The 53764-nt window shown below is 62.7% G+C and carries 44 protein-coding genes; 17 read left to right on the top strand and 27 right to left on the bottom strand.

The features are described 5' to 3' along the window. From YA0848_RS12570 to tssA, 12 genes are all read right to left on the bottom strand, one after another. The coding region (locus tag YA0848_RS12570; protein ID WP_198731301.1) for a hypothetical protein at positions 1 to 356 on the bottom strand (356 nt) is incomplete at its 3' end. Positions 357 to 361: 5 nt separating this feature from the next. Beyond that, positions 362 to 4771 (bottom strand): RHS repeat-associated core domain-containing protein, encoded by a 4410-nt coding sequence (locus tag YA0848_RS12565; RefSeq protein ID WP_169902307.1) that lies wholly within the window; start codon positions 4769 to 4771, stop codon positions 362 to 364. 12 nt (positions 4772 to 4783) lie between these two features. Next, positions 4784 to 5218, bottom strand: a complete 435-nt coding sequence (locus YA0848_RS12560; RefSeq protein ID WP_034101512.1) for a DcrB-related protein — start codon at positions 5216 to 5218, stop codon at positions 4784 to 4786. Next, the gene (locus YA0848_RS12555) at positions 5215 to 7173 is read right to left on the bottom strand and encodes a type VI secretion system Vgr family protein (protein ID WP_169902308.1); all 1959 of its coding nucleotides are present in this window, start codon (positions 7171 to 7173) and stop codon (positions 5215 to 5217) included. The genes YA0848_RS12560 and YA0848_RS12555 overlap by 4 nt, the downstream gene beginning before the upstream one ends. Before the next feature lie 149 nt (positions 7174 to 7322). Beyond that, the gene (gene tssH / locus YA0848_RS12550) at positions 7323 to 9986 is read right to left on the bottom strand and encodes a type VI secretion system ATPase TssH (RefSeq protein ID WP_034101510.1); all 2664 of its coding nucleotides are present in this window, start codon (positions 9984 to 9986) and stop codon (positions 7323 to 7325) included. Beyond that, positions 9979 to 11022, bottom strand: a complete 1044-nt coding sequence (gene tssG, locus YA0848_RS12545; protein WP_034101509.1) for a type VI secretion system baseplate subunit TssG — start codon at positions 11020 to 11022, stop codon at positions 9979 to 9981. Before tssG ends, tssH begins: the two co-directional genes overlap by 8 nt. Further along, entirely contained in the window at positions 10986 to 12845 is a 1860-nt protein-coding gene (gene tssF / locus YA0848_RS12540; protein WP_034101508.1) for a type VI secretion system baseplate subunit TssF, read from the bottom strand. The genes tssG and tssF overlap by 37 nt, the downstream gene beginning before the upstream one ends. Next, entirely contained in the window at positions 12842 to 13357 is a 516-nt protein-coding gene (tssE, locus tag YA0848_RS12535; RefSeq protein ID WP_034101768.1) for a type VI secretion system baseplate subunit TssE, read from the bottom strand. The genes tssF and tssE overlap by 4 nt, the downstream gene beginning before the upstream one ends. Positions 13358 to 13447: 90 nt before the next feature. Continuing rightward, positions 13448 to 13936 (bottom strand): Hcp family type VI secretion system effector, encoded by a 489-nt coding sequence (locus YA0848_RS12530; protein WP_017526783.1) that lies wholly within the window; start codon positions 13934 to 13936, stop codon positions 13448 to 13450. Between the two features lie 112 nt (positions 13937 to 14048). Continuing rightward, positions 14049 to 15545, bottom strand: a complete 1497-nt coding sequence (gene tssC / locus YA0848_RS12525) for a type VI secretion system contractile sheath large subunit (protein ID WP_034101507.1) — start codon at positions 15543 to 15545, stop codon at positions 14049 to 14051. Between the two features lie 2 nt (positions 15546 to 15547). After that, positions 15548 to 16054, bottom strand: coding sequence for a type VI secretion system contractile sheath small subunit (gene tssB, locus YA0848_RS12520; protein ID WP_034101506.1), 507 nt, complete (start codon positions 16052 to 16054; stop codon positions 15548 to 15550). 54 nt (positions 16055 to 16108) lie between these two features. Further along, positions 16109 to 17128, bottom strand: coding sequence for a type VI secretion system protein TssA (gene tssA / locus YA0848_RS12515; protein WP_034101505.1), 1020 nt, complete (start codon positions 17126 to 17128; stop codon positions 16109 to 16111). Positions 17129 to 17522: 394 nt separating this feature from the next. Here tssA and tagH point away from each other — a divergent pair, with 394 nt between their 5' ends. From tagH to YA0848_RS12450, 13 genes are all read left to right on the top strand, one after another. Beyond that, complete coding sequence (tagH, locus tag YA0848_RS12510) at positions 17523 to 18884, top strand: type VI secretion system-associated FHA domain protein TagH (protein ID WP_169902309.1); 1362 nt, start codon at positions 17523 to 17525, stop codon at positions 18882 to 18884. A 50-nt stretch (positions 18885 to 18934) separates the two neighbouring features. Then, positions 18935 to 19444: a type VI secretion system lipoprotein TssJ gene (gene tssJ, locus YA0848_RS12505; protein WP_047881779.1), complete on the top strand. Its 510-nt coding sequence runs from the start codon at positions 18935 to 18937 to the stop codon at positions 19442 to 19444. A 15-nt stretch (positions 19445 to 19459) separates the two neighbouring features. Next, entirely contained in the window at positions 19460 to 20794 is a 1335-nt protein-coding gene (tssK, locus tag YA0848_RS12500) for a type VI secretion system baseplate subunit TssK (protein ID WP_034101502.1), read from the top strand. 6 nt (positions 20795 to 20800) lie between these two features. Next, entirely contained in the window at positions 20801 to 22090 is a 1290-nt protein-coding gene (locus tag YA0848_RS12495) for a DotU family type VI secretion system protein (protein WP_034101501.1), read from the top strand. Continuing rightward, the gene (tssM, locus tag YA0848_RS12490) at positions 22087 to 25587 is read left to right on the top strand and encodes a type VI secretion system membrane subunit TssM (protein ID WP_184316011.1); all 3501 of its coding nucleotides are present in this window, start codon (positions 22087 to 22089) and stop codon (positions 25585 to 25587) included. Before YA0848_RS12495 ends, tssM begins: the two co-directional genes overlap by 4 nt. Continuing rightward, complete coding sequence (gene tagF / locus YA0848_RS12485) at positions 25584 to 26237, top strand: type VI secretion system-associated protein TagF (protein ID WP_034115463.1); 654 nt, start codon at positions 25584 to 25586, stop codon at positions 26235 to 26237. Before tssM ends, tagF begins: the two co-directional genes overlap by 4 nt. Then, complete coding sequence (locus YA0848_RS12480; RefSeq protein ID WP_034115462.1) at positions 26238 to 26957, top strand: PP2C family protein-serine/threonine phosphatase; 720 nt, start codon at positions 26238 to 26240, stop codon at positions 26955 to 26957. It begins immediately after the preceding gene. Beyond that, positions 26954 to 29956, top strand: coding sequence for a serine/threonine-protein kinase (locus YA0848_RS12475; protein ID WP_169902310.1), 3003 nt, complete (start codon positions 26954 to 26956; stop codon positions 29954 to 29956). The genes YA0848_RS12480 and YA0848_RS12475 overlap by 4 nt, the downstream gene beginning before the upstream one ends. Then, the gene (locus tag YA0848_RS12470; RefSeq protein ID WP_034115460.1) at positions 29956 to 30660 is read left to right on the top strand and encodes an ABC transporter ATP-binding protein; all 705 of its coding nucleotides are present in this window, start codon (positions 29956 to 29958) and stop codon (positions 30658 to 30660) included. The genes YA0848_RS12475 and YA0848_RS12470 overlap by 1 nt, the downstream gene beginning before the upstream one ends. Next, positions 30660 to 31844: an ABC transporter permease gene (locus YA0848_RS12465; RefSeq protein WP_169902311.1), complete on the top strand. Its 1185-nt coding sequence runs from the start codon at positions 30660 to 30662 to the stop codon at positions 31842 to 31844. Before YA0848_RS12470 ends, YA0848_RS12465 begins: the two co-directional genes overlap by 1 nt. After that, positions 31837 to 33549: a formylglycine-generating enzyme family protein gene (locus YA0848_RS12460; RefSeq protein ID WP_169902312.1), complete on the top strand. Its 1713-nt coding sequence runs from the start codon at positions 31837 to 31839 to the stop codon at positions 33547 to 33549. Before YA0848_RS12465 ends, YA0848_RS12460 begins: the two co-directional genes overlap by 8 nt. 84 nt (positions 33550 to 33633) lie before the next feature. Continuing rightward, a complete protein-coding gene (gene tagQ, locus YA0848_RS12455) occupies positions 33634 to 34557 on the top strand; it encodes a type VI secretion system-associated lipoprotein TagQ (RefSeq protein WP_034115457.1) in 924 nt (307 codons plus the stop codon). A gap of 124 nt (positions 34558 to 34681) precedes the next feature. Continuing rightward, positions 34682 to 35056: a helicase gene (locus YA0848_RS12450; RefSeq protein WP_169902313.1), complete on the top strand. Its 375-nt coding sequence runs from the start codon at positions 34682 to 34684 to the stop codon at positions 35054 to 35056. A gap of 115 nt (positions 35057 to 35171) precedes the next feature. Here the strand turns inward: YA0848_RS12450 and YA0848_RS12445 are convergent, their stop codons facing one another. The 6 genes from YA0848_RS12445 to exbB form a co-directional block, all read right to left on the bottom strand. Then, positions 35172 to 36572, bottom strand: a complete 1401-nt coding sequence (locus YA0848_RS12445) for an aminoacyl-tRNA deacylase and HDOD domain-containing protein (RefSeq protein WP_034115456.1) — start codon at positions 36570 to 36572, stop codon at positions 35172 to 35174. Positions 36573 to 36689: 117 nt separating this feature from the next. Beyond that, complete coding sequence (recG, locus tag YA0848_RS12440; protein ID WP_034101491.1) at positions 36690 to 38765, bottom strand: ATP-dependent DNA helicase RecG; 2076 nt, start codon at positions 38763 to 38765, stop codon at positions 36690 to 36692. 8 nt (positions 38766 to 38773) lie between these two features. Next, positions 38774 to 39694 carry a hydrogen peroxide-inducible genes activator gene (locus tag YA0848_RS12435; protein ID WP_034101490.1) on the bottom strand — a complete coding sequence of 307 codons (921 nt, stop codon included), beginning with the start codon at positions 39692 to 39694 and terminating at the stop codon, positions 38774 to 38776. Between the two features lie 142 nt (positions 39695 to 39836). Beyond that, positions 39837 to 40589 carry a TonB family protein gene (locus tag YA0848_RS12430; protein ID WP_034101489.1) on the bottom strand — a complete coding sequence of 251 codons (753 nt, stop codon included), beginning with the start codon at positions 40587 to 40589 and terminating at the stop codon, positions 39837 to 39839. After that, a complete protein-coding gene (gene exbD, locus YA0848_RS12425) occupies positions 40586 to 41011 on the bottom strand; it encodes a TonB system transport protein ExbD (RefSeq protein WP_003195519.1) in 426 nt (141 codons plus the stop codon). The genes YA0848_RS12430 and exbD overlap by 4 nt, the downstream gene beginning before the upstream one ends. A 6-nt stretch (positions 41012 to 41017) precedes the next feature. Continuing rightward, positions 41018 to 41986 (bottom strand): tonB-system energizer ExbB, encoded by a 969-nt coding sequence (gene exbB / locus YA0848_RS12420; RefSeq protein ID WP_034101488.1) that lies wholly within the window; start codon positions 41984 to 41986, stop codon positions 41018 to 41020. A 191-nt stretch (positions 41987 to 42177) separates the two neighbouring features. Between exbB and YA0848_RS12415 the strand changes: the two genes are divergently transcribed. Continuing rightward, positions 42178 to 43029 (top strand): SDR family oxidoreductase, encoded by an 852-nt coding sequence (locus YA0848_RS12415; RefSeq protein WP_034115455.1) that lies wholly within the window; start codon positions 42178 to 42180, stop codon positions 43027 to 43029. 63 nt (positions 43030 to 43092) lie between these two features. On the opposite strand, the gene YA0848_RS12410 is transcribed toward YA0848_RS12415, so the two are convergent. From YA0848_RS12410 to YA0848_RS12385, 6 genes are all read right to left on the bottom strand, one after another. Next, positions 43093 to 43836 (bottom strand): hypothetical protein, encoded by a 744-nt coding sequence (locus tag YA0848_RS12410; RefSeq protein ID WP_034101486.1) that lies wholly within the window; start codon positions 43834 to 43836, stop codon positions 43093 to 43095. 56 nt (positions 43837 to 43892) lie between these two features. Then, positions 43893 to 44273, bottom strand: coding sequence for a RidA family protein (locus tag YA0848_RS12405; RefSeq protein ID WP_003176922.1), 381 nt, complete (start codon positions 44271 to 44273; stop codon positions 43893 to 43895). Positions 44274 to 44312: 39 nt separating this feature from the next. After that, positions 44313 to 46418, bottom strand: coding sequence for a bifunctional GTP diphosphokinase/guanosine-3',5'-bis pyrophosphate 3'-pyrophosphohydrolase (gene spoT, locus YA0848_RS12400; protein ID WP_034101485.1), 2106 nt, complete (start codon positions 46416 to 46418; stop codon positions 44313 to 44315). A 60-nt stretch (positions 46419 to 46478) separates the two neighbouring features. Continuing rightward, on the bottom strand, positions 46479 to 46742 hold the full coding sequence (gene rpoZ / locus YA0848_RS12395) for a DNA-directed RNA polymerase subunit omega (RefSeq protein WP_003176920.1): 264 nt from the start codon (positions 46740 to 46742) through the stop codon (positions 46479 to 46481). 167 nt (positions 46743 to 46909) lie between these two features. Then, positions 46910 to 47530, bottom strand: coding sequence for a guanylate kinase (gene gmk, locus YA0848_RS12390; protein ID WP_034101484.1), 621 nt, complete (start codon positions 47528 to 47530; stop codon positions 46910 to 46912). A 10-nt stretch (positions 47531 to 47540) separates the two neighbouring features. Further along, positions 47541 to 48404, bottom strand: coding sequence for a YicC/YloC family endoribonuclease (locus tag YA0848_RS12385; RefSeq protein ID WP_034101483.1), 864 nt, complete (start codon positions 48402 to 48404; stop codon positions 47541 to 47543). Positions 48405 to 48618: 214 nt separating this feature from the next. Here YA0848_RS12385 and rph point away from each other — a divergent pair, with 214 nt between their 5' ends. Continuing rightward, a complete protein-coding gene (rph, locus tag YA0848_RS12380) occupies positions 48619 to 49341 on the top strand; it encodes a ribonuclease PH (protein ID WP_034101482.1) in 723 nt (240 codons plus the stop codon). A gap of 22 nt (positions 49342 to 49363) precedes the next feature. Next, on the top strand, positions 49364 to 49732 hold the full coding sequence (locus tag YA0848_RS12375) for a DUF4870 domain-containing protein (protein ID WP_034101481.1): 369 nt from the start codon (positions 49364 to 49366) through the stop codon (positions 49730 to 49732). 58 nt (positions 49733 to 49790) lie between these two features. Here YA0848_RS12375 and YA0848_RS12370 read toward each other — a convergent pair whose 3' ends face one another. After that, positions 49791 to 50570 carry an exodeoxyribonuclease III gene (locus YA0848_RS12370; RefSeq protein ID WP_003195493.1) on the bottom strand — a complete coding sequence of 260 codons (780 nt, stop codon included), beginning with the start codon at positions 50568 to 50570 and terminating at the stop codon, positions 49791 to 49793. Positions 50571 to 50652: 82 nt separating this feature from the next. Here YA0848_RS12370 and pyrE point away from each other — a divergent pair, with 82 nt between their 5' ends. Then, the gene (gene pyrE, locus YA0848_RS12365) at positions 50653 to 51297 is read left to right on the top strand and encodes an orotate phosphoribosyltransferase (RefSeq protein WP_034101480.1); all 645 of its coding nucleotides are present in this window, start codon (positions 50653 to 50655) and stop codon (positions 51295 to 51297) included. Positions 51298 to 51396: 99 nt separating this feature from the next. On the opposite strand, the gene argB is transcribed toward pyrE, so the two are convergent. Both argB and YA0848_RS12355 read right to left on the bottom strand, forming a co-directional pair. Then, positions 51397 to 52302, bottom strand: a complete 906-nt coding sequence (gene argB, locus YA0848_RS12360) for an acetylglutamate kinase (RefSeq protein WP_010207505.1) — start codon at positions 52300 to 52302, stop codon at positions 51397 to 51399. 19 nt (positions 52303 to 52321) lie between these two features. Continuing rightward, positions 52322 to 53764: phosphomannomutase/phosphoglucomutase (locus tag YA0848_RS12355; protein ID WP_232925100.1), on the bottom strand; the 1443-nt coding region annotated here is incomplete at its 5' end.

Here is a 53764-nt window from a genome sequence, read left to right as displayed (position 1 = left end):
GCATTTATATCCTGAGCTGACGGAGTTTTGATGATTCCGCCCAACTCGTCGCCGAACTGTTTTGTTTCTTCCGACAAAGAGCTCTTCGATAAAAATGATGTGTTGAACAGCCGGCTTTGATAGGGAGGAGACTGGTTTTTACAGAAGCTAAATGCCTCACACGTATAGATCTCCATTCCGGCATAGTAGCCATCGGCTTTTGTCAAATGCTGGAGATAGATTTCTCCAAATTTTTCTTTTTCTGCCAGTAGGCTAATTTTATTTTTGCTTGCCTTTAGGTTGAAGTGGGGAGAGGTTATTTGCTTCAGCGCTGCCAGTAATTCCACTTCCATATTTTTACGAACTTCAAGGCTCATGTTATTCACTTGTAGATTAGAAGATTGAAGGTTGCGTTGTGCTGTGCGCCTTTTCCACCCAGCGGAACGCCCGGTTTGCCTTTGGTATCAACCTTGAACGATCCCTTCGTTCCAGCGGAGGGCTTGATCGTGCCACCTCCCAAGTGTTGTGTGGTGTTGGCCGGCTTGGTCATGTCGAAGACCTTGGAGTCTGTTTGGTTAGGAGTTAGCTTTCCAGTGCCATGTTTAACTTCAAATACATGTAACTTACCGTTACGGTCCTTGGCGACGAAGTCAGCCCGAATACGTTTTCCGTTTACCTTCATGGTGACTTCTTCAGCTACGACCTTGAACCCGTTCCGTTTCAAGTCATGAATCGCCTTGGTCCGACCTTTATTACCGCTGACTGCACTTTTGCAAGCCCATCCCCACGGATCAATCCAAGTAAAGGGATTCGGCGCATATTGATAGAGGTTCAACCCTCCCGCCAACCCAATCGGATCCGGCGTAGTAAACCGCCCCACATCCGGATCATAAAACCTGAACGTGTTGTAGTGCAGCCCCGTCTCCCGATCCAGATACTGCCCCTGAAACCGCAGGTTCTGCTCTTCAATGTAATAAGGCTCGCGCACCTCTTCCAGCGTGTTGCCCCACACCCGATATGTCGCCTGCCAAACCGTGTGCCCATCCGCTTCGGTGAGTTGTTCCGGCAAGCCGTTCAGGTCGTTGTGGTAGTAGCGGATTTTTTGCAGAGGCCCGCTGCCGTCAATGCGGGCAATAGGCTCGTAGCCTTCGTCTTGGTAGATGTAAAGACTGGTCTGACTGTGTCTATGCTCCTGCAACAACCGCAGGCCATCCCACATAAACCGGGTTTCCCCCAGCGGATACCCGTCACCGCCGTGCTCGGTTTTCGCGATGCGTCGGCCCAGCGGGTCGTAGGTCATCCGGACCACGCTGCCGTTTTCATTGCGTACTTCGATCAGACGGCTTTCGGCGTCGTAGGCAAAGCGTTGCAGGCCGCGCGCGGTGCTGCGTTTTTCGATTGTGCGGCCGAAGGCGTCATAGCGATAACGCTTGTCTTGGTAGGTCAGCAGCTTGTTGTGCACCACCCGCCCGGCGCCGGGTTGCGGGCCGTCGAGCAGGTTGGCGGCGGCGTCGTAGGCGAAGGTTTCGCGTTGGCCGTGCAGGTTGTCCTGGCTGGCGATGATGCGGCCGGTGGCGTCGTAGTGCAGCAGTTGGCGGTGTTGTGTGGCGGGCTGTTGGTCGAGTTTGCCGATCAGGTTGTCGGCGGGGTCGTATTCGAATTGTTTCTGCGCGGCTGCCGGCAGCAGCGACGGCTGGCCCGCCAGACGACGTTGACGTGCGCGCAGGCGGCCGCTGCGGTCGTATTCGCTGCGGGTGCTGAGCTGGCCCTGGGTGCGCAGCACTTCGCGGTGCAGGCGGTCGCGTTCGAAGTCGCTGATCACCTGGCCATCGAGGTTGATCTGATGCAGGTGGCCGCTGCCGTAGTACAGGCGGTTGAGCCAGCGGCCGTCGGGCAGTTGGGTCTGGATCAGGTTGCCGAGTTCGTCGTAGTGGTGGTGCAGGCTGCCCGCTGAGCTCTGTTCGGTGAGTAACTGGCCAAGGGCGTCGTAGGCGAAGCTCAGGGCCTGGGTGTTGCCGTGCAGGTCGGTGAACGTCACCGCCGTAAGCTGATCCACGGCGTCGTAGCTGTAGTCCGTGCGGCCATCGTCGGTGGTCTTGGCGATCAGGCGGCCAACGGCGTCGCGCTCCAATCGATGGACGATGGGCGCGGGCGCTGTCTCGGGGACGACCGCCAAGCCACTGCCATACGGGGCCGGTACAGCGCTCACCGCAATCACATTGTCCAGCGGATCGTAGCGGTAGCGCTTGGCGCTGCCATCCAGGTCCTGCTGCTCGGTCAACCGATCGCCGGCGTCCCAGGCAAACCGATAACGCTCGCCGTTTTCGTTGATCAGCGCTTGCAGGCGTCCATAGCTGTCATAGCCGAACTGCACCTGCCGACCATGGGCGTCGATGCGCTGGCGCACCTGGCCGCGACGGTTGTGCTGGTACAGGGTGGTATGCCCGGCCGGGTCGGTGTAACCCACCAGTTGGCCGCTGGTGTTGCGTTGGTATTGCTCGGTGCGCCCGTCCGGCAATTGGCTGCTGAGCAGGCGCCCCTGGGCGTCATAGCTGAACAGGGTGCGCTCGCCAAGGGCGTCGGTGATGACCTGCAAATTGCCGCGTTCGTCGTAGCTGAAGCGGGTGGGGTAGCCGGAGCAATCCACGTGCTCGACCAACTGCCCGAACGGGTTCCAGCGCAGCTTCTTGCTTTTGCCAGTGGCGTCGATGATTTCTACGGGCTGGCCGTGATCGTCATAGCGATAGCGAGTGACATAGCCCAGCGGGTCGGTTTCGGCGATGCAGTTGCCGCGCTGATCGTAGCGATACGCCCAGCTATTGTCGGCGGCGTCGGTCTCCACCAGCGGCAGTGCCCAATGCTCAAGCCACAAGGTCGAGTCGCTGCGGCCCAGCGGGTCAGTCTCGCCGATCAGGTTGCCGGCGTCGTCGTAGCTGTACGCATAGCGCCCGCCCAGCGGATCGGTGGCGCTGAGCAATTGGCGTTCGTCGTTCCACTCGAACAGCCAGGTTTGCCCGAGGTTGTCGCTGTACCGAACGATCTGGTGCTGGGTGTTCCAGTGGCGGGTACTGACGCGTTGCAAGCCGTCGGTAATCCGCGTGATACCGGCCTGCAAGTCATAGTCGAACTGGTAGGCGTCGCCTTCGTCGGTCCAGTGCCGGACCACGCGCCATTCCGCGTTTTCAACCAAGGCCCACTCATAGAAACAGCGCAACCCGGTCGGTAGCTGGTGCTCCACCATGCGCCGGCCAGCATCGTAGCTGAAGCGGCGCTGCACTTGGCCAGTTGCATCGCGGACCTCAGCCAGGTTGCCGATAGCGTCATAGCCATAGCTGACCAGCACTTCGCGGCGCTGGTCGGGGTACAGCCGTTCGAGTCGTACCACGTGACCTTGATCACGGATCAACTCCACTTGCACCAGATCGAAGGTATCGCGCAGTCGGACCAGGCGCCCGGCGTCGTCATAATCGACATGGATGCGGTTGTCGTTGCGGTCGCCGAGTTGGCTGAGGCGCAGCAATGCCGGGTTGGCGGAGGGTTCGAACAAGCGATACAGGCCGTCATCGCTTTCAATCAGCAGCTCACCGTTGAGGTGTCGGCGCACGGCCAGCCCTTCACCGGCGCTGAACACCGCGCCGCCCAGGGGGATGCTGCCCATGTCGATAGGCCGGCCCTGTTCATCGGTGTAGATCAGCGTTTCACCGCCGTCGGGATGAGGCTGGATGGCGACGCAGACTTCATACGGCACGCTCCAGCCTGGGCCGAACAGGCTGCCCGTGCGTTCGTCACGGCTGTTGTAGAACCGCTGCCAATCAATCGGCAGGATGCCGGGCAGGACGAAATCCAGCTCTTCGTCACCGCCCAGCACCTTGGCGCCGGTGGCCGCGTGCACCGGGTTCGACGAGCCCATCGCCGCGTTGGCCATCGCCCCCATCGCACTGCTGACGGCCATCGAGGCCGCGCCGCCGATCAACATGCAGGGCAACTTGCTGAAGAACTTGCCCTTGCCGCCCTTGAGCATCAGCAACGCCGTCACCGCCAGCCCGACGCCCGGTGTCTTGCCGCTGCGAATCTCACGCACCACCACCGAACCGCCGCCGATGGTCACGTTGGAGGAGATCAGCCCCGACGAGACCACCGTTGCATCGCAGGTGCTGCGGTCACCGCTGCGCACCGCCGGTTGGCCATTGATGGTGACTTTTTCCGAGCCTTCGGCCAGAAACTGCGGCGGCATCGGCGGATGTTTTGTGCACGCCACCTGATCCAGCGGCTTGGGTTCGGCACCGGGGGCGGGCGTGGCCACCGTGGGGCGCCACATCTGTGAGAAGAAGCTCTCGGCCATGTCCAGGAAGCTGGCTTCTGGCTCGGGCTCGGGCGCGGGCTCTTCCAGCTCAGTGCCGGCGGGTGCGACGTGAGAGGTGATCGCCCCGGCGGCGCGAGCGGCCGGAATGTTATTGGTCAGGGTGTTGGTGGAACCGGTGAGGATGTTCGCCTGCACCGTGGGCGGAAACAGGGCGTTGCTGAAGCTTTCGCATAAATTCGATAAGCCTTTGTCCGCGCCGGTCTTGCTCATGGCCAGGCCGACAACCGTGCCCACCACGGCGCCCAACAGGAAGCAACCGAGCCCGCCAGTGGCCACTGTAATCCCGGTGGCGGCAACCACCGCCGCCGTCGCCACCGCCGTGATCGCGATGTTGGCCGCCACTTCCAGCACACCGCCGAGGATATCGGCCATCATCGAAGTGTGGGAGAGCGCATCGCCCATGCGGGCCGCCCAAAGCGCGTCAGACATGCAGGCAGCTCATCAGGAAATGGCGTCGAACGACAGCGAGTTCTTGATCAGCGCCCAATGCGCCGCTTCGGCCTCCCCAAGCTTCTCGGCCTTCACATAACTCAAGGCGAGCATCTTGCGCGTGCCCGGTATCACCAGCGCCAGCTGGTATTGGAACACCTTGTCGTTGCCCTTGTTGAACTGGCTGCGCAGCTCGATGCCTTCCACTTCCTGCGCGGCGCCCAAGCGCACGTCAACGCCCGGTTGATAGCGCAGATCCTGCACCTGTTTTTCCAGGCGCTGGAGCTGGTCGTTGAAGTTGCTGTGCAGGGTTTCGCCGTCGGCCAGTTGGCTGCGGCTGACGATCAGGGATGTGCCCAGCTCCGGGAACTTGAGGATGTTGATCGTCGCATCCTGCAGCTCGCTCGCCGGCAGTTGGAACTGGAATTCGTTGATTCGGTACGTCATGGCAAACGGGTCTCGTCAGGAGCTTTCGGCGCGGGGAACGCGGCTTTGATATTGGCGTCGATGCTGGTTTTCTGGCCCTGTCCATCGGGCGTGGCGCCAGGGCCGCCGCCGTTATTGAGGTGCAGCACGCCTTTGGTATTGATCTCGGCATCGCCGCTGGCATAGAAGCTGATGTTTACGCCGGTGAGGTTGATCTGCCCGCTGGCATTCAACTCCAGGATGCTTTCGCCGCAGACCAGGCGCAGGTTTTCGCCAACTTCGATCACGTAACTCTGGCTGATGCTGTCGGTCTTGCGCTGGCCCACCGAAAGGATGTCTTCCTGCTTGACGATGCGCAGGCGGTTGTTGCCGATGGTTACCGTCTCGTTATGGCCAATGCTCTTGTTGCGGTCGTGCCCGACGGAGTGGCTCTCATCCACCTCCACCACGATGTCCTGGTTGCGCTCGGCATGGATATACAGCTGCTCCAGGCCCTTCTTGTCCTCCATGCGGATTTCATTGAAGTTGGCCGGCGTGCCGCCCTTGCTGGAGCGGCTTTTCATGCCGCTCTGGGTTGCGTTCTCGGGCAGGTCGTAGGGCACGGTCTGCTCGGCGTTGTACACCCGCCCGGTGATGATCGGTCGGTCCGGGTCGCCTTCCAGAAAGCTCACAATCACCTCCTGGCCGATCCGCGGAATCTGCATCGAGCCCCAGTTCTTGCCGGCCCAGGACTGCGACACACGAATCCAGCACGAGCTGTTTTCGTTGGATTGGTCGTGACGGTCCCAATAGAAATGCACCTTTACGCGGCCGTACTGGTCGGTCCAGATTTCCTCGCCTTTGGGGCCGACCACCAGTGCGGTTTGCGGGCCTTTGACGATGGGCCGGTGAGTGGTGGCCAACGGGCGGAAGCTTTGCTGTGCGTCGATGCAGGTCAGGCTGCTTTCGAACTGCGCCGAGGCCGAACCGCCGCCGCTTTCGAGGTTTTCCTGGACGATGTAGTAGCGGATGCCAACGATCAGGTATTCGCGATTCTGGTCCTGGCGGCTGAAGCCGGTGAGGCTGAACAGATGGCCCGATCCCAGGCCGCGTGCATTGCCGGCAAACTCGATCTGTTCGTGCAGGGTTTGCAGCGCTTCGATGCGGGTGCGCGCGTAGTGCTCGCCGTCTTCGCTTTGCACATAGGTGCCGGGGTAGTCGTAGAGCGGGTAGTCGCCGGCGGTATGTGGGCGCGGCATGGCCGAGCGCACGTCGATGCTGGCGCTGGGGCGCTGGAAGTCGTAGTCGTTGAGTTCCAGGGAGCCCGGCTGCACCTCCTGCGCCAAATGCCAGTTGTGCATATGGTCGCGTTCGCGCTGTTGCTCATCCTTGGGGTAGTACGGCACCGACGCGTAGCCCGGCACGGTGGTGTGGGCGCCATAGGCATCGGCCAGTACCAGCACATGGCGGTCCTGCTCATGGCGGAAGAAGTAGTAGATGCCTTCCTGTTCCATCAAGCGGCTGACGAAATCGAAGCTGGTTTCGCGGTACTGCACGCAGTATTCCCACTCGCGATACGGCCGGCTCAGGGCGTCTTCGAAGTCGGAAAAGCCCAGGTCGCGGAACACCTGCTTGATGATCTGCGGGATGCTCAGGTTCTGGAAAATCCGGCAGTCCGAGGTCCGAGTCAGCAGCCAGAACCACGGGCGCAGCGTCACTTGGTAACTGGCGAACTGGCCTTGATCAATGTTCTGGCTGCACCGCGCGACGATGCCGTGGAAGTGCCGCTCGCCGCCGTCCGCCAATTGCAGGCCGACGCTCATGGGTTTGCCGAGCAACTGGTTGAGGTCGATGTTGGCGTCCAGGGACGTCAGTTGCAGCTCGTAATTGAACAGGCGCCCCAACTCTTCACCACCGCCCATTTCATTGAGCAGCAGCACATCCGGCCCGAGGGGGCTGGTGATTTTGGCCAGGCGTGAGGCTTGGTTGAATAGCATCGAAGTACCCTAATAACTGAAGGAACCCAGTCCAAATGTGGGAGGGGGCTTGCCCCCGATAGCAGTGTGTCAGTTGATGCATGCAGTGACTGATTCACCGCTATCGGGGGCAAGCCCCCTCCCACATTTAAACCTTATTTCAACAGTCGTTATTCGGCGTCGTTGAAGTCGTAGTGCAGCTCATTATCCCGACTGCTGATCCGCACACCCGCCAGCGCCTTGCCCTCAAGCATGCGCGTGAGGAATTCACGGCTCATGTCCGGCAGCAGGCTGTTGGTAAGGATGGTGTCGATCATGCGTCCGCCGCTTTCGGTTTCGGTGCAACGCGAGACGATCAGGTCGACCACCGCGTCGTCGTAGTCGAAGGCGACCTTGTGGGTGTTCTCCACACGTTTTTTGATGCGGTTGAGCTGCAAGCGGGTGATCGCCTTGAGCATCTCGTCGCTCAGCGGGTAGTAAGGGATCGTCACCAGGCGGCCGAGCAGGGCCGGTGGGAAGATCTCCAGCAGCGGCTGGCGCAGGGCCTTGGCAATCTCCTCGGGCTCGGGGATGTTCGCCGGGTCTTTGCAGACCTGGGAAATCAGCTCGGTGCCGGCGTTGGTGGTCAGCAGAATCAAGGTGTTCTTGAAGTCGATCACCCGGCCTTCGCCGTCTTCCATTACGCCTTTGTCGAACACTTGGAAGAAAATCTCGTGCACGTCCGGGTGGGCTTTTTCCACCTCGTCCAGCAGCACCACGCTGTAGGGCTTGCGCCGTACCGCTTCGGTCAGCACACCGCCCTCGCCGTAGCCGATGTAGCCTGGTGGCGCGCCCTTGAGGGTCGACACGGTGTGGGCTTCCTGGAACTCGCTCATGTTGATGGTGATGACGTTCTGCTCACCGCCGTACATGGCTTCGGCCAGGGCCAGGGCGGTTTCGGTCTTGCCCACGCCGGAGGTGCCGGCCAGCATGAATACACCGATCGGCTTGCTCGGGTTGTCGAGGCCGGCGCGAGAGGTCTGGATGCGCTTGGCGATCATCTGCAAGGCATGGTCCTGGCCGATGATGCGTTTTTTCAAGTGCTGATCCAGGTTCAGCACGGTTTCCAATTCGTTGCGCGCCATGCGGCCCACCGGGATGCCGGTCCAGTCGGCGACCACCGAGGCCACGGCCTGATAATCCACGGTCGGCAGGATCAGCGGGGTTTCGCCTTGCAGCGCGGTGAGGCGTTGTTGCAGGTCGACCAATTGAGTGCGCAATTCGTCGTTGCCACTGTCCACCACCCCGGCCTTTTCGCGCAGGGTGGCACGGGTTGCAAGCAACTCGTCCACCAGGGCTTTCTCTTCGGCCCAACGGCTTTCGAGGGTGGCCAGGCGCTCGCGTTCGGCGGCCAACAGGGCTTCGCTGTTGCTCTGGCGCGCTCCGGTGTCGATGCCAATGGCATGCTCGCGGGCAATGATCTGCAGCTCGGTTTCCAGGGCCTCGATGCGACGGCGGCTGTCGTCCACTTCGGCCGGCACCGCGTGCAGGCTGATGGCGACACGGGCGCAGGCGGTATCCAGCAGGCTCACGGATTTGTCCGGCAACTGGCGCGCCGGAATGTAGCGGTGCGACAGCTTCACTGAGGCTTCCAGGGCTTCGTCGAGGATCTGCACCTGGTGGTGCTGTTCCATGGTCGAGGCCACGCCGCGCATCATCAACAGGGCTTTGTCTTCGGAGGGCTCGGCCACTTGCACCACTTGGAAGCGGCGGGTCAGGGCCGGGTCTTTCTCGATGTGCTTCTTGTACTCGGCCCAGGTGGTGGCGGCCACGGTGCGCAGGGTGCCGCGGGCCAGCGCAGGCTTGAGCAGGTTGGCCGCATCGCCGGTGCCGGCGGCGCCACCAGCGCCCACCAGCGTATGGGCTTCGTCGATAAACAGGATGATCGGCTTGGGCGAAGCCTGCACGTCTTCAATCACCTGGCGCAGGCGCTGTTCGAACTCGCCTTTCATGCTGGCGCCGGCTTGCAGCAAGCCCACATCCAGGCTGCGCAGTTCTACATCCTTGAGCGACGGCGGCACATCGCCGGCGACGATGCGCAGGGCAAACCCTTCGACCACGGCGGTTTTACCCACCCCGGCTTCACCGGTGAGGATCGGGTTGTTCTGGCGCCGACGCATAAGGATGTCGACCAACTGGCGGATCTCTTCGTCACGCCCCACGATCGGGTCGAGCTTGCCGCTGCGCGCCTGTTCGGTCAGGTCCACAGTGAAGCGCTTGAGGGCTTCCTGCTTGCCCATCGCGCTGGGCGCCATGGCGCCGCTGGCTTCGCCGGGAACGGCGCCGGCGTTGAAGCCGTCGCTGGCGGTCAAGGCGTTTTCCGGCGAGTCGCCGACGTATTCGTCAAAACGCTCGCTCAGGGCCTCGGCCTTGATCTTGTCGAACTCGCCGGACAAGCCTAACAACGCATGGCGCAGGCTCGGAGTCTTGAGAATGCCCAGCACCAGGTAACCGGTGCGCACTTGGCTTTCGCCGAACATCAGGCTGCCGTAGACCCAGCCACGTTCCACTGCTTCTTCTACGTGGGACGACAGGTCGGTGATGGAAGTCGAGCCGCGCGGCAGACGGTCCAAGGCTTCGGTCAGGTCGCGGGCCAGGCGCGCCGGCTCGACGTTGAACTGGCGGATGATGCGGTGCAGGTCCGAGTCCTGCAGTTGCAGCAACTGGTGGAACCAGTGGGCCAGTTCCACGTAAGGATTGCCCCGCAACTTGCAGAACACGGTGGCGGCTTCGATGGCTTTGTAGGCCACGCTGTTGAGTTTGCCGAACAGTGCGGCGCGACTGATTTCACCCATGCTCTGGATTCCTTGAGGTGGTGGCTTGATCGGCGTAATGCCGGGCCAGGATTAGGTCGTTGGCGTCGTGCGCAGGTTGGCCGAGCCACGTGTTGAAGCCCAGGCGAAACTGGCCGTTAAGCCGCAGCGCCGGTACTTCGGGTTGTTGCAGGACCAGGTTCAAGTCCCAGTCCAATTCGTGGCCCAGATACTCGGCTACCCACGCCACCAGTTCGTTGAACGGCTGGTGGCCGGGCAGCATGCCCATGTAGTCATCGAGCGTGAGCGGGCCCAGGCGGATACGGAATTTATGCTGGCGGTCCCACACATGGCTGCCCAGGCACAGGTCCACGCCCAGCCGGTTGGCGTTGACGCCCACGCGGCTGCGTTCGGGCAGTTCGAGCCATTGGCCGACGTATTCCTCGATCTCTACCGGCAGGCCGAAGTACTCGCTGAGGATGGCTTTGAGACCGTCCGGATAGCGGGTCTGTGCCGACAGGTGGCCGCTGTAATGCAGCTTGGCCGTGTCGGGAATCAGCCCCTGGTTGAGCAGGCTCGGCATGCCGCGACCGCTCAACGCGGCGAGGCGCGCGGACCAGTAGTCATCGTCGGGGCGGTCGTGGCTGACCGTCGGCCGCGCCTCGGCCCAGGCTCGGTAGAACAGGCTGAGCAGACGATGGTGGAACACGTCCAGAAACTGTTTGCTGGTGCTGTCGGCGTTGTTGCGTTGACGCTCGCGCACGTATTCGGTGATGTGCAACGGCAGCGGGCCGTTGGGGCCGCCCAGGCCGAAGAAGAATTGCTCCAGCCGCGCCGGCCGGCCGTCACCGCCAGGCTCCAGCGACGCCAGGGTGGCCGGGGCGAACGTGCAGTCGGCCTGTTGCCCGAGGCGCAACGGGTCGTCCGCCAGGCGCAGGGAATGGCCCAGGCGCGGCAGCTGCGGCGACTCGCATTCGATGCGCCGCAGGGCCTGGAAGAAATCGTATTCCCAGGGCTCCTGGTGCATCGCTTCCAGGGTACTCACAGGGTCGGACGACGTCCGGGCTTGGCTTTCCATCGCATGATCTCGCCGCGTTCGGTGGTACGGATCACCGTCTCGGTAAAGCTGTTGATCGACACGTAGCGTGCCAGGAAGCGTTCCAACACCGCACCGAGCAGGAACACGCCGGTGCCGCGAAACGCGTTTTCATCGAATTCCAGGGTGATTTCCAGGCCCCGGCCAAACACGATCGGGCCGGGCATCGGCAGGCGCCGGGTCACGGCTTTACTGCTGACTTCGCGCAATCCCTCGATCTGCAATTGCAGCGCGGCGTCGTTGCTGTCGCCATACAGCCGCAGCAGCTCGCGCAAAGCGCCGGCGCCCTGGCCCTGTTCGCTAAGGGACAGGTAATTGAGCGACAGCTGGCTGATCAGGCGCCAAGCCTTGGCGTCATGGGCATGGCTGGCGCGCGGGCGGCTCGGGCCGGCTACGCAGCGCACGGCCAGCACCGGGGCGCTGTCGGCCAGGGTGAAGTCGGTCTTGCCATTGCCCACGCTCATGAACAGCGGCAGATCGCGGTTGGTGCACAGGGCGGTTACGCCGAGTTGGCGCAGGTCGTGACGGTACGGCGCTTGCTGGCTGTCCACCAGGCTCACAAAGGTTTCGCTGCCCACGTAGGTGGAACGTGGGCCGTTGCGGCGTTGGTCGCTGGACAGCACACGAGGCTCGCGGCGCACCGTGTAGTAGGCCTTGTCCCGCCCGTAGCGCGACGGGTCGCGCACCGCGTAGAACGGCAGAAACGGCTGCTCCGGTCCGGTGCCATGGCCGGTCAGGCCGGTGAGGGAATGCACCTCGAAATCCATCGGCCGGGTGCGGTCGGCGATCACATGGTGTTCATTGACGCGGTCGGACAGGTGAATACGGTCCAGGCGTTTGGGGAACAGGTTGATCGCCGGGGTGCAGAACGGCAGGAACTGCGCCGCGCCGACACTGCCTTCCAGGCTCGGCTCGTGACGGTCGAACAGCACGATCAATTCCAGCTCCTGGCCGTCGCAGCGCTTGACCGCCCGGCTCAGCTCGGCGAACTCCACGAACAGGAACCGCTGGGGCAGGGCGAAGTACTCTTGCAACAACCGATAACCCTGGAACGCCCGCGCCACTACCGGCATGGCCGCGTCCGCGTCGTCGAACCCGCGTGAACGCAGTGCGTCTTGCGGTAGGCGCTCGACCCAATCGCCACCGGGCTTGCGCGCGAACACCGCGCAGGCGTTGCCCAGCAGTTGCTCGTAAAGGCGGAACGGTTGCTCGTCGGCGCCGCTGAGGTACAGCGGCAGGCTGTCCAGATCGAGGCTGTTGAATGGCAGCTCGGCGCCGGTGCGCAGGGTCAGGCGCAGGCCAGCCTTGGCCTTCGGCTCGCTGGCGGCCAGGCGCCCGAGTACGGTGGCCGGGTTGCCGAAGTACTCGGCATTGCTCACCTGCAGCGGCCACAGCGTCACCGGGTGCGCGGTGCGGTACTCGCAGCAGGTTTGGGTCTCGCGGCCGAGGGCGGCGCGCAGGACGGTGTCGCGCGGCAACGGGAAACCGCCGACCAGCGAACCTTCGTCGGGGTCGGTCTGCAATTGCACCACGGTCATCGACGGGGTCGGCGCCAGGTAATGCGGGTAGGCGATTTCCAGCAAATTGTGGGTGAAGGTCGGGTACTCGGCGTCGAGCTTGAGCTGCACGCGGGCGGTCAGGTAGGCAAAGCCTTCGAGCAGGCGTTCGACGTACGGGTCGGCGCAGTCCATACCGGACAGGGTCAGCCGACTGGCGATCTTCGGGTATTCCTTGGCGAACTCGGCGGCGCTTTCGCGCACGTGGTGCAGTTCCTGGTTGTACAGCTCCAGCAGGCGCGGGTTCATAAGCGCCTCCGTTGGTCAGCGTTGACCACGCGCACATGGCCGGATTCCAGGTCCAGGTCGGTTTGCAGCAGCAGGCGCAACGGCACCGGCTGTGCCCACAAGTCGCCTTCGATCTCGAAGCTCAAGGCGTTGTGGTTCATCTCGCCGTGGCCGACCCGGGCTTTGACGCGCAGGGTGTGGCGCAGGATGCGCGGCTCGAAGGTGGCGATGGCCTGATAGATCAGGGCCTCCAGCGCTTTGATGTCCACGCTGGACACGCTGTTGCCCGCCAGCGCCGGCAGGCCGTAATTGATCACCGACGTACCGGCCGGGGTGTGCAGCGTCGCATCGGCATCGAGCAACGACGTGGTATTGAGCAGCCACGCCAGGTCACGCAGCACCGAGGCTTTCAATTGGGTCAGGGACAGCACGCGTTTGTCGGCGCTTTCCTTGGGATTGGTTGGGTCTTCGTCGGTCAACCGGTCCAACAGGGACGGTTGCAGACGGTCGCGGGAAGCGATTTCAGTTACCACCAAAGCAGCTCCACGGACGGATTGCGAGAGGAACAAGAGGCTGCGCTTGAGGCCGTAGTGCCGTGGCGCAGGGCCACGGCACCAGGGCTATCAGCGCTTGGTGTTGGAACGGATGTTCCAGCCAAACTTGACCGCGCCGCCGTCTTTGGTGCCGTCGGCTTTCTGCGGCTGGTAGTCCACCATCACTTGGGCGAAGTTCAGGGTGACGTTCTCGGTCAGACGGTCATCGGTGCCCGAACCGCCGGTGCTCAGCGACGTCACCAACACTTCTTCCAGGTTGATCACCATGTACTCGACCTGGCTTTCACCACCGGCTTTGCGCACGGTCAGCTTGACCTTGTCGATGTGCTTGCCGCTGGCGCACAGCATCATCAGGTTAGGCGACGCTTTGTCGACGTACTTGGTCAGCGACAGGTCCTGGATGTTCACCTTGCCCGCACCGCCGCCACCGCCAACGTGCATGTTGCCGGACTGGGACATGCCCCAGCTCCAGTTCAGCACGTCGATTTCGTCTTTGTGGGCTTTGTCCATGGACTCGCCCTTGATGTCGCCGATCTTGATGAAAATATCAACAGCCATGTTTTCTCCCTGTGTGGCGCTTGCCACTGATATTTGAGTCACTCCAAATGGGCAGTGCTTTTGTGTGGGAGGGGGCACACCCACTCCTGCACAAGAGCCGGCTCATCTGTGGTTAGGCGCTTTTCGCCGAAGGCAGCTTCGACACCAGGCGCAACGACACGGTCAGCCCTTCGAGCTGGTAGTGCGGGCGCAGGTAGAACTTGGAGTTGTAGTAACCCGGGTTGCCTTCCACTTCTTCCACGATCACCTCGGCGGCCGCCAACGGGTGCTGGGCCTTGGTGGTTTCGGTGGAGTGCGCCGGATCGCCGTCCACGTAGTTGAGGATCCAGTCCTGCAACCAGCGCTGCATCTCGTCCTTCTCTTTGAAGGAACCGATCTTGTCGCGCACGATGCACTTCAAGTAGTGGGCGAAACGGCAGGTGGCGAACAAGTACGGCAGACGCGCGGCCAGGTTGGCGTTGGCGGTGGCGTCCGGATCGTCGTATTCGGCGGGTTTCTGCAACGATTGCGCGCCGATGAAGGCGGCGAAATCGGTGTTTTTCTTGTGCAGCAGCGGCATGAAACCGTTCTTCGCCAGCTCCGCTTCGCGACGGTCGCTGATGGCGATCTCGGTCGGGCACTTCATGTCCACGCCACCGTCGTCGGTAGGGAACGTGTGGGCCGGCAGGTTTTCCACTTCACCGCCGGACTCCACACCACGGATGCGCGAGCACCAGCCGTAGTGTTTGAACGAACGGTTGATGTTCACCGCCATGGCGTAAGCGGCGTTGGCCCAGGTGTACTTGGAGCTGTCGGCGCCGTCGGTGTTTTCTTCGAACGCGAAGGCTTCCACCGGATCGGTCTTGGCGCCATACGGCAGGCGCGCCAGGAAGCGCGGCATGGTCAGGCCGATGTAGCGCGAGTCTTCCGATTCACGCAACGAACGCCAGCCGGCGTATTCCGGGGTGGTGAAGATCTTGGTCAGGTCCCGCGGGTTCGACAGTTCCTGCCACGAGCCCATGCCCATCACGGTCGGCGATGCCGCAGCGATGAAGGGGGAGTGCATGGCGGCGCAGACTTTCGACAGCTCGCCCAGCAGCTCGACGTCCGGTGGCGACTGGTCGAAGTAGTAGTCGCCCACCAGGCAGCCGTACGGCTCGCCGCCGAACTGGCCGTATTCTTCTTCGTACATCTTCTTGAAGATCGGGCTCTGGTCCCACGCGGTGCCCTTGAATTTCTTCAGGGTCTTGTGCAGGTCCGGCTTGGAGATATTGAGCACACGGATCTTGAGCTGCTCATCGGTCTCGGTGTTGTTGACCAAGTAGTGCAGGCCACGCCAGGCGCTTTCCAGCTGCTGGAAGTCCGGGTGGTGGATGATCTGGTTGACCTGGGCGGTCAACTTGGCGTCGATGGCAGCGATGATCGATTCGATCGACTTGATCGCGTCGTTGGACACCAGATCGGTCTGCGCCAGGGCTTGTTCGGCCAAGGTGCGCACGGCGGTTTCCACGGCTTCGCGGGCACGTTCGGTCTTGGGCTTGAATTCCTGCATCAGCAAGGATGCGAATTCGCTGGTTTCTTCAGTGGCGCCCAGGCTCTGGACGCCTTCGCGTGCGGTGTTGTCGGTCATGATTACTGATCCCCTGCAGGCTTCGGCGCGCTGGCAAGTGCCTGAAGCAGTGCCGGGTCCTTGATTGCCTTCATGATGATTTCTTCAGCGCCGGTCTTGCCGTCCATGTAGGTCAGCAGATTGGCCAGCTGGGTGCGGGCTTCGAGCAACTGGTTCAGCGCGTCGACTTTGCGGGCCACGGCGGCCGGGCTGAAGTCGTCCATGCTTTCGAAGGTCATGTCCAGGCTCAGGTTGCCTTCGCCGGTCAGTTCGTTCGGCACATGGAACGCCACGCGCGGCTGCATGGCCTTGAGGCGCGAGTCGAAGTTGTCGACATCCACTTCAAGGAACTTGCGGTCGGCCACGGGCGCCAGCGGCTCGGCAGGCTTGCCGGCGAGGTCGGCCATCACACCCATCACGAAGGGCAGCTGGACCTTTTTCTCGGCGCCGTAGAGCTCGACGTCGTACTCGATCTGCACTCGAGGCGCGCGGTTGCGCGCGATGAATTTCTGAGAACTTTGCTTCGCCACGTTGCTGCTCCTGGTCGCTTGAGCGACGGTGTTGTTACTGCACAGCCGGGCGGCTTACTCGCCGTCCGGGCCGCGCAGGTTTTCAAATTGGGACATGCCGTCGGGGATCAGGTTGCGCACGATCGCTTCGAAATCGGCATGGACCAGATTTTTGGCCCGGTTCAACAACACCGGCAGCGGGCTCGAAGGCTCGTGCCGGGTGTAATACGCAAGGATTTTGTCGAGGCTGCGCAGCACGTCGTCGCGGCTGGCTATATCGCCAACCGGGCGTGGCGCCGCTGGAGCAGGGGCGAAGTCGACCGAGGGGGCACTGTCTTCACTGACGGCCTCGGGTTCGCTGCTGCTGTCGGTACCGGGTACCGCCTGATTGAGGACTTGCAGCGCTTGCTTGAGTGGCTGCTTCAATGCGCTCAGGTCCACGCCCTGGGCGGAACCGACTTGTTCGTTGACCTGCTGTTCAATGGCTTCGCAGGCCGCTCGCGCGGTGCTCAAGGCGTCGCGGGTGGCTTGCAGATGGTCGGGGTCGCTGTCGAGGAACGCCGCGTTGAGCTGCTGGGCGCCCAGTTGTTCATCCGGAAAGTGCATCAGGCCGCTGGCATTGAGCGCGGCGCGCAGGCTCACGGGGCCGAAGGTGCGCGAGCGCGTGAGGATGCTTTCGCGCAGTAGGCGGATGGTCGCGTCGCTGGTCAGGCCGGCCAGTGCATTGATGCGCACGGTGGGGTCGTTATCGTCGTCGGCGTCCAGGCGCGGGTGCAGGTCGGCCCAGTATTCGCGCAGCAGTGCGTCGATCAGCGTGAGAACTTCGGCCAGACCGGCCACGCCCTGCAGGGCCAGGGAGCTTTGCAATAGAAAATGGGTGATGCGCAGGTCTTTGCTGCGCTGCAGCAAGTCGAGGCTCTGCTGCTGGATGCTGCGCCATTCCGGCGGTTCGGCGGGCAGAATGGCATCGCCCATGCTGCGCTCGGGTTGGCCCTTGGCATCACGCTCTAGCTGGAGAAAATCCGCGTCATATTCCATGTCTTCGCCACATGGCGAGTTCGCGGAAACGGCGGCGAGCAGCAAAGGCACATCCACTGAAATCGATCTCCCTATCGGCCCGTTAAATGCCGGGCAATTCATGCATTAGTTGCGCGAGGAACTTTGCATGTTTTCTTGGTCATATAAGCACGATGGTATTAATGTGCCATCATTGGTGTTCAAGAAGTTGTGCATTTTTGGTGTAGTACTTATGCCTTGTCAAGGTAAGCTATTCGCCCTCTGTGACAGATGTGCGGTGCTTAACAACCTGTGCGACTGACGGGTCGAAGCACGTACCGAGGCAGGATTTTTGTCATGCGGCCCAGTTAAGATCAGCGATCATGCTGGCAACTGCGGGTTGTGAAGGGTCGATTGCACGACCCGATGGGGATTTCCCGGGAATGTTCGGCCCGGGAATCGACCGCGCGCGAAGTATCAGCAAGGAGGCAAGATGTCGCTGTGTTTGACTATCACTAGTTATCACAAGATTACCCCCGGGCAATGTCCCGAAAAGTCCATGAATCAGGGCTCGATGGCGATCGGCCGCAGCTCGGATAATGACTGGGTATTGCCTGATCCCGAGCGCCTCGTGTCTTCCCAACATTGCGTTATTCAATACAAAGACGGCCGTTATTATTTAACCGATAACAGTACAAACGGTGTGGAGTTGGTTAACGCCGGTATTCGTATGCGCCGTGGCAATAGCGAACCTCTGCAGGACGGCGAGCTGATCCGCATCGGCGACTACGAAATCCAGGCACGCATTGATTTCAGCGTGCAAGCGGTTGAAAGCCAACCCTTTGCCGGTGAGTCGCCGAACAGCTTCGAAGCGCTGATGGGGGCCGTTGCCAGCCCCTCGGTGCCCGCGCCCATGCCGACGCCGGTGATCGCGCCGCAGTTCCAGGGCGCCTCGTCGATGGACACGCTGCCGGACCTGTTTGACTTCCTCAGCCCCACCGCCGTGCCGCCGCCCACCGTGGCCGACCACGTCCCCAGCGAACAACACGATTTCCGCCCGCCGACGCCGGTCAGTGTGCCGGTGGCAGAACCGCCGCTGGTGTCCGCTTCGGTGATCCCCGAAGACTGGGACCTGCTCAGCGACGCGCCGCCGCCGATTATCAGCGCACCGGCACCGATCCCATCGCCGCCACCGCCACCGCCGTCACCGCCGCTGACTCCGTCCGCCCCTGCGCCCGACGTTGCACCGCCGGTGGCCAGCGCCGGGCAGCCGGATCTGCTGCAAGCCTTCCTACGTGGCGCTGGCCTGGACCAGCTGCGCCTGGACAAGGCCGACGCTTGCGCGCAGATGGAAAGCATCGGCCGCAGCTACCGGCTGATGGTCGAAGGTCTGATCGATGTCCTGCGCGCCCGGGCCAGCCTCAAGGGCGAGTTCCGCATGCAGCAGACCATGATCCAGCCGGCTGAAAACAATCCGTTGAAATTCGCACCGAATGCCGATGAAGCGTTACTGCTGTTGCTGCGTCACGGCAACCAAGCGTTTATGGCGCCGGATGTCGCCGTGCGGGAAAGTTTCGACGACCTGCGCGCCCACCAGTTGGCGGTGATGGCGGGTGTGGAAGCGGCGATCAAACACCTGCTCAAGCGCTTCGAACCGGCGCAACTCGAAGAGCGCATGGGCAAGCCCGGCGGGCTCTCGGGTATTTTCAGCGGTTCGCGCCAGGCCCAGTACTGGCAGCAGTTCACCGAGCTTTACAGCAATATTTCCCGTGAGGCCCAGGAGGATTTCCAGGACCTGTTCGGCCGCGAATTCAGCCGGGCCTACGAAGAACACAGCGCCCGACAGCGGCGCTGACCGCCACACACGGATTAACGGATAGCTAAGTACGTCATTGAGGACGCAGGATGATTCCCAGGTTTTTACTCGCAGTCGCCACCGCGCTGCTGCTGACGGCGTGTGCCAAAGATGCCGCCAAACCCGACACCGCCGCCGAGGCTGACGCCGATACCGCGGCGGTCGAGCTGCACTTCCATGCGATTGCCGGGCTCAACCCCAGCGCCAATGGCCAGGCCGCGCCGGTACGGGTGCGGATTTTCGAACTGAAGAACGCCGCCACCTTTGCCCGTTCCGACTATTTCTCCCTGGCCGACCGCGCGCAATCGACCCTGGGCCTGGACCTGCTGGACCAGGACGAAGTGACGGTCCAGCCCGGCCAGCAGTTGAGCATTCAGCGCGACCTCGACCCGTCCACGCGCCAGATCGGTTTGCTGGTGGGCTACCGCGAACTCGACCGCGCGCAGTGGCGCACGGTGATCAACGTGCCGGCGCGTCAGTACACCGAATACCAGATCAGCCTCGATGTGCGTGCGGTGCGCGCCGACGTCGTGGTTACCCCATCCAGCCCTGCCCAATAAGCAATCGGAGCCCCCATGTCCTGGAACAATCGCGTGGTCTGGTCGGAAGGCATGTTCATCGGAACGCAGCACTTCCAGCAGCATGACCGTTACCTGGAAAACCTGATCGACGCCCGCAGCCGCCCGTTGTCCGCCGGTGCCTGGGGCTTTTCCGAGTTGCTGATCGACCAGGGCCTGTTGGCCCAGGGCAAGCTGGCCATCGTCACGGCGCGGGGCCTGTTGCCGGATGGCACGCCGTTCAATATCCCTCAGGACGACCTGGCGCCTAGCCCGCTGAACATCGATGACAGCCTGCGTGACGGTCTGGTGTACCTGGCCCTGCCGCTCAAGCGTGCCGGCGTGCGCGACACCGTCGACGAAGGCGAGGCCCTGGAAGCTGCGCGTTACGTGAGCCAAGTGCGTGAAGTGCGCGACGACAACGCGCCGTTCGAAAACCGCGCGCCGGTGGCCGTCGGCTCCCGCGCTTTGCGCCTGTTGACCGCCCAGGATGGCATCAGTGATTACGCGGCCATCGGCGTGGTACGCATCAAGGAAAAACGCGCCGACCGCGCGCTGGTGCTCGACGACAGCTACATCCCACCCGTGCTGGACGTGGCCGCAAGCAAACCGCTGACGGCATTTCGCAGCGAACTGCTGGGCCTGTTGCACCAGCGTGGCGAAGCTCTGGCCGGCCGCGTGGTGGCCTCGGGCGCTGGCGGCGCGTCGGAAATCGCCGACTTCATGCTGCTGCAACTGGTCAACCGCGCCCAGCCGCTGATCCAGCATTTCAGCCAGTTGAGCCCGCTGCACCCGGAGCGTTTCTTCAGTGAACTGGTAAGCCTGGCCGGTGAGTTTTCCACGTTCTCCACCTCGGGCCGGCGTCCTCAGGAATACCCGCAGTACCAGCACGACGACCTGGCCGTGAGCTTCGCACCTGTGATGGCGGCGTTGCGCGAGGCGCTGTCGATGCTGATCGACAGCAAAGCCACGCCGATCCCGATTGTGGAAAAAGCCTACGGCATCCACGTGGCGATGCTGGCCGACAAGACCCTGCTCGACAACGCCAGTTTCATCCTGGTGGTACGTGCCGATGTGCCTGGCGAAACCCTGCGCGCGCGCTTCGGCCAGCAGAGCAAAGTGGGTTCGGTGGAGCACATCCGCGACATGGTCAACCTGCAACTGCCGGGCATCGGCCTGGTGCCGTTGCCGGTGGCGCCGCGCCAACTGCCGTACCACGCGGGCTCGACCTACTACGAACTGGACCGGGGCAGCGAGCACTGGCAGCAACTGAGCAATTCCGGTGGTTTTGCCTTCCATATCGCCGGGCAGTTCCCGGGCTTGAACCTGGCCTTCTGGGCGATCCGAGGATAATCCGCGATGCATCCCAATGATGACGACCGCACCCAGTTCATGCCGCGCCCGGGTGGCCGTGCGCCGGAACCCGCGCGTGCAGAGCCCGCGCCTTTGTCAGTGCCCGCCGCGCCGATGCTCACCGGCAAGAGCCAGGGCCTCAACCCGCTGGAAAGCGCCGCCGGCCCGCTGCTGGCATTGCTGACGCGGCTGCGCAACACCATCGCCCACCCGGCGCCGGCCAGCCTGCGCGCGCAACTGTTGGCCTACCTGCGCCAGTTCGAAGAGCGTGCCGAGGCCGCCGGCGTGGCGCGCAACGAAGTGCTGCTGGCGCGCTATGCGCTGTGTACCGCCCTGGATGAGGCGGTGCTGAGCACGCCGTGGGGCAGCACCAGCGAGTGGGGCAAGCAGAGCCTGTTGATCACCGTGCATAACGAAGCCTGGGGCGGCGAAAAGGTCTTCCAGTTGCTCGACCATTGCCTGCAAAGCCCACGGGAACGCTTGTACCTGTTGGAGCTGTTGTACCTGTGCATGTGCCTGGGTTTCGAAGGTCGCTACCGCGTGATGAACGACGGCCGCAGCCAGTTGGAAGCCTTGCGCGAGCGCACCGCTGCGGCGATTCGCAGCGCCCGTGGCGAGCACGAGCGCGAGTTGTCGCCGCATTGGCGCGGCGTGACCGTGGCGCGAGATCGCCTGGCGCAATTTATGCCGCCGTGGATCGCCGTGGCCATCGGCCTGGCGCTGCTGCTGGCGCTGCTGTTCGTCTTGCGCATGCTACTGGCGGGGCAGGCCGAACCGGTGTTCAAGAATATCCATGCCCTGGGCGAGATCCCGGTGCAGAGCATCGATCGCCCTGTGGCGCAGCCCAAGGTCATCGAACGCCCGCGCCTGGCCGGCTTCCTGGTGGACGACATCAAGGCTGGCCGGGTGGCGGTGGAAGATGCCGTCGACCGCTCGGTGGTGACGATCCGTGGCGACGAACTCTTTGCGTCCGCCAGCTCCAGCATCGTCGATGACTACCAGCCGTTGATGCTGCGCATCGCCGACGCCATCCGCAAGGTCAAGGGCCAGGTGCGCGTGACCGGGCACAGCGATAACCGCCCGATTGCCACGCTGCGCTTCCCATCCAACTGGGCGCTGTCTGAAGCACGGGCCAAGTCGGTACTGGAGATCCTCGCCGCCAAGACCGGCCAGGGCGAGCGCTTCAGCGCCGAGGGCCGCAGCGACACTGAGCCGGTGGCCACCAACGCCACCGCCGAAGGCCGTGCCCGCAATCGTCGGGTTGAAATCACCGTATTGGCGGAGGGCGTCGAGTGAAGGCGTTTTTCAGTTTTATGATTCGCTGGGTGATCCCGGTACTGGGCCTGATCGCCCTGAGCCTGATCATCTGGTTTGTCGGGCCGTTGCTCGACGTGCTGGTGCCGCAGGGGCGCCGCTGGGCGTTGATCGTCCTGATGTTCGCGGTGTGGATCGCCTATCGCGTGTTCCGCATTATCCAGGCGCGCCGTCAGGCCGCCGAAGTAATGCGCAGCCTGGCGGCGGACGCCCCGGTGGACCCCAACAGCGTGGCCACCGCCGAAGAACTCGCCACCCTGCGCCAGCGCATGGACGAGGCCCTGGCGCTGCTCAAGAAAGCCAAACTTGGCGGCGACGAGCGGCGCAACCTCTACGAACTGCCGTGGTACGTGATCATCGGCCCGCCGGGTTCGGGCAAGACCACCGCACTGGTCAACTCCGGCCTGCACTTTCCGCTGGCCGCGCAGCTGGGCGCCGGGGCGGTGCGTGGCGTCGGCGGTACGCGTAACTGCGACTGGTGGTTCACCGACCAGGCCGTATTGCTCGACACCGCCGGCCGCTACACCACCCAGGACAGCAACTCGACGGTGGATAAAGCCGCGTGGCTGGGCTTTCTCGACCTGCTGAAAAAACAACGCTCGCGCCGCCCCATCGACGGTGCATTCATTGCGATCAGCCTTTCGGATTTGCTGCTCGGCACCGACGCCGAACGCGCCGCCCACGCGGCGGCGATTCGCCTGCGGATCCAGGAGCTGTACACGCAATTGGGCGTGCGGTTCCCGATCTACCTGATGTTGACCAAACTCGATTTGGTCCCCGGCTTCATGGAGTTTTTCGACAACCTGAGCAAGGAAGAGCGCGCCCAGGTGTGGGGCATGACCTTTGCCCTGGACGACGGCAAAAGCACCGACAGCCCGCTGGCGCATCTGCAAAGCGAGTTCGCCGGCCTGGAACAGCGCCTCAACGAACGCTTGGTAGAACGCCTGCAACAGGAGCGCGACCCGGCGCGGCGCGATCTGATCTACGGCTTCCCGCAGCAATTCGGGGCCTTGAAGGATTGCCTGCAGAGCTTCCTCGAAGGTGTGTTCAAACCCAACGCGTTTGAAGAGCGTGTGTTGCTGCGCGGGGTGTATTTCACCAGCGGCACCCAGGAAGGCAGCCCCATCGACCGCCTGATCGGCGCCATGGCCCAGAGCATGAACCTGGACCGCCAGCACTTGGCGCGCCAGAGTGGCACCGGGCGCAGCTACTTCATCGAAAAACTGTTCACCGCCGTCGCCTTTGCCGAACGTGGCCTGGTGGGCGTCAATCCCAAGGTCGAGCGGCGTCGCAAGTGGATCGCGCGCGGTGTCCTCGCGGCCACCGTGGCCCTGGTGGTGGTGGTCAGCGGCCTGTGGTGGGTCAGTTATCGCGCCAACCAGGTTTATATCGCTCAGGTCGACCAGAAGGTCGCGCCCTTGGGCCAGACCGTGCAAAACCTCAGCCCGGCACAGCGCGATGTGCTTGCGGTGCTGCCGCTGCTCAATGCGGTGAAGAACCTGGCGGGGGATTCGCCGAGTTGGTCCGAGGGCCTGGGGCTGTATCAGGGCGACATGCTCGAAGCCGAGTCCGCCAGCGTCTACCGCAAATTGTTGATTGCCGTATTCGCCCCGCGACTGGTGACGCGCATCGAGGAACAACTGCACGGCGGCGGCAATTCCGACTTCCTCTACGAAGGCCTCAAGGCCTACCTGATGCTCGCCGACAGCGAGCACTACGACCCGGACTTCATCAAGGCGTGGATTGCCCTGGACTGGGACCGCAACCTGCCACGGGACCTGCCGGCCGATCAGCGCCAGGCGCTGACCGGGCACTTGCAGGCCCTGTTCGAACGCCATCCGCCGAACGCACGCCTGGACCCGCGCCTGATCGACGACCTGCGTCGTCAATTGCAACAACTGCCGGTGGCGCAGCGTGTGTATGACCGGGTCAAGCGCCAGAAACTGCCCGACGGTATCCCGGACTTTCGCATCAACGAAGCCGCCGGGCGTGATGCCGCGCTGGTGTTCAGCCGCAAGAGCGGCAAGCCTCTGGGCGAGCCGTTGAGTGGGTTCTTTACCGCCAAGGGTTATCGTCAGGCCTTCCTGCTGAGCAGCCTCAACCAGACCGGCACCCTCGCCGAAGAACAGTGGGTGCTGGGCCACGAACAGGCCGATCAACAGAACGTGGTGAGCCTGGCCGCCGATGTGCGGCGCCTGTATTTCCAGGACTACCAGCGCCAATGGGACGCCTTGCTGGCGGACATCGACTTTGTGCCGATCACCAGCGTGGCCCAGGCCGCCGACGTGCTGCGGGTGATCTCCGGCCCGACGTCACCACTGAAAAAACTGCTGGTGGCGGTGGCCAAGGAAACCGATCTGCAAGCCGAAGAACGCCAACTGGCCGCCAAGGGGGTGCCGGTCGAAGGCGGCGTCGACAAGCTCAAGGAACGCCTCGGCAGTCTGCTGGGCCAGGATCAACCTACGGCCAACGCGCCGGCAGCGACGGACGATCCAGTCACTGCGCACTTTGCCGAACTCAACAGCATCGTCAGCAAGAACGAAGGCGAACCGGCGGCCATCGACGGCCTGCTGGCGGACATGAATGCGCTGTATGTGCAGGTCAGCGCCATGGTCGGCGCCAGCGGCGATGCGTTGCTCGGCGAGGCGAAGAACCAGGCGGCGGCTGCGGCCACACGGGTCAGCCTGAATGCCGAGCGCCAGCCGCCGCTGGTGCAGGGCATGGTCAAGTCGGTGGTCAACTCCACCACCAACAGCATGATGGGTGGGGTGCGTAACCAACTGAACGCGGCGTGGGTCAGCGAAGTGGTCAACGTGTACCGCCAGTCGCTGGCAGGACGTTACCCGATGTCGCCGGGCAGCGCACGGGACGCCACCCTGGATGACTTCGGCCAGTTCTTCGGCGTGGGCGGGGTGATGGACAACTACTTCCGCAAATACCTGCAACCCTACGTGGACACCTCCGCGCAGACCTGGCGCTGGCAGCCGGGCGCGGCGCAGAAACTGGGGATCGCGCCGGGCGTGCTGCAAACCTTCCAGCGTGCCGCGACGATTCGCGATGCGTTCTTCCGCTCCGGCGGCACCCAACCGATTGTGCGGTTCGAGCTTAAACCGGTGTCGATGGACCCGAGCATCACCCAGTTCCTGCTCGACCTCGACGGCCAGCAACTGAGCTACGACCATGGCCCGAGCCGCCCGGTGGCGATGCAATGGCCGAACCCGGGCAGCATTGGCGTGGTGCGTATTTCCATCATGCCGCCATCGGCCAGTGGCCGTTCGGGCGTGACCCTCGACGGCCCGTGGGCGTGGTTCCGCCTGCTGGAACAGTCGGACCTGACCCCCGGCAACTCGCCGGACCGTTTCAACCTGCGCCTGCGGGTCGACGGTGCGAGCATCGCGTACGAGCTGCGCGCCAACAGTGCCTTCAACCCGTTCAAGAGCCGCGTGCTCAGCGGCTTCAGCCTGCCGGAGCGGCTATGACGACGTTGGGTTTCTACGGCAAATTGGCCAGCCGTGGCGATTTCGTCAGCCGCGCTTTGCCGCAGAGTTTTATCGGCCCGTGGGACAGCTGGCTGGCGGCGGGGTTGCTCGCCAGCCAGAACAGCCTGGGCGGTGACTGGCTCAATGCGTACCTGGTCAGTCCGCTGTGGCGCTTTGTGCTGGCGCCGGGTGTGTGCGGGCCGGACGCCGCCGCAGGTGTGGTGATGCCGAGCATTGACAGGGTCGGGCGGTATTTCCCGCTGGCAGTGGTGGCGCTGCTGGATCACGACACCAACCCCGCCTCGCTGGTGGGGGGGCCGGACGCCTGGTTCGAGCAGGCCGAGCAATTGCTGCTCGGCACCCTGGACAGCGGCGCAACCTTCGAAGGCTTCAACGAGGGCCTCGACCGCTTGGGCGTGCCGACCACTGAACCGCGTGCACTCGACAGCCGCTTTGCGGGCTTGCAACGCGTCGCCGCGACCGTGCCCCAAGGGCGACTGGCCGCGCTGGCCGAACAGGCCTGCGAGGGCGCTAGCCTGTGGTGGGGCCGAGGCTCGCAACAGATTTCTCCTGGTTTATTGCGGTGTCAGGGCCTGCCTGCCGCCAGCGATTTTGCGCAGTTTTTGCTCGGACAAGAAGGTGTGGTGTAGATGGGGTCGACGTACAAATCCGCGAGCAAAAGCCATGTGGGCATGGTGCGCCAGGTCAACGAAGACGCCTGCCTGGACCTGCCGGAGAACCGCCTGTGGGTGGTGGCCGACGGCATGGGCGGGCATGCGGCGGGGGATTATGTCAGCAGCCTGATTGTCGACAGCCTGCGCAATGTGCCGCTGGGGCGCTCGCTGGATGAATACACGGCGGCGCTGCGCAATGATTTGGTGCGCATCAACGCCGCCGTGCGCGAAGAGACCGCCCACCGTGGCGTGACCATGATGGGCAGCACCGTGGTGCTCCTCGCCGCTCGTGGCCTGCGTGGCGTATGCCTGTGGGCCGGCGACAGTCGCCTGTATCGCCTGCGCGATGGTGTGCTCGAAGGCATCTCCCGCGACCACAGCTACGTGCAAGACCTGCAAGACAGCGGCCTGCTCAGCGAAGCCGAAGCCCGTGTGCATCCGCGCGCCAACATCGTCACCCGCGCCATCGGCGTGGAAGCGCACCTGAACCTGGCGACAGTCGACCTGTTAATCGCCCCAGGGGACACCTACCTGCTGTGCAGCGACGGCCTCAACAAAACCGTCGAAGACCATGAGATCCGCGAAGTGCTCGGCCATGACACGCCGGATGAAATCGTGCGTAGCCTGGTGCACCTGGGCCTTAACCGCGGCGCCCCGGACAACATCACCGCCATCGTTGTGAAGGTATCGGCATGAACATCCTGATTCCGGGTTATGACATCGAAGGCGAGATCGGCGAAGGCGCCATGGCCAGCGTGTACCTGGCGACCCAGCGCTCGCTGGAGCGCAAGGTGGCGTTGAAGGTAATGGCAGCGGCCCTGGCGGCCGACCCGAGCTTCTGCGAGCGTTTCCTGCGCGAGGGCAAGACCCTGGCGCGCCTGTCCCACCCCCACACCGTGACCATCCATGACATCGGCAATGTCGGTGAGCTGTACTACATGGCCATGGAATACCTGCCCAACGGCACGCTCAAAGAGCGCATCGCCGCCGGCATGACGCCGGAGCAGGGCGTGACGTTGATTCGCCAGATTGCTTCGGCCTTGGGTTACGCCCATGCCCAGGGCCTGGTGCACCGCGACGTCAAACCGGCGAACATCCTGTTCCGCGCCGATGGCACGGCGGTGTTGTCGGACTTCGGCATCGCCAAGTCCCTGGACGACCGCACCCAATTCACCCAGGCCGGTTTCGCCGTGGGCACCCCGAGCTACATGAGCCCGGAGCAGGCGCGCGGCCAGGAGATCGACGGGCGTGCCGACCTCTACGCCCTCGGCGTGGTGCTGTATGAAATTCTGGTGGGCGAGCTGCCGTACAACGGCACCGATGCGCTTTCCACCGCCCTGGCCCACCTGACCGAACCGTTGCCGGAATTGCCGGTGCATCACGGCCGCTATCAAGGCGTGTTGCGCAAGTTGCTGGCCAAAGACCCCGCCGACCGTTTCCCGGATGCGGCGGCGTTGCTGCTGGCGCTGGACCAACTGCCGGCGGATTCGCCGGAAGCCACGTTAGTGCGGCCGGTGGCTCTGCCGCTCAGTTTCGACCTGGCGGGGATGACGCCGGAATCCATCGAGATTCCTACCGGCAAACCAGAGCCACAGCCCACGCCGCCGCCAGCGCGCCAGCCGGTGGTCACCCCGACCCAGCACGGCGAGCAACGGCGCGGACCGGTATTGGCATTGGCGGCCGTGGCGGTCGCGGTGGCATTGGCCATCGGCGGAGCCAGTTATTGGTGGATGAGTCGCAGCGATACGCCAGTGCCGCCGCCCACCGCCAGCCAGCCGAAACCACCACAAACGCCGACTGCGCCGCCAGAGGTCAAACCGGCAGTGGCCGAAGCGGACGGCGGCGGCCGCCCGTTGCTGATGGCGGGCAAGAAAACCTTGTTCCAGCGCGTGCTGAGCAAGCCCGGCGCGAAACTCTCCAGCGACGCCGGCAGTGCGCCGGGCAAGGCGCTGCCGGCGTTCTCCGTGCTGTACGTGTACCAGCGTAAAGACGTGGGTGGCCAACCGTGGGTGCGCGTCGGCGCCGCCACCGATGGTCGCAGCGACGGCTGGTTGCCGGCCACTCAGGTCAGCGACTGGAAGCAGAGCCTGGTGCTCAAGTTCACCGAACGCTCGGGCCGCGCGCCGGTGATGTTCCTGCGTCAATCCGGCGAAGTGGAGAAATTGCTCGCCGACCCCGCCGCCGCCAAAAACGTGCTGGCCAAGGCGCAGAAAAATAGTGAAGACAACGGCCAGGTGCTGGCCTTGGAACCGGCCGCCAGCGCGGTGCCGCAGAACCAGTTTTATCTGCTGCCGATCTTTGATTCCAAAGAAAGCTTCGACGAAAACGGCCAGCCGGTGCAGTTGCTTAACGTAGCGTCCATCGACCCCGGCAGCAGCCCCGTGGCCAAGCCCGCAACGCCGATACTCAACGCCAACGCCGATGCGTTCCGCACGGCCGTGGTGTTGGTGGTGGACACCACTGTGTCGATGCAGCCGTATATCGACCAGGTCCGCGACGTGGTACACGAACTGCAAACCCGCATCGCCGAACGTGGCGAGCTGGACAGCGTGAGCTTCGGGTTGGTGGGCTTCCGTAACAGCATCAAGAAAACCCCTGGCCTGGAATACGTGGCTAAAACCTTGATCACCCTCGATCAGGGCCGCGACCCGCAACGCTTTCTCGACATGGCGCGCCAGGTCAAAGCCTCTACGGTCTCCAGCCACTCGTTCAACGAAGATGCGTTTGCCGGGGTAATGCAGGCCGTCGAAGGCATGGACTGGTCCGGCTACGGCGGGCGCATCATCCTGTTGGTGACCGATGCCGGCGCGCTGCGCAAGAACGACCCGTTCGCCGCCACCCAGATGAACGAAGCCGAAGTGCGCCAGGCTGCGTTGGGCAAGCAGATCAAAATCTACGCCTTGCACCTGCGCACCGACGCCGGCAAGAAAACCCACGCCGGCGCCGAAAGCCAGTACCGCATTCTTACCGCCGACGCCAACCCACAGATCGGCGACCTCTACACGCCGGTGCCGGGCGGCGACGTACGCAAACTGGGCGAGCGAGTGGATGAGATCGGCACGGTGTTCGCCAACCTCGTTCACCAAGTGCGCAGCAACACACCGCAAGCGGTGCCGACGCTCAGCTCGGCACCAAGCCTGGCGGATAAATCCGCGGCGGTCGGTTATGCGATGCACATGGACTTCCTCGGTCGCAAAACTGCGAGCCAGGCGCCGCAACTGGTCAGCGCCTGGACCGCCGACCGCGACCTGACCAACCCGGCGCTGCCGGCGTTCCAAGTGTGCGTGATGCTGACCAAGCTGCAGCTCAACGATTTGCAGCAATCGCTCAAGCTGATCGTCGACGCCGCGCGCAAAACCCAGACCTCACCCAAGGACTTCTTCCAGGAAATCGCCAGCGCCTCGGCCTACATGAGCCGCGACCCGCAGGCCCTGCGCAAGGGCGGCAACCTGGCCGACGGCGGCATCCTCGGCGAATACCTGGAGGGCCTGCCGTACCGCAGCAAGTCGCTGAACATGACCCAGGATTTGTGGTTGTCGCTGAGCGTGGCCGAGCAGGAAGACTTTATCGACGAGTTGGATTCGAAAATCCGCCTCTACGAAACCTTCCACAACGACGTGGCCAACTGGGTCCGTTTCGGCGATGCCGAGCCGGGTGACGCGTTGTACCGCGTGCCCTTGTCGACGCTGCCGTGATGCTGAACCTGAGCGCCGTGCACAAGAGCCGGGGCGCCGGTAGCCAGCGCTACAGCCTGGTGATCCCGGCGCTGCACCTGCGTGCGGGCGAGCAAGTGGCGATAGTCGGCCCCAGCGGCTGTGGCAAAAGCACCTTGCTGGACCTGCTCGCACTGGTGCTGGCGCCGGATCAGGTAGGCCGCTTTGAGTTCAATCAACAGGACATTGCCGGGCTGTGGCGCGCCGATCAGCAATCGACCTTGGCCCGGTTGCGCAGTCAGCACCTGGGTTACGTGTTGCAAACCGGCGGGCTACTGGGGTTTCTGGATGTGCGCGGCAATATCGCGTTGTCTCGCCAGCTACTTGGCTTGAAGGATGACGGCAGCGTGGCGCGGCTGGCCGACCAATTGGAAATCAGCGATCAGTTGGGCAAGAAGCCTTCGGCGTTATCGGTGGGCCAGCGCCAGCGCGTCAGCTGTGCCCGTGCCTTGGCCCATGCGCCGCAACTGGTATTGGCGGACGAACCCACGGCGTCCCTCGATCCGTTGAATGCCGAGCGGGTCATGCACGCCTTGCTGGCTCAGGCCCGTGAACATCGCGCCGCCTGTGTGATCGCCACCCACGATGAGCCGTTGGCTCGCGCAAGTGGCTTGCAGGTTCGACGCATCCATTGCCGACGCGACAACGACGGTGGCGTCACGGCGACGCTGGGGGAGGCCGGTTGATGCGCATTCCTCTGGTGGCGTCGCTCGCCTGGCAGGACTACCGCAACGACGCGTGGCTGTCGGCCTGCTCGGTGCTGGCGTTGGTGGCGGTGATCGCACCGTTGCTGGTGTTATTCGGCCTGAAATTTGGACTGGTCAGCAGTTTGACCGAACGTTTGGAGACGGACCCCGCCACCCGTGAAATTATTCCGCTGGGCGGTGGTCGATTCAGCAGCGCGTTTATCGAGCAACTGGGTCAACGGCCGGACGTGGCGTTCGCCATCCCGCGTACGCGGCAGATTGCGGCCACGGCGCAGGTGGGCACATTGGTGCTGGAGATGCTGCCGACCGCGCCGGGCGATCCGCTGCTTGGCGGTTTGCCGGTGCCTAAGGGGCTGGAGCAGATCGTCCTGAGCCACACCGCCGCCGAGAAACTCGCGGCGCGGCCCGGTGACTGGCTGGAGACCCGTTTCGCACGACAAGTGGCCGGGCGTGTCGAGGCGCGTCATATGCGGTTGCAGGTGCTGGCGGTGTTGCCCCTGGAAGCGTTCGCCCGGGACGGACTGTTCGCCGGGCTGGGCTTGCTCGAAGCGGCGGAAGACTATCGCGACGGCCGTGCGGTGCCGGCGCTGGGGTGGGACGGTGAGGCGGTGGGCGTGGGTGAGCAGCGCGTCTACCCGGCGTTTCGTTTGTATGCGCGCGGTCTCAACGATGTGGAGCCGTTACGAGTGTTTTTTGCGAGGCAGAACATGCTGGTGTCGACCCAGGCGTTGAGCATTGCACAGGTGCAATCCTTGAGTCGCAACCTGTCGATTGTGTTCTGGATCATCGCCGGGTTGGCATTGGCCGGGGCGTTCGCGGCGATTTTCGCCGGTGCCCTGGCCGCGGTGGCGCGCAAGCGTCGAGAATTGTCGGTGCTGCGCCTGCTGGGGTTTTCCACCGGTGCGCTGTTGCTGTTTGTGGTGTTGCAGGCGCTGTACAGCGCGGGGTTTGCCGCCGTGTTCAGCGCCGGGTTATACGGCCTGGCCGAGGCGGGGTTGAATCAATTATTCGTGCAGGTGCCGGGCGAACACGCCAGTCATCTGTTGGCGCATCACTATGGCTTGGCCCTGGTGGCCGTGCTCGGCGTCAGCGCCGTGGCGGCGGCCTGTGGCGGTTGGCGGGTGGCGCGTATCCAGGCTTCTGAAGGGATCAGAGATGTATAAGTTATTGGGCGCCTGTGTGGCGCTGAGCCTGGCCTCCCTGGCCTGGGCCGATGAAGCCAGCGACAAGCTGGACAACCCCAAACCGTTGCCGGATGACGTGAGCCTGCCGCTGCCCTGCGAAGGCAACATGGTGTTCCGCTACGCCTACGTGTTGGCCCAGGGAACCCTCGATGACCGTGAGATCAGCCTCGGTTACCCCTTCAGCGAAGGCGAAGCCGGTTACCAGCAGTCGTTTATCTCCGGCTACCGTCGCGACTTCATCAACGGTCAGTTCACCCTTAAAGACCTGCCCAAGGACTGGAGCAAAGTCATCACGCCGGTGATGCCCAAGACCGACGCCAAAACGCCGCTCAAACCGATGCTGTATTTCATCGGTAAGTACGAAGTGACCGCGCGCCAATACGCTCAGGTGATGGCCCAGGCGCAGTCCTTGGCCAGCGGCGAGCCGGCCCCGGCCTGTGACGCGCCGACCGGTATGGCCGCGCGTTTGCCCAAGGTGAAGTTGTCGCGGTTTGAGGCCGAGCGGTTCTCGGCGGTGTACAGCGCCTGGCTGCTCAAATATCACCGGGATGCGCTGCCGGTCAGTGGTCGCGGCTCGTCCGAGGACGATGGCGGTGTGGGCTTTGTACGCCTACCCACCGAAGTGGAGTGGGAATTCGCCGCCCGTGGCGCCCAGGCCGTGAGCCGTCAGGACCTGGAAGGGCGGCTGTTCCCGCGCCGCACCGAAGGCAGCGACAGTGACGGCCCGCTGGGCGACTACGCTGTCTTCAACCAAGTGGCCGGCGGTACTGGCCAGGCCGCGCGGTTGATGCCCATCGGCACCAAACTGCCCAACCCGATCGGCATGTTCGATGTGATTGGCAACGCTGCGGAAATGGTCCAGGAATCCTTCCAACTGGTCCACGCCGGCCGCCGTCAGGGCACCTATGGCGGGTTTGTGGTCAAGGGCGGTAATTACCTGGAAGGCGAGGGCACGTTGTTCACCGGCATGCGCCGTGAGTACCCATTGTTCGCCGCCGACGGCACCGAGCAAAGCAACGAGACCACCGGTTTCCGCGTGGCGATTGGCGCACTGTCGGCGCCGCGCTCGCGCTACAAGGAGCTGTTTGCGCAGTGGCAGAAAGAAGGTCGCCTGGCCTCGTTGACCGACGCCATCGACGACGCTCAGGACCCGACCAAGCGCCTGGACAGCATCATTGCCGCCAGCGTCGACCCCAAGCTGCAAGCCGAATTGGGCCTGGTCAACGAGGAACTCAAACGCAACGTATCGCTGATCGCTCAACAGCGCGAAGAAGCGGCGGGCAACCTGATCCAGTCGGCGGCCCTGGTGGCCGAGACGATCAGCAACTACAACATTCGGCTGATCAACTTGCAGAAGAGTCGGCAGCAGGCGGTGGACAACAAGGACGAAGCCAGCGCGCAGTTGTTTGCCACGGCCATCCAGAACGGTCGCAGCGCGCTCGACGGCGCGGTAGCGATCTATATCGACAACCTGGCCACCGGCACCCGCTATACCGATGCGGTGATCCAGGCGCAGTTTCAACGGATCAAGGAAGAGTTGGATCGCAAACCGGTGCTCGGCAAGAGCCTGGTGACGCGCGCAACACTGTTCGTTCGCCATGTCGGCAACTACCGCAAGCAACAGCGGGCCGACCCGGCAACGATCTTGAAGGAATTGCTCGCAGCGAGCGGTCAGCGGTCTTGATCGTTGGCTGTATGGCGAGCTTGGAAGGGACTCAGGCGGCATCGGCCGTGCTGGGCAAGTCAAACTTAGAAGAGAACACAACTTATGCTTTTTTCCCGTAAGGCGGTTTCCAAGCGTCACTTGCTGCTGATCGCAGCCGGTTTCAGCACCGTACTGACCGGTTGCGCCACGTCGCCGGCGTCCAAGGTCGCGTCGAGCACCAAGGTCGAGTACTACCCAAGCTGCTACGAGCCGGTCCAGCACCTGCGTGCCACCGATTCGGACATGACCAAGTCGGTCGTAACCGGCGCGGCCATCGGCGCTGCCGGCGGTGCCCTGCTGGGCGTGTTGAGCGGCGACAAGGACAAGCGCGGCCGTAACGCCGCCATCGGCGCGGCGGGCGGTGCCCTGGCCGGCGGCGCGGCGGGTTACTACACCGAGCGTCAGAAGCAGATTGCCGACGACAACCAGCGCATTGCGTCCTACGCGGCCGACGTCAACAAGAGCGCGTCCGACATCGACCGCAGCACCGCCTACGCCAAAGCCTCGCAGCAGTGCTACCAGAGCGCGTTCACCAAGCTGGTGGCCGATCGCAAAGCCAAGACCGTCAACGACACCGAAGGCCGCAAGCGCCTGGCGGAAATCGTCGCCGGCCTGAAGGAATCCAACGACCTGATCGTAGCGGTCAACGGCAAAGCCGCCGAAGACCTGAACAACTACACCCAGGCTTACGAGAAAGACCTGCAACAGGTCGGCGTGCAGCGTAACGACGTGGTGACCGTGGCCACTGCCGATACCACTCCGGTGGTTGCTCCGACCAAGGGCAAAAAGGCTGTGAAACCGGCCAAGAAGCCAGTGCTGCCGGTGGTGCCGAAAGAAGCCGTCGCTACCGAGAAAACCCTGCAGACCGCGCAGACCAAGCAAGCTGAAAGCAAGCAGGTCGCCAGCGCCGGTAAGGCACAGATCGAAGGCACCTGCCGCGATCCAAACCTGGCCGACTGGGCACCGGTCCCTTGCCCTAACGTTTAAGCAACATGTTGCTATAAGCGTTAAACGCCAGCCGATCTCCCGCTAAAGCGCGAGATCGGTGGCGTTCTTCCGACAAATCGCTACACTGCTGCGGCCACTCAATAATTACACCGAGGCCGTGTGCATGAAATTTCGTCTTCTCCTGTGGGTGTTGGGCCTGATGATGGGCAAAGCCAGCCGCACCAACCCTGCCTTTCAGCAACAGCTGGGTGATAAAGACCTGGCGTTCCAGTTGCAGACCCTCGACGGCAAGGTAGCCCGTCATTTCATCGTCAAAGATCAGCGCATCACCAGCCGCTCGGGTGTTCACCCCGCGCCGGCGTTTGCCATTGCCTTTAAAGACGCCGCCTACGGCTTCGCCACGATGCAGGCGAAAAACAAGCAACTGGCGTTTATGACGGGGATTCAGGACAAGTCGATTCAGATCAAGGGCAACCCGGCGCTGGTAATCTGGTTCCAGGGGCTGACGAAGTACATGAAGCCGAAGAAAAAGAAGTAGGGCTCTTCAGCTAGACCGAGTTGGATTTATCGGGGGCAAGCCCCCTCCCACATTTGGAATGCATTCCCATGTGGGAGGGGGCTTGCCCCCGATTGCTATCTGACAGGCGCCACACTCAGCCCTGAGTGAATTGCGAAGCCAATTCGCGCAGCAAGACTTCGGCGTCCAGCACCTTACCCACCACTTCGTCAGCTTTGTCCCGGCTCAAGCCCAGACGCTCAAGCAGTGCATCCGGGATCGCCTCGTCCGGTCCGGAACCGATCCCACGGCTGCGCAGCAGGCGAACGGCCAGGCACACCAGGTTCGGATACTCGGCGTAGTTGCCGTCGTAGGTCGGGTCGTGCTGGAAGCGCAGGGCGGTGGACAATTCGTCCGGCATGTCCCAATAACGCATCAACCAGGCGCCGATCTGCTCGCGGCTGATGCCCAGCAAGTGCTGTTCCACATAGCTGTGGCACAGGTGCGGGTTGACCTCCAAGTGGCGGCAGATCAGCGAGAAGTGCGGCGGGAACACATGGGCCAGCAACAGGTAGCCAAAGTTGTGCAGCAGGCCTGCGAGGTACGTCAGGCCCGCTTCCGGGCGCTGGGCGCGGGGCATGGCGCGGGTCAGGCCCTCGATCACGGCCGCGGTGTAGATCGACTGGTGCCAGTACGGCGTGGCCTGTTGCGGATGGTCCTTGGGCAGGCTCAAGGTTTTGCCCAGGGCCAGGCCCAGCGCCAGGTTGATCACCAGGTCGAACCCCAGCACGCGCACAATGGCGTCTTCCACGGAGCGGATCTTGCCCGGCGACGCGTAGTACGGCGACGCCGCCCAGCTCACCACCTGCGCCGCCAGCGCCGGGTCGGTTTCCACCACGCCGGTGATGTCGTCGATGGTGGCGTTGGGGTCGACCCGCAGCTTGATGATCTTCTGCGCAGTGTCGGCCAGCGGTGGAATTTCGATGGTCGCTTCCAGGCGCTGCTGGATACGGCGAGCGGTGAACGCCTGCATCGCCTGGGTGATTTCCTCGCGGTCATCATTAGGGCGGTCGAGGTTCGGGCGGATATTGCTCAACGGCTCGCCGAATTGCGCGGCGCTGGCCTTGGTGAGCATCGTCTTGAAGGCATCGGTGGGGATTTCCAGCAGCAGCCCGGCTTCGCCCGAATGCACCAACAGGCTCGGCTCGTTGAGCAGGCTGCCTTCGTACAGGCATGGCGAACTGGTGAGCGGCGGCAGGCCCGGCAGCAGTTTCAGGTCGTGCTTGTCCAGCATGCGCTTGATGCGATCCGGCGCCACGGCGGTCAGGCGACGCCCAGTGAGTTCGGCGAGGCGGTTGAGGTCCAGCAGTTGGTTCTGGGGAAACAGCACCATCAGTGCGCCCACCGCGTCTTCCAACAGCACGGCCTGCACCTTTTGCGCAGGATTCAGGCCCGGTTGTTCGGCGACTTCCGTGTAGCTGACGGCAAGCTTGGCGAGCAGGGCGCGGATAACCGGCGGGGCGGCCAGCGGGGCTGTGGCGTGGGCAACTTCTGACATGGCCTGATCCAATTTCGTACAGTCACCGAAGTATAACCAGCTTGATACAAGTGTTGGTCGGATAAGTGCTTTTTGTGACCCGGTTGGGGATCCGCGACGCCTTTTGCTTCTGTAGCGTCAAACCTGGCCGTATTGCTGACCGTGCCGCAGCCAGCGATCCAACAGCGGGCTGACATGATCCGGCCAGCGCTCCAGCAGGGCTTGCGCCGCATCGCGGACGGCCGGCAGCAGGTCGGCGTCGCGCATCAGGTCGGCCACTTTGAACTGCAACAGGCCGGTCTGGCGCGTGCCGAGCATTTCACCGGGGCCGCGCAGTTCGAGGTCTTTTTCGGCGATGACAAAACCGTCGTTGGTTTCGCGCATGATGCCCAGGCGCTGGCGGCCGATCTGCGATAGCGGTGGGTGGTATAGCAGCACGCAGTGGCTGGCGGCGCTGCCTCGACCGACGCGGCCGCGCAGTTGGTGCAATTGCGCCAGGCCCAGGCGTTCGGGGTTCTCGATAATCATCAGACTGGCGTTGGGCACGTCCACGCCGACTTCGATCACCGTAGTGGCCACCAGCAGTTGCAGGTTGCCGGCCTTGAATTCGGCCATCACCGCCGCTTTTTCCGCCGGTTTCATACGACCATGGATCAGCCCGACCTTGAGTTCGCCCAAGGCGCTGGTGAGGTCTTCGTAGGTGGTTTCGGCGGCCTGGCAGGTCAGCTCTTCGGACTCTTCGATCAGCGTGCAGACCCAGTACGCCTGGCGCCCTTCGGCGCACGCGCCGCGCACGCGCTCGATCACCTCGACCCGCCGCGTATCGGTGACCAGCACGGTGTTGACCGGGGTGCGACCGGGCGGCAATTCGTCGAGGATCGAGGTGTCGAGGTCGGCGTAAGCGCTCATCGCCAGAGTGCGTGGGATTGGCGTGGCAGTCATGATCAGCTGATGCGGGCTCATGCGTCCGCCCACGCCTTTCTGGCGCAGGGCCAGGCGTTGCTGCACGCCGAAGCGGTGTTGTTCGTCGATGATCACCAGCGCCAGGTTCTTGAACTGCACTTCGTCTTGAAACAGCGCGTGGGTGCCCACCACCATGGGGGCACCGGCGGCGATCTGCTCCAGGGCGGCTACGCGGTTCTTGCCCTTGAGCTTGCCCGCCAGCCACGCCACTTCCAGGCCCAGCGGTTCGAGCCAGCGCTTGAAGGTGATGAAATGCTGCTCGGCGAGAATCTCGGTAGGGGCCATCAGCGCGACCTGGTAACCGGCTTCCAGCGCCTGCAGCGCGGCGAGGGCGGCGACCACGGTCTTGCCTGCGCCGACGTCGCCCTGGATCAGGCGCAGCATGGGTTCGTGCTGGCTCAGGTCGTAGGCGATTTCGTTGCCTACGCGCTGCTGGGCGCCGGTCGGCGTAAAGCCGAGATTGGCCAAGTATTGCGCGGGCAGACGCGTGGCCTTGGGCATCGCCGGCGCGCGCAGGGAGCGCATGCTTTCGCGCAGGCGTTGCTGGGACAGTTGGTGAGTCAGCAACTCTTCAAAGGCCAGGCGGTGCTGGGCCCAGTGATGACCCAGGGCCAGCTCGTCCACGTCGGCATCGGCGGGGGGGTGATGCAGGTAGCGAATCGCATCGGCCAGTGGCGCCAACTGGTAATCGCGGGCCAACTCCAAGGGCAGCCAGTCGGGCAGGCTGGTGGGGCCGAGCATGGACAGCGTCTGCATGCACAACTGGCGCAGGCGCTGTTGAGTCAGGCCTTCGGTGAGCGGGTAGATCGGGGTGAGGGTGGTATCTACCGGTGGCGGTTCGTCGCCGGTGATGGCGCGGTATTCCGGGTGGTAGATCTCCAGGCCCGACGCGCCGGGCCGGGCCTCACCGTAGCAGCGCACGCGGGTGCCGCGCTTGAGGCCCTCTTTCTGCGCATTGCTGAAGTGGTAGAAACGCAGGCTCAGGCCGCCGGTACCGTCCTGCAAGCGCACCACCAGGCTGCGGCGCTTGCCCATCACCACATCGGCACCGCTGACGGTGCCTTCGATCACCGCATCCTGCCCAGGGCGCAAGTGGCCGATGGGCACCACGCGGGTGCGGTCCTGATAGCGCAGGGGCAGATGGAACAGCACGTCCTGGAGGTTCTCCAGGCCGACCTTTGCCAACTTCTCGGCCATGGCCTCACCGACACCCTTGAGTGCCGTCACCGACACCTGCGACAGCTCAGTCATACGGCTACTTAGCTCGCCGCAGTCGGCTTGGCCACCGAGCACAGGCGGATCGAGTCGGCGAGGATCTCAATCGCCTTGGGCCGTGGGAAGCTGGCGCGCCAGGCGATGGCCACCGTGCGGAACGGCACCGGCGGTGTAAGCGGGCGTACTTCGATTACGCCGGGGGCGTAGTGATGGCTGTCCACCGCCGACAGCGGCAGGATCGAGATGCCCAGGCCCGAGGCGACCATGTGGCGGATGGTTTCCAGGGAGCTGGATTCCACGGTGGTGTGCTTGGCGCCGTCGTTGCCCTTGGTGAGGGTCGGGCAGGCTTCCAGCACCTGATCGCGGAAGCAGTGGCCTTCACCGAGCAGCAGCAGGCTCTTGTCGTTGAGCAGGGCAGCGTCGATGCTGGCTTTTTTGGTCCACGGGTGCGAGGCGGGCATCAGCACCTGGAACGGCTCGTCGTAGAGCGCCAGGGTGAGCACGTCCGCTTCGTTGAACGGCAGGGCGATGATGATCGCATCCAGCTCGCCGTTGCGCAGTTTGTCGCGCAGTACGTGGGTGAAGTTCTCTTCGATATACAACGGCATCTGCGGCGCGACGCGGTGCAGTTGCGGAATCAAGTGCGGGAACAGGTATGGGCCGACGGTGTAGATGGCCCCGACCTTGAGCGGCGCGGTCAGTTGGTTCTTGCCGGCCTGGGCCAGTTCGCGAATGCTTTGCGCCTGCTCCAGCACCTTTTGGGCCTGGGCGACGATGCCTTCGCCTACTGGCGTGAGGCGCACGGCGCTCTTGCTGCGCTCGAAAATCAGCACACCGAGTTCGTCTTCAAGCTTTTTCACGCCCACCGACAGCGTCGGCTGGCTGACATGGCAGCGCTCGGCCGCATGGCCAAAGTGTTGCTCTTGGGCGAGGGTCACGATGTAGCGTAATTCTGTAAGAGTCATAGCGGGCGTCCATGAGGTTGCGAGCCAAGCATACCGGCTGCAATCGATAGACGCACGTTATCAGAAGTTTGTTAGGGATTGAGTGGGAACTGCTGAGGATTTTGCTGAAAGTGACGAGGGTTACCCCTCGCCACACTCATGTTCAGCGACGACGCTTTTCGATGTTGTACACGAACGGTGCAACGATCTCGATGCTGCCGCTCTTGACCATATCGGCCGGCGGTTTGGGCAGCGGTTGGGCACGACGGATCATGTCCAGGGTGGCGCGGTCCAGGTCGGCGTTGCCGGAAAGGCCCACCAGCTCGTAGGACAGCACATTGCCTTCGGCATCGACCACGAACTTCAGGCGGTTCAGACCTTCCTTGCCTCGGGCCTGGGCGCCTGGCGGATACTTCTTGTACTTCTGCAAGTGGGCCAGCAACGTGCCTTCCCAAGACGCCTTGGCCGCCAGCTGTTGTGGCGACGGCCCTGGTGCAGGCTGTGCCGATTTCTGCGGTGGCGCTTGGGTCGGCGGCGTATCGCTCGGTGGCTCCTCGGAAGGTTTTTCCTTGGGCGGCTCGGGCTTTTTCTCCACCGGCTTGGGCGGCTGGGGTTTGGGCTTGGGCTTGACCGGCTTGGGCACCTGGATCGTCGGCTTGGGCGCTTCGGCCATTTTTGGCAGCGGCAGCTCTTCCACCGGGGCGGGCGGCTGCGGCGGTGTCACCACCTTCGGCGGGGCCGGAGGCGGTGGCGGTGCGGGAGCAGGCGCCAGGTCGATGACCATGGCAGCCGGCGGCAACTGCACCGTGCGCGGCGCCGACCAGTGGAGTGCGATGGCAATCGCGATGGCATGCACGCCCAGTACGACGGCGAGGCTGGTGCCATAACGCGTCAGTTTGTGGCGCGTCGTGATCATTTCTTGGCTGCCGTCTCAAGTCCAACCAGGCCAACCTTGAGGTAGCCGGCCGCCCGCAGGGCATCCATCACGCTCATCAGATCGCCGTAGTCCACGCCTTTGTCGGCTTGGAAGAAGATTGTCGTGTCCTTCTTGCCTTGGGTCTTGGCGTCGAGCACCGGCCCCAGGGTCTCGGCTTTGACTTCTTCTTCGCCCAGGAACAGACGTTGATCTGCCTTGACGCTGAGGAAGATCGGTTTTTCCGGCCGTGGCGCCGGTTTGGCGCTGGAGGCGGGCAGGTCGACCTTGATGTCTACGGTGGCCAACGGTGCCGCCACCATGAAGATGATCAGCAGCACCAGCATCACGTCGATAAACGGCGTGACGTTGATTTCGTGGTTCTCGACGAGTTCGTCGTCGCCTTGATTCAAATGCAGGCCCATGGCCGATTACCCCACTTTCACCATGTGCGGTTGCGAGCTGCGCTCGGTAGGCAGGTGGTCGAGGTCGCGGCTGACCAGCAGCAGGACTTCCGCCGACGCATCCGACACCTGGGCCTTGTAGCCGGCAATCGAACGGGCGAAGACGTTGTAGATCACCACTGCCGGGATCGCTGCCACCAGACCCAAAGCAGTTGCCAGCAGAGCTTCGGCGATGCCGGGGGCAACCACGGCGAGGTTGGTGGTCTGGGTTTTGGCGATGCCGATAAAGCTGTTCATGATGCCCCATACGGTGCCGAACAGACCTACGAACGGTGCGGTGGAGCCGATGGTCGCGAGAACGCCGGTGCCGCTGCTCATGTTGCGGCCGCAGGCAGCCACCAGACGCTCAAGGCGGAAGGCGACACGCTCTTTGATGCCTTCTTTTTCGCGAGTGTTGGCCGACAGGCGCATCTCTTCCAGTGCATCGTGCACCAGGGTATTGGCCAGGGTGCCTTTCTTGGCTGCGCTTTCGCTGGCTTCCTTGAGGGTGGTGGCCTTTTTCAGATGGACGATTTCAGTACGCAGGCGACGCTTGGCGCCCAGCAGCTCGAAGCCTTTGGCTATCCAGATGGTCCAAGTGATGATCGAGGCTATGGCCAGGCCGATCATCACAGCTTTCACCACCACGTCAGCGTTCTGGTACATACCCCAGGGCGACAGGTCGTGGGCCATGCCCAAGGTGTTGTTCTCTTCCAGCACCACACCGGTGTCGTCCGCAGCCGGGGCGGCCGGGTCGGTGGCGACTGGCGCGGCAGGCGGTGCGGGCGGGGTGGCGGCATTCTGCTCGGCGGCAGCAGGTGTGGCGGGTGCGGTGGCATCGGCGAATGCGGCGGTCGGCGCCAGCAGAACGCTGAACAGCAGCGCAGCAATCGCGCGCCAGGCGCGGGAGGGGCTGTGAGGCTTGGTTGGCGAAGCGGGGGTTGTATTACGTGTCATGCTGGCCGGACCTGAGAGAAAGAATGAGTGATTGTCCTTCCAGACCCAGAGCAAGGGGCGAGGACAAATGGGTGGTCATTATTGCAAGTAATTCTTGTTAACAGAAGTAATACAGTAACTTTATTTGCCCTTTTTCTGGCCGTCGGTCAACTGAGAGGGCTAACCTAGACCTTTCAATACGGAGTTTTATGATGTCCGCGCCTTCTGTTGTGATTGTCGGATGTGGCGATGTGGGGAGTCGGTTAGCCAGCCAATTGCTTGCCTCGGAATGGGAGGTGTACGGCCTGCGGCGCGACATTTCGCGCTTGCCTGTCGGGGTGATCGGCATTGGCGGTGACCTGTTCAAAAAGGACTGCCCCGATACCTGGCCAATCGGCGGCGTGGATTACCTGGTGTATTGCGCCGCCGCGACCGATCACGATGAAGCTGGCTACCGCGCGGCTTACGTGCAGGGGCTGCAACATGTTCTGGAGTGGCTCGGCGATTACGGCCAGCAACCCAAACATCTGCTGTTTGTGTCCAGCAGCAGTGTGTATGGGCAGCAGAACGGTGAATGGGTCGACGAAACGTCCGAAACCCAGGCCAAAGGCTATTCCGGGCAGATCATGCTCGAAGCCGAGCAGGTTGCCTTGAACAGCGGCATTCCTGCCAGCATTGTGCGGTTAACCGGCATTTACGGCCCAGGCCGCGAATGGTTGCTGACCCAGGTGCGCCAAGGTTACCGGGTGGCGGTAGATCCACCGTTATATGGCAACCGGATCCACGCGGACGACGCAGCAGGCTTGCTCGCGTTTTTGCTGCGGCATGTGGAGAAGGGCGGTTCGCTGGATAAGGTCTATATCGGTGTGGACGACGCGCCGGCGCCGCTGGCCGAAGTGGTGGCCTGGCTGCGCGATTATCTGGGCGTGACAGAGTGGTCAGACGAGGCCAGTGTGCGGCGTGCGGGGAGCAAGCAATGCAGCAACGCGCGGATCAAGGCGCTGGGCTGGGTACCGACATACCCGACTTACCGGGAAGGCTACGCGGCGATCCTCAAGGGCTGAAACACGATCTGAAAAATGTGGGAGGGGCCTGCCCCTCTCACATTCAACTGCCTGCAAGGGTCGTTACTGTTTTTCCAACAGCCATTGGCGTGGGCCTGGCGTAAACGAAGGTACTTCGTCTGCCTGTGCCGTATTGACCGCCTGGAAAATTTCCAGCTGTTTGCCCTTGCGCATGAAAATCCAAGGGTTGCCCTGGCCATTGAGTTGCAGCCAGATGCTGTCGTAGCCGCCGCTCATAGAGGCGCAATCGCCTGCCAGGCACAGCGAATACCGGTCGACTTTGGGTAGGCCGACAACCTTGCCGTCGGCCTGGAACTGCACGATTGCGCCGTTGCCGAAGCCGTCGGTGATTTTCCAGTCGCCGCCCAGGTAGGCGGCATAGAGCGCTCGTTCGAAGTTGGCGCCCAATGGTGCGCCTTCCGGGGCTGGGTCTTTAGCACGGGCGAACAGTTGCTCGGGCTCGTTATCGTTGGCCACTTGCAGCAACTGCTTACCTTTGCGCTTGAGTTCGGTGGCGGAGCTGCCATAGAAGTCCACGCTCCAGGCGCCGGATTGTTGCCCGAGCAACTTGCCTTCGGCGACCTCAAAACCGTTGTAGTAACGGGCTTGAGATGCCTTGACGTTGACCTCCCATTCGAGGTTCGGGCCAAAGCTTTGCAGCGCTTCACGCAGAGGGCCGCCCTTGGCTGCCGCATCAATGGCGACCTGATTGATCCAAGTGCCGCTTACGTCTTGGTCGGCAGGGTTGCTGGCACAGCCGCCGAGCAACAGGGCGAGCAATGAAGAAGCTACAAGCGCTTTGCGCATCATGAAATCCTTTTAAAACGAGGTCGGCGCAGCCTGTGGGGGCTGCGCCGGGTGTTTTACTCGATCACCAGAATCGCGTCCATCTCAACCTGCGCGCCTTTTGGCAGGGCTGCCACGCCGATGGCGGCACGGGCTGGGTACGGCTGTTCGAAGTACTTGCCCATGATCTCGTTGACCTTGGCGAAGTGGCTCAGGTCGGTGAGGAAAATGTTCAGTTTGACGATGTCCTTGAACGAACCGCCGGCGGCTTCGGCCACGGACTTGAGGTTTTCGAAGACTTGCACGGTCTGGGCTTCGAAGCCTTCCACCAGTTCCATGGTTTTTGGGTCCAGAGGAATCTGGCCGGACATGTAGACGGTATTGCCTGCCTTGATTGCCTGGGAGTAAGTACCGATGGCGGCCGGGGCTTTGTCGCTGGTGATAACAGTCTTGGTCATGAATGACTCCTTGTAATAGGCAGTGGCGGGGTTGAAGAACTACGCACGCATGCGGGTAATGCGGATGACCCCGGTCAAGGCGCGCAGCTTCTTGATCACGCGGGCCAGGTGTACGCGGTCGTGTACGCTGACCACCAGTTGGACCACGCTGATGCGACCATCGCGTTCGTCCATGCTGATCTTTTCGATGTTGCCGTCGGCGGCGTTGACGCTGCTGGCCAGCAGGGCGATCAGGCCGCGCTGGTGCTCCAGCTCAACGCGCAGTTCGACGTTGAATTCGCCGGTGACATCCTTGGCCCACGAAAGCTGGATGCATTTTTCCGGGTTGTGCCGGATTTCGGAGATGTTGCGGCAGTTGTCCAGGTGCACCACCATGCCTTTGCCCGCGGACAGGTGGCCGACGATCGGATCGCCCGGGATCGGTGTGCAGCATTTGGCGTAGCTGAGCACCAGGCCCTCGGTGCCGCGAATCGCCAACGGGCCTTCGGGGCTCGGCAATTGCTCGCCCTCGCCCAGCAGGCGGCGGGCGACCACGTAGGCCATGCGGTTGCCCAGGCCGATATCTTCCAGCAGGTCTTCGATGGTTTCCTGGCGATATTCGTGAAGCATCGCCTGCACGCGTTCTTGGGGAATCTTGTCCAGGGCGCTGTCGAAACCGTTGAGTACCTTGTTCAGCAGGCGCTCGCCCAGGCTGACGGACTCGGAACGGCGCTGCAGTTTCAGGGCGTGGCGAATGTGTGTGCGGGCCTTGCCGGTGACCACGAAATTGAGCCAGGCCGGGTTCGGTCGTGCGCCCGGTGCGCTGACGATCTCCACGGTGGAACCGCTTTGCAGCGGCTCCGACAGTGGCGCCAAGCGCCGGTTGATGCGGCAGGCGATGCAGCTGTTGCCTACGTCGGTGTGTACCGCATAGGCAAAGTCGACCGCCGTGGAGCCCTTGGGCAGCTCCATGATCCGCCCCTTGGGCGTGAACACGTAGACCTCGTCCGGGAACAGGTCGATTTTCACGCTTTCGATAAATTCTAGGGAGTTGCCCGCGCGTTGCTGCATTTCCAGCACGCCTTTGACCCATTGGCGGGCGCGGGCATGGGTGCCTTTGGGCTGCTCGTCGCCACTGGATTTGTACAGCCAATGGGCGGCGATGCCGTTGTTGGCCATCTCTTCCATTTCACGGGTGCGGATCTGAATCTCGATCGGCACGCCATGCATCCCGAACAGCGTGGTATGCAGCGACTGATAGCCGTTGGCCTTGGGGATGGCGATGTAGTCCTTGAAGCGGCCGGGCAGGGGTTTGTACAGATTATGCACAGCGCCGAGCACGCGGTAGCAAGTGTCGACCTTGTCGACGATGATCCGGAACGCATACACGTCCATGATCTCGTTAAAGGCCCGACGCTTGCCGCGCATCTTTTTATAGATGCCGTAGATGTGCTTCTGCCGGCCACTGACCTCGCCTTCGATTTCGTCGATGGCCAGGCAATGGCTCAGCGACTCTTCGATCTTGTTGACGATTTCCTTGCGGTTGCCCCGGGCACGCTTGACCGCCTGGTAGATGCGCGCCGAGCGCATGGGATGCATCGCCTTGAAGCCGAGGTCTTCGAATTCGATGCGAATGGCGTGCATGCCCAGCCGGTTGGCGATGGGCGCATAGATTTCCAAGGTTTCCTTGGCGATGCGCCGGCGTTTTTCGCCGGACAGCACTTCCAGCGTGCGCATGTTGTGCAGCCGGTCGGCCAGTTTGACCAGGATCACGCGGATATCGCGGGCCATGGCCATGGCCATCTTCTGGAAGTTTTCCGCCTGGGCTTCGGCCTTGGTCTCGAAATTCATCTGGGTCAGTTTGCTGACCCCGTCGACCAGTTCGGCCACGGTTTCGCCGAATTGGGAGCTGAGCGCTTCCTTGGCGATTCCGGTGTCTTCGATCACGTCATGCAGCATCGCGGCCATCAGGCTCTGATGGTCCATGTGCATGTCGGCAAGAATATTAGCCACCGCAAGAGGATGGGTGACGTACGCCTCGCCACTGCGGCGGCGTTGGCCGTCGTGGGCTTGTTCGGCGTAGAAATACGCTCGGCGGACCAGATTGACCTGGTCTGGGCCGAGGTAGGCCGATAAGCGATCGGCGAGGGCGTCTATGCTCGGCAAAGTGTGAACTCCTGCCGATGGCTTTGACCCCGCGCCGTGCTACGTCGACCAGGCATAGGCTTAGACGGCCTCGTTGGACTCGTCCTCGAACGCTGCGAACAGCGGTTCGTCCTCAACGATTTCGGCGTTGGCGATGAACTCGTAGCTCATCAGGCCTTCAGCGATTTCACGCAGGGCGACAACGGTCGGCTTGTCGTTTTCCCACTGGACCAGAGGCTCTTTGCCGCCAGTGGCCAATTGACGGGCACGCTTGGTAGAGAGCATGACCAGCTCAAAGCGGTTATCCACGTGTTCTAGGCAGTCTTCAACGGTTACGCGGGCCATGGTATTCCTCGGAGCGAATGCAAGATGCGCGCTGCCCGGTTGGGCGAGCGGACTGAGCAGTTTAAAAAATCACCAGCGTTTAGGGAAGCGCTGATTTTTCGCGGAGCCTCGTCAAACCGCTGCAAGTGCCAATGTAAAGCCCTTGCAGCGGTTTTGGGAAGCGTCAATCAGCCGAGCAGTTCGGCCAGTAATTTGCCAAAACGCTGTTGTTGGCGCTTCTGCTGGAGCTGATTGGCGCGGAAAATCGCCTTCAGGTCCTCCAGCGCGTGTGAAAAGTCGTCGTTGATGATCAGGTAATCGTAGTCGACGTAGTGGCTCATTTCGCTGACGGCTTCACGCATGCGGCCATCGATGATCTCGTCGCTGTCCTGGCCACGGTTGGTCAGGCGTTGGTGCAGGGCTTGCAGCGAGGGCGGCAGGATAAAGATCGAGCGCGCATTGGGCATCAGCTTGCGCACCTGTTCGGCGCCCTGCCAGTCGATTTCCAGGATCAGGTCATGGCCTTCATCCAGGGTCTGCTGCAAGTGGCTTTGCGAGGTTCCGTAGAGGTTGCCGAACACCTCGGCGCGTTCCAGGAAGTCGCCGTGCTCGATCATCTTCACGAACTCGGTGCGCTCGACGAAGTGATAGTGCACGCCGTTCACCTCACCCGGGCGCATGGCGCGGGTGGTGTGGGAGATCGAGATGCGGATCTGATCGTTGGTGTCGGTCAGGGCCTTGACCAGACTGCTCTTGCCCGCGCCCGAAGGGGCGGAAATGATGTACAGGGTGCCGGTGCTGTGGGTCATGGAGGTTGCCTTACTCAATATTCTGTACTTGTTCGCGCATCTGCTCGATCAACACTTTGAGGTTGACCGCCGCCTGGGTGCTGCGCGGATCGAAGGCCTTGGAGCCCAGTGTATTGGCTTCGCGGTTGAGTTCTTGCATCAGGAAATCAAGGCGCCGACCGGCGGCGCCGCCGGACTTGAGCACGCGGCGCACTTCGAGGATGTGGGTGCTGAGGCGATCGAGTTCTTCGGCGACGTCACTTTTCTGCGCCAGCAGCACCATTTCCTGCTCCAGCCGCGTCGGGTCGAGGTCGGCCTTCATATCGGCGAAACGGTCGAGCACCTTCTGGCGTTGGGTGGCCAGCATCTGCGGCACCAGCTCGCGCAGGATCGACACATCCTCTTCGATCGAGGTCAGGCGCTCGTTGATCAGACGGGCCAGCTCGGCACCTTCTCGCTCACGACCGGCCTTGAGTTCCTTCAGGCCTTGGTTGAACAACGCGAGGGCTTCGGCATTCAGGGCCTGCGGGTCGATAGCGTCGGCTACCAGTACGCCCGGCCAGGCCAGCACTTCGAGAGGGTTGAGCGGCGCGGGGCGCTGGATCAGGTCGGCAATGGTTTCGGCGGCGGCGACCAGTTGCGCCGCGCGTTCGCGGTCGACCTGCAAGGGTTTGCCGGTGGTTTCTTCGGTAAAGCGCAGGGTGCATTCCAGCTTGCCGCGGGAAATGCCCTGGCGCAGCGCTTCGCGCACGGCGCCTTCCAGGTCGCGGAACGACTCCGGCAGACGCAAGTGCGGCTCCAGGTAGCGGCTGTTGACCGAGCGCAATTCCCAGCTCAGGGTGCCCTGGACGCCGGCTTTTTCGACGCGGGCGAAGGCGGTCATGCTGTGCACCATGCGGGTACCTCGCGTTGCAGTCCCGCGATCACGGGCTGATGGGTAAATGAAGCAGGCAGGCTGCGAAGGCGCAGGATTGTAGCGCAGTGGGGCGAGTGCGCCCAAACAAAGGCCGACAGGCCGAGCATTCGTAACTGAATTTTTAGAAGTGCCCCGAAGCGGTTCGCGGCTCTATAATGCCCGGCAGTTTTCGTCCTCAGTACAGGTATCCCCTATGAAACGTCCAAGTGGTCGCGTTGCCGATCAGCTCCGCTCGATCCGCATCACCCGCAACTACACCAAACACGCCGAGGGATCCGTACTGGTCGAGTTTGGCGATACCAAGGTCATTTGCACCGTCAGCGTCGAAAATGGCGTGCCGCGTTTCCTCAAGGGGCAGGGTCAGGGTTGGTTGACCGCTGAATACGGCATGCTGCCTCGCGCCACCGGCGAGCGTAACCAGCGTGAGGCCAGCCGTGGCAAGCAAGGCGGTCGTACCTTGGAAATCCAGCGCCTGATCGGCCGCTCCCTGCGCGCTGCCCTGGACATGTCCAAGCTGGGCGACGTGACCCTGTATGTTGACTGCGATGTGATCCAGGCCGATGGCGGCACCCGTACCGCGTCCATCACCGGCGCCATGGTGGCCCTGGTCGACGCCTTGAAAGTGATCAAGAAGCGTGGCGGCCTCAAGGCCGGCGACCCGCTCAAGCAGATGATCGCCGCCGTGTCGGTCGGCATGTACCAGGGCGAGCCTGTGCTGGACCTGGACTACCTGGAAGACTCCGCCGCCGAGACCGACCTGAACGTCGTGATGACCAGCACCGGTGGTTTCATCGAAGTGCAGGGCACCGCCGAAGGCGCGCCATTCCAGCCGGCCGATCTGAACGCCATGCTGGCCTTGGCCCAGAAAGGCATGAGCGAAATTTTCGAACTGCAGAACGCCGCCCTGGCCGACTGAAACCGCCTCAAGGAGAAGCGCCATGAATGACAGCCAAATGCCGGTACCTACGCCTTCCTACGAGGTTCGGCAGAGTGCAATGCTGTGCCATCTCGCGGCGTTTCTCGGGTTTGTGTTCCCTTTCGGCAGTGTCGTCGGCCCGCTGATTCTGTGGCAGATGAAAAAGGAAGTGGACCCGTTCATCGACGATCAGGGCAAGGAAGCCTTGAACTTCCAGATCACCGTGGCTATCGCCTGGTTGGTCTGTATCGTGCTGGCATTCGCCGTGATTGGTTTTTTCCTGATGACGGCTCTGGCGATTGCCACTGTGGTGCTGACCATCATTGGTGGCATCAAGGCCAACAAGGGGATCGCTTATCGCTATCCGCTGACCTGGCGTTTGGTTAAATAATGACCGCCCACAAAAAAACCGACAGCGATGTCGGTTTTTTTGTGCCTGGGAAAAGACCTCAGATGGTCAGCGTCCAGTCGTAGTCCACGATCAGCGGCGCGTGTTGCGAGAAGCGCGGCTGGCGCGGCAGGCGTGCGCTGCGAACGAACCGGCGCAGGCCTGGGGTCAGCAGCTGGTAATCGAAACGCCAGCCCAGGTTGAGCATCTCGGCCTGTTCATTGTCCGGCCACCAGCTGTACTGATCGCCTTCACGGCTGACTTCGCGCAGGGCATCGACGTAACCCATGTTACCGACAATCTCATCCATCCAGGCCCGTTCCGGCGCCAGGAAGCCTGGGGATTGCTGGCTGTCGCGCCAGTTCTTGATATCCAGTTTCTGTTGCGCCACGTACAGCGAGCCACAATAAATGTACTCGCGACGTTTGCGCCGCTGTTTATCCAGATAACGGGCGAAATCGTCCATTAGCTTGAACTTCTGGTTCAAGTCTTCATCGCCGTTCTGCCCTGATGGAAGCAGCAAGGTCGCGATGCTGACCTTGTCGAAATCGGCTTGCAGGTAGCGCCCGTAGCGGTCGGCTGTCTCGAAGCCGAGGCCGCTGATGACCGCCTTGGGTTGCAACCGCGAGTACAAAGCCACGCCACCTTGGGTGGGCACTTCGGCATCGCAGGCATAAAGGAAGTAGCCATCCAGTTGGAAGGCTGGGTCGTCCAGTTCAAAGGCGGAGGCGCGGGTGTCCTGCAGGCAGATGACGTCGGCATTCTGGGCTTGCAGCCAACTGAGCAAACCACGCTCGACTGCAGCCTGAATACCATTAACGTTCACACTGATGATCCGCATAAATGGCCCCAAAAATCGCGTGCGTGTATGATACACGCCGTCTACCTAATTAGCTAAATCCGTGGTATCTGAGGCTTTTTTCATGCAGGCGTATCAACGCGATTTCATTCGTTTTGCCATCGATCGCGGGGTTTTGCGCTTCGGTGAGTTCACCCTCAAGTCCGGGCGGACCAGCCCGTATTTCTTCAATGCCGGCCTGTTCAACTCCGGTTCGGCCCTGGCGCAGTTGGGCCGTTTCTACGCGGCAGCCATCGTTGAAAGCGGTATGTCCTTCGACGTGCTGTTTGGCCCCGCCTACAAAGGCATCCCTTTGGCCGCCGCTACGGCCGTGGCCCTGGCCGAGCATCATGGGCGCGATTTGCCTTGGTGCTTCAATCGTAAAGAAGCCAAGGCCCATGGCGAGGGCGGTAGTCTGGTCGGCGCGCCACTGACTGGCGATGTGTTGATCATCGATGATGTGATTACGGCCGGCACCGCGATCCGTGAAGTGATGCAGATCATCGCTTCCCAGGAAGGCGCTAAAGCGGCCGGCGTGCTGATTGCACTGAACCGCCAGGAACGCGGCAACGGTGAGTTGTCGGCGATCCAGGAAGTTGAGCGCGATTTCGGCATTCCGGTGGTGAGTATTGTGTCGTTGAACCAGGTGTTGCAGTTCCTGGAAGATGACCCGCAGCTCAAGCAGCACTTGCCTGCTGTACGTGCGTACCGCGAGCAGTTTGGGGTCTGACACAGGCCCCTGCCACCTTGACTGGCAGTGCTTACAGGTCCCGCATAAAAAAGGCCCCCGTTCAATCGGATTGAACGGGGGCCTTTTTGTATTCAGCGCTTAGGGGCGCTTGCGGTTGCTGATCAGCGTGCCCATGCCGGTGTCGGTGAAGATCTCCAGCAATACCGCGTTCGGTACGCGGCCATCGATGATCAGCGAGCTGCCCACACCGCCCTGCACCGCTTCGAGGGCACAACGAATCTTCGGCAGCATGCCGCCGTAGATGGTGCCGTCGGCGATCAGATCGTCGACTTGTTGGGTGGTCAGGCCGGTCAACACTTTGCCCTGCTTGTCCATCAGGCCGGCGATATTGGTCAGCAGCATCAGCTTTTCAGCCTTCAATGCCTCGGCCACCTTGCCGGCCACCAGGTCGGCGTTGATGTTGTAGGACTCACCGTTGGCGCCCACGCCGATGGGCGCGATCACCGGGATGAAGTCGCCTTTTACCAGCAGGTTCAGTAGGTCGGTGTTGATACCGATCACTTCGCCCACTTGGCCGATATCGATGATTTCCGGCTGGGTCATTTCCGGCGTCTGACGGGTGACCGTCAGTTTTTTCGCGCGGATCAGCTCCGCGTCCTTGCCGGTCAGGCCGATGGCGCTGCCGCCGTGACGGTTGATCAGATTGACGATGTCTTTGTTTACCTGGCCGCCGAGGACCATCTCCACCACGTCCATGGTCTGCGCGTCAGTGACGCGCATGCCATCGATAAAATGACTCTCGATCGACAAACGCTTGAGCAGGTCGCCGATTTGCGGGCCGCCACCATGCACCACCACCGGGTTGATGCCCACGGCCTTCATCAGCACGATGTCGCGGGCAAAGCCGGTTTTCAGCTCGTCGCTTTCCATGGCATTGCCGCCGTACTTGATCACCAGCGTCTTGCCGACGTAGCGTCGAATATAAGGCAACGCTTCGGACAGGACCTTGGCGGTGTTGGCAGCGGCTTCGCGTTCGAGGGTCATTCAGGGCTCCGGTAAAAGATCAGAACGGTAATTGGAGATCAGGGGCAACACGTTTCAACTGGGCGTGGAACACGTCCTTGATGCGCTGCAACTCAGCCTCGGTATCCGCCTCGAAACGCAGCACCAACACCGGAGTGGTGTTGGATGCGCGAACCAGGCCCCAGCCTTTGGCGTAATCGACTCGTACACCATCAATGGACGTCAGGTTGGCGCCTTCACCCCATTGCGCATCGTGCAGTGCGTCAATGATGCTGAATTTGCTCTCCTCGGTCACATGGATATTGATCTCTGGCGTAGAAATATCGTTCGGGAAGGTCTGAAACAGCTCTTCGGCGGTGGATTCTTCCTTGCTGAGGATCTCCAGCAGGCGCGCGGCGCTGTAAATGCCGTCGTCAAAGCCGAACCAGCGCTCCTTGAAGAACACGTGGCCGCTCATCTCGCCGGCCAGCAGGGCGCCGGTTTCTTTCATTTTCTTTTTGATCAACGAGTGACCGGTCTTCCACATTAGCGGGCGACCGCCGTATTCCTTGATCAGCGGCGTGAGGCGACGGGTGCACTTCACATCAAAGATGATCTCGGCGTTGGGGTTGCGCTTGACCACATCGCGAGCGAAGAGCATCAACAGGCGGTCGGCGAACACGTTCACGCCAGTGTTGGTGACCACCCCTACACGGTCGCCGTCGCCGTCGAAGGCCAGGCCGACGTCAGCTCCGGTTTCCTTGACCTTGGCGATCAGGTCCACCAGGTTTTCAGGCTTGCCCGGGTCCGGGTGATGGTTGGGGAAGTTGCCGTCCACGTCGCAGAACAGCGGGACGACTTCGCAATTCAGGGCTTCGAGCAGCTGTGGAGCGATTACACCGGCGGCGCCATTGCCGCAGTCCACCACCACTTTGAGGCGGCGGGCGAGTTTGACGTCGCGGGTGATTTCATCGGAGTAGCGCTGCAGGATGTCGACCTGGGTGATGCTGCCCTGGCCGCTGGTCAAGTCGTTGGTTTTGAGGCGGGTGTGCAGGGCCTGGATCTGTTCATTGGCCAGGGTGTCGCCGGCAATGACGATCTTGAAGCCGTTGTAGTCCGACGGGTTGTGGCTGCCGGTTAGCATCACGCCGGATTTGCCGGCCAGTACGTTGGCGGCGTAGTACAACGCCGGCGTTGGCACCAGGCCCACATCGCTGACATGGCAGCCGCTGTCGGCCAGGCCCTGGATCAGTTGCTCCACCAGTTCCGGGCCGGACAAGCGGCCATCGCGGCCGACGCATACATTCGGTTCGCCCTGCGCCAGGCTCTGCGCGCCGATGGCGCGGCCGATCCAGTAGGCGGTTTCGGCGGTAAGGGTCTTGGGGACCACACCACGAATGTCATAGGCGCGGAAAATGCTGTCGGGGAACGTCGGGGCTACTCGGGCTGCGGTACTCATCGCGGGGGGAAACTCCATCTGAAGGGGGCAAGGCTGGCCTAAATG

Origin of the sequence: Pseudomonas sp. S4_EA_1b (genome assembly GCF_016307435.1) — a bacterium.
GTDB classification, from domain to species: domain Bacteria; phylum Pseudomonadota; class Gammaproteobacteria; order Pseudomonadales; family Pseudomonadaceae; genus Aquipseudomonas; species Aquipseudomonas rhodesiae.
Note: the sequence above shows the minus strand (reverse complement) of the source record. Positions and strands in the feature narration are given on the sequence as shown.

Coding starts and splice junctions, on each gene's coding strand:
- YA0848_RS12565 (WP_169902307.1), bottom strand. CDS start 4,771: ATGTCTGACGCGCTTTGGGCGGCCCGCATGGGCGATGCGCTCTCCCAC.
- YA0848_RS12560 (WP_034101512.1), bottom strand. CDS start 5,218: ATGACGTACCGAATCAACGAATTCCAGTTCCAACTGCCGGCGAGCGAG.
- YA0848_RS12555 (WP_169902308.1), bottom strand. CDS start 7,173: ATGCTATTCAACCAAGCCTCACGCCTGGCCAAAATCACCAGCCCCCTC.
- tssH (WP_034101510.1), bottom strand. CDS start 9,986: ATGGGTGAAATCAGTCGCGCCGCACTGTTCGGCAAACTCAACAGCGTG.
- tssG (WP_034101509.1), bottom strand. CDS start 11,022: ATGGAAAGCCAAGCCCGGACGTCGTCCGACCCTGTGAGTACCCTGGAA.
- tssF (WP_034101508.1), bottom strand. CDS start 12,845: ATGAACCCGCGCCTGCTGGAGCTGTACAACCAGGAACTGCACCACGTG.
- YA0848_RS12530 (WP_017526783.1), bottom strand. CDS start 13,936: ATGGCTGTTGATATTTTCATCAAGATCGGCGACATCAAGGGCGAGTCC.
- tssC (WP_034101507.1), bottom strand. CDS start 15,545: ATGACCGACAACACCGCACGCGAAGGCGTCCAGAGCCTGGGCGCCACT.
- tagH (WP_169902309.1), top strand. CDS start 17,523: ATGTCGCTGTGTTTGACTATCACTAGTTATCACAAGATTACCCCCGGG.
- tssJ (WP_047881779.1), top strand. CDS start 18,935: ATGATTCCCAGGTTTTTACTCGCAGTCGCCACCGCGCTGCTGCTGACG.
- tssK (WP_034101502.1), top strand. CDS start 19,460: ATGTCCTGGAACAATCGCGTGGTCTGGTCGGAAGGCATGTTCATCGGA.
- YA0848_RS12495 (WP_034101501.1), top strand. CDS start 20,801: ATGCATCCCAATGATGACGACCGCACCCAGTTCATGCCGCGCCCGGGT.
- tagF (WP_034115463.1), top strand. CDS start 25,584: ATGACGACGTTGGGTTTCTACGGCAAATTGGCCAGCCGTGGCGATTTC.
- YA0848_RS12480 (WP_034115462.1), top strand. CDS start 26,238: ATGGGGTCGACGTACAAATCCGCGAGCAAAAGCCATGTGGGCATGGTG.
- YA0848_RS12475 (WP_169902310.1), top strand. CDS start 26,954: ATGAACATCCTGATTCCGGGTTATGACATCGAAGGCGAGATCGGCGAA.
- YA0848_RS12470 (WP_034115460.1), top strand. CDS start 29,956: ATGCTGAACCTGAGCGCCGTGCACAAGAGCCGGGGCGCCGGTAGCCAG.
- YA0848_RS12465 (WP_169902311.1), top strand. CDS start 30,660: ATGCGCATTCCTCTGGTGGCGTCGCTCGCCTGGCAGGACTACCGCAAC.
- YA0848_RS12460 (WP_169902312.1), top strand. CDS start 31,837: ATGTATAAGTTATTGGGCGCCTGTGTGGCGCTGAGCCTGGCCTCCCTG.
- tagQ (WP_034115457.1), top strand. CDS start 33,634: ATGCTTTTTTCCCGTAAGGCGGTTTCCAAGCGTCACTTGCTGCTGATC.
- YA0848_RS12450 (WP_169902313.1), top strand. CDS start 34,682: ATGAAATTTCGTCTTCTCCTGTGGGTGTTGGGCCTGATGATGGGCAAA.
- YA0848_RS12445 (WP_034115456.1), bottom strand. CDS start 36,572: ATGTCAGAAGTTGCCCACGCCACAGCCCCGCTGGCCGCCCCGCCGGTT.
- recG (WP_034101491.1), bottom strand. CDS start 38,765: ATGACTGAGCTGTCGCAGGTGTCGGTGACGGCACTCAAGGGTGTCGGT.
- YA0848_RS12435 (WP_034101490.1), bottom strand. CDS start 39,694: ATGACTCTTACAGAATTACGCTACATCGTGACCCTCGCCCAAGAGCAA.
- YA0848_RS12430 (WP_034101489.1), bottom strand. CDS start 40,589: ATGATCACGACGCGCCACAAACTGACGCGTTATGGCACCAGCCTCGCC.
- exbD (WP_003195519.1), bottom strand. CDS start 41,011: ATGGGCCTGCATTTGAATCAAGGCGACGACGAACTCGTCGAGAACCAC.
- exbB (WP_034101488.1), bottom strand. CDS start 41,986: ATGACACGTAATACAACCCCCGCTTCGCCAACCAAGCCTCACAGCCCC.
- YA0848_RS12415 (WP_034115455.1), top strand. CDS start 42,178: ATGTCCGCGCCTTCTGTTGTGATTGTCGGATGTGGCGATGTGGGGAGT.
- YA0848_RS12410 (WP_034101486.1), bottom strand. CDS start 43,836: ATGCGCAAAGCGCTTGTAGCTTCTTCATTGCTCGCCCTGTTGCTCGGC.
- YA0848_RS12405 (WP_003176922.1), bottom strand. CDS start 44,273: ATGACCAAGACTGTTATCACCAGCGACAAAGCCCCGGCCGCCATCGGT.
- rpoZ (WP_003176920.1), bottom strand. CDS start 46,742: ATGGCCCGCGTAACCGTTGAAGACTGCCTAGAACACGTGGATAACCGC.
- gmk (WP_034101484.1), bottom strand. CDS start 47,530: ATGACCCACAGCACCGGCACCCTGTACATCATTTCCGCCCCTTCGGGC.
- YA0848_RS12385 (WP_034101483.1), bottom strand. CDS start 48,404: ATGGTGCACAGCATGACCGCCTTCGCCCGCGTCGAAAAAGCCGGCGTC.
- rph (WP_034101482.1), top strand. CDS start 48,619: ATGAAACGTCCAAGTGGTCGCGTTGCCGATCAGCTCCGCTCGATCCGC.
- YA0848_RS12375 (WP_034101481.1), top strand. CDS start 49,364: ATGAATGACAGCCAAATGCCGGTACCTACGCCTTCCTACGAGGTTCGG.
- YA0848_RS12370 (WP_003195493.1), bottom strand. CDS start 50,570: ATGCGGATCATCAGTGTGAACGTTAATGGTATTCAGGCTGCAGTCGAG.
- pyrE (WP_034101480.1), top strand. CDS start 50,653: ATGCAGGCGTATCAACGCGATTTCATTCGTTTTGCCATCGATCGCGGG.
- argB (WP_010207505.1), bottom strand. CDS start 52,302: ATGACCCTCGAACGCGAAGCCGCTGCCAACACCGCCAAGGTCCTGTCC.